This window comes from Paenibacillus sp. FSL H7-0716 (genome assembly GCF_038002705.1).
In the GTDB taxonomy this organism is placed as follows: Bacteria; Bacillota; Bacilli; order Paenibacillales; family Paenibacillaceae; genus Paenibacillus_AQ; species Paenibacillus_AQ odorifer.
In genome coordinates this window covers 1-57671 of the sequence record NZ_JBBODA010000012.1, presented here as the reverse complement: position 1 = coordinate 57671, position 57671 = coordinate 1, and the positions used below count along the sequence as shown (strand labels likewise).

Here is a 57671-nt window from a genome sequence, read left to right as displayed (position 1 = left end):
ATTCCTTTTCTGCTGTTTATGGCAGTGATGAATCCTGTTTTTAATCATCAAGGGGTAACGATCTTGTTCTACTTAAACAACGGGAACCCTATTACGAAGGAATCGATTCTTTATGGCGTGGCAGCGGCGTGTATGTTTGTGACGGTAATTATTTGGTTCTCCTGTTATAACGTCGTGATGACCTCGGATAAGTTTATTTATATATTCGGAAAAATACTGCCGGCACTGTCGTTGATTTTTTCGATGGTGCTTCGTTTTGTTCCTAGATATTTAGCGCAAATCAAGGTGATTTCGAATGCTCAAAAATGTATAGGCCGGGATGTCTCACAGGGGAATCTCCTCGCGCGTGCGCGGAATGGGATTACGATCCTTTCCATTATGACCACCTGGGCTTTGGAAAATGCGATTGAGACAGCGGATTCCATGAGATCGAGAGGGTATGGATTGCCGGGCCGTACAAGCTTTTCTATCTTTCGGTTAGATGCCCGAGACAAAGTAGTCCTCTTGATCATGACAGGCTTAATTGCGCTGGTAGCCGTAGGGGCAGTGATGGGTGAGAACACCATGAGATTCTATCCGTCGATTAAAGCGAGCGCAATTACGCCTTTTAGTATTCTTATATATATCGCTTATTTTGCGTTATGTATGATCCCAGTGCTCATCAATATGGTGGAGGCAATGAAATGGAAATCTATCGAATCGAAGAACTAAGCTTTACTTTTCCTGAACAAGAGCAAGCGGCTCTTTCGAATATTAATCTAACGATTGAAAGTGGAGACTTCATTACTATTTGTGGTAAGTCAGGCTGTGGCAAAAGCACTCTGCTTAGACAACTGAAAACAATTCTAACCCCACATGGCAATCGCCAAGGGGCAATTTATTATAAGGGTCAACTTGTTGAGGAGATCGATCAAAGAACGCAGGCCGCGGAAATTGGTTATGTACTCCAAAGTCCGGACAATCAAATTGTGACAGATAAAGTATGGCATGAGCTTGCCTTTGGGCTGGAGAGCTTGGGGTATGATAATTCTACGATTCGTCTGCGTGTGGCGGAAATGGCTAGTTTTTTTGGGATCCAGACCTGGTTTCATAACAGTGTGACCGAGTTATCAGGCGGCCAGAAGCAGCTGCTTAACTTAGCCTCCATAATGGCTATGCATCCCTCGGTTCTAATCCTCGATGAGCCTACCTCCCAGCTAGATCCTATTGCGGCTTCCGATTTTCTGGAGACGGTCAAAAAAATAAATCGTGAGCTGGGAACAACCGTGATCATGACCGAGCATCGTCTAGAGGATGTTCTTCCGCTTACAGATCGGTTGATTGTGCTGAATGAGGGAGTAGTGATTGCCAATGATCCCCCGCAAAAGGTGGGCGAGGCTTTAAGTAAGCTGAACCATCCGATGTTTCTGTCCATGCCCTCGCCGATGCAGATTGTTGCAGGAGTAGATCATGACTTAGCGTGGCCTGTTACTGTGAAGGAAGGGCGCCAATGGTTGGATGCTTTTCTAAAGGGTAAGACTCCTGCAACGATGGCAGAAACTCAGCCTAGCACGAAAGAGGCCGGCCCTGTAGTCATAAAGTTTAAGGACGTATGGTTTAAATATGATAAAAATGGATCGGATATCATTAAAGATTTGTCGTTTGAAGTGAAGCAAGGGCAATTTTATTGTATTGTTGGTGGGAATGGGACGGGTAAGACATCAACGCTGTCGCTGATGAGCGGGATCCTTCAGCCTTACAGAGGGAAAGTTCTAATCGGCGGGAACAACCCTGCGAAGATGAATGCCAAAGCGTTGTTTACTAACAATCTGGGCATCCTCCCGCAAAATCCGCAAACCTTATTTGTGAAAAAAACAGTCGAGCTAGATTTATATGAGATGTTATCCCAGCTCTCTTTGACGAAGGAAGAAAAAACCGCCAGAGTTGAGGCTGTGGTTAAGTTTGCAGAACTGGAACATCTCCTCTCCATGCATCCGTATGATCTCAGCGGGGGAGAACAACAGCGTGCAGCGTTGGCAAAGCTGCTTTTGTTAGAACCAAAGATTCTGCTGTTGGATGAACCGACCAAAGGACTGGATGGGCCCTTCAAAGAGAAGCTAGCCGTATTCCTGCAAAAGCTCAATGCCGAAGGAGTAACTATTGTAATGGTCTCGCATGACGTTGAATTTTGTGCTAAGTATGCTGAGGTCTGCGCCATGTTTTTTGATGGAAGTATCATCACTACGAATGAAGCGCAGAAGTTTTTTGCGGGAAACAGCTTCTATACAACTGCTGCCAACCGTATGGCGCGTCATGTATGGAATGAGGGAGTAACGATAGAGGGTGTGATTGATTTATGTCAAAGAAGCAGATAACGGATCGTCGTTTGAGTCGTCGAACTTTATTAGCGGCACTACTAATCCTCATTGTCATTCCAGCTACGATTTTATTAGGGATCTTTGTGCTAAATGATCGGAAGTATTATTTTATCAGTCTATTAATTGTTATCTATACGATGATTCCTTTTGCGATGGTGTTCGAGAACCGGAAGCCGCAGGCGAGGGAGCTGATCGTTATAGCGGTGTTAGCAGCCATTGCCGTGGCGGGACGCGCAGCCTTTTTTATGTTGCCGCAGTTTAAGCCAGTGGTTGCTATTGTCATCATCGCAGGGGTAAGCTTGGGTGCGGAGGCAGGTTTTCTGGTTGGCGCTGTTGCAGGTTTTGTCTCGAATTTCTTCTTTGGGCAGGGACCTTGGACGCCTTGGCAAATGTTTTGTTTTGGCATCATTGGCTTCCTGGCGGGCATTTTCTTCAAGAAGGGTCTGCTTAAAAAGAATAAGCTGTCGCTGTGTATATTCGGAGGGCTAGCGACGTTTTTCGTATACGGAGGCATTATCAATATAGGCTCGTTGATGATGTTCACTTCAGAGTTCTCATGGCCGGCTTTAATGACCACTTATATTTCAGGTTTTTGGTTTGATATGGTGCATGCGATCTCGACGGTGGTGTTTTTGTTTTTTATTGCTAATCCTATGATTGAGAAGTTGGATCGGATAAAAACGAAATATGGGTTGATTGAGCCTTAGGGTTTGCTGGTGTTGGGTGTTGGATGCCCTATGCTTTGCGCTGGCGGACGCTCCGCTTTTCCACAATCAGTCCGTTCTCTCCGCTGCTATCAGCGCGAATTCCAAAACACACAAACACAAACACAAACTAAAGGCTCAGCGCCTTCCGCTTCGGTTTTTAGTGGAAGGGGGAGGGGAACTAGTGGCTACGAATCAAGCCACTGTGACAAGCCACTGAAAAGAGAATATACCTAGTAGCGATGCTCCTAGGTGAAAACTTATAAAAACAGGCGATGTTCCGGTATCTGGTATCGCCTGTTTTTTTGATTCACTTAACGTTCAGCAACAACTTTGTGCGGGGGAACCCCAGCATCGGGCGGCTTATGAGTGGCTTCAAGTATGGAGAGGTCGCCGTCCAGTGTTTTGAGTCCGGGGAGCAGCAAGGCAGCGATGGCACAGAGCAGTGGAAGCAATCCGGCGATGACAAAAAGCGCAGGCACGCCATAGAGTTCAGCAATCGCGGCGCCGGCAAAAGCACCAAAAGGCTGCAAGCCGCCACCGATTAAAAAACGGATGGAGTTGACTCTTCCTTGCAGATTACCCGGAACCAGACGTCCATGGAGTGAAGAGCTTAAGGAGCCGAAGAAGGGAGCTATCGTTCCGGTGGCGAATACGGCGGCGAGAGCAAAAGAAAAACTAGGAAATAACCCCCATAATGTTGTTACTAAACCGATGGTCCCCAGACTGCCGAGCATGACAAGCCGCCTCTTTTTAATTTCCCCTATCATGGAAATGATGCTTAGCCCGACTAAGGTTCCAAGTGCGAAAACTGTACTAAGTGTGCCCATCGTCGCCGCATCACGGTGGAGCACTTCGCGTACAAAAGGAACCATCATGGTCCAGACGGCAATTGAGCTTAGATTACTAATAGAGGCCATCATCATTATCGTAAGCATGGCGGGGAATTGTTTATAGAAGGTAAAACCCTCAGCAATTTCGCGAACATAGACGGTAATGGAGAAACGGCCTGGAGCTGGAGAGGGCTTGGGTAGCTTCTGCAGGCACAGCAAGGTAATGATGGCCGCAACATAACATAACATGTTGATGCTAAGGGCTGGCAGTGCTCCACTGGCAGCGGTCAACGCCCCAGCCAGGGCGGGGCCTAGCAAGACTGCTGCACTTTTGCTGCCATCGATGATAGCAAAAGCCCGCACCAGCTTCCGGCTATCGGCAACGCCGGGAATAACAGCCATGGCTGTTGGCATGAACAGAGCGGCGCAGGCCCCGCTGAGACCAGCGGCGACAAACAGATGCCACAGCTGCAGTTGGCCAGCCAGACCCATGCCTAGCGGCAGTGCTATAGCTAACAGGCGAATGGCTGCCAAGCAGGCCATAAAGCGTACCCGGTGGAGCCGGTCGGACAGCGGCGAGCCCAGCAAGCGCAGCAGCAGCTCAGGTATGCCGGAGCTGAGCGCGAGTGCTCCCATCGCTAGCTTGGAACCCGTCAATTCATAGACGAGCCATTCCATAGCCAACAAGCCAAAAGCATCCCCAAAAGCACTTAAAGTTATGGTTGAGAGTAAACCATAATAGCTGCGTTTTATCATAGCCTGTTCACTCCTTTCTTATATTTCTCGCATATACGCTTACCGTCCTTATAAGGACGCTTAAGGCGTTTATGCTTGACTCTCTAGATACGACCCAATCTGCTGTGGTAGCCCATTTAAGGCTTCCAATCGCAGGCTGTACGATGTGCTTTTAACGTTGGTATGGACAATGACCAGCCCTGCTGCGCGCAACGCAATCAGATGGTAGTGGATTGTACTTTTAGAAAGTCCGACTTCCCGCACGATTTCCGTGAAATTCAACTGCTTGCCTGTAAGCAAACGAAGGATATACAGCCGCGTCTCATCCGAGAGTGCCCGGGTAAGTCGAAGTAGTGCTGGAGCAGGCCGGCCAGCTTCCGGAGGGAGAACATCACAAGAGTAGCTAGTGAAAACGAATTCATCAAACATAGAGGTGGTGACCAGTGGGCGGGCATGATATTGCGGAATGATAATGACCTGCTTCAGACGTTCGGTTGGATAGAGGCGCATTCCGTCGGTTGCTGCTTCAAAGACTTCCATATCATTGTTCCCATTCAGTGTCGTTCGTCTTGACTCGGCTTCCTGTTCAAGCCCTTTGAGGATATTAGGGTCGATTCCATTGAAGTAACCCGCGTTCCATTCGCGCAGGATGTCAGAGGCAGTGTCCCTTAGCTCAGAAAGATTAGAGGGAACCGATTGGCCGAAACGTCCAGATATTTCATACAGTTCACCCGAAGATAAACCATCGAACCAATTCAAAAAGCCGTCTACAGAACGCTCGCCCGGTGAAGACCAAATGTAGGGAGCCAAACTGAAATCATCAAGTTTTTTAACGACCTCTTGCATTTTACGAAGCAACATCGGGGCAAATCTTGCTTGGACTTCACGTACCCAGAGCTTACCGGAATCCATAGCAGTATGGTTCTGCTTGCTTAGAAAAGCAGTCATACTGTTCACACATTCATACATGGGGGCAAAATCGACTTCTACTTTATATTCCATGAGCTTCTCCATTCTTTGAGTAAGTTGCTGAAACATTTATTTGTTCTATAATTATAGAACTTATTATTAGTTTTATTGTAAACGAACTAAAATCCGTTTTCAATAGCCATTCGACTGAAAAACAAAAGAAATTTTAATTACGATAAAAAGACAGTTCCGGTAGGCACATTTTGTGCATTAGGAACTGTCTTTTGATGTCTACACAATTTATATACTTTTTAGGAGTTCCACCTTCTGTCTCCAGGCTCATAATGAAGAGACTAGGTTAAGAAGTAGCCCACAGCAAAGACCAGCACAACAATAAAGTAATGAAGCCAGTTATTCGTACCGAAGACAAACTTACCGTTGAGCCAGCGGGAGATAAGACAGTTGAGAAAACCGATAATAAACCAAATGAAGTTAAGCGGTTTACATAAGGCATAAAGGGTGATGACGACTAACGTAATATGAGATAGCAAAAACAAATAAATATAACCCACAGCAGATTTAGCGGAGCCCTTAATTAGAATCCCCACTGCCCCAAGCACACTAACCATTCCATATAAGATTATAAGACTTGAGCCTATCATTTAATGCACCACCCTCCAAGGGACCAGATGGTAAACGGATATATACAGAGCAGCATCTGGCAGATTATTTTGCCATTCAAGAGTTGAAAAGTTATGGAGTGAAGCTAAGGGATATCCAGTCTATTTTTAAATTGAAAAGGAGTTATGGGTGTGCCCATGCAGAGTTGATTAAGGAAGTAGGCGAATCTCTGAATCTTCAGCTGGACGGATTGAGACAAGAAGAATTGGAACTCCTTAATCGGATACGGATGCTTGAAGCGCTGGTCCAACAGATTGCTCAAATATAATCAATTGATTATATAAGTGTTTGGTTATATAATAAATCTGAAAATCAGATGAAGAAGGTGTTATTAGATTTGAAGGAATTGCAGGGCATGAATGATTTGACTCAGGGTCCTATTATGCCTACCTTAATGAAATTAACGCTTCCCATTATTGCGACGAATTTCATTTCCACAACCTATGGCCTCGTCGATATGATTTGGGTTGGAAGATTAGGAAGTGGTCCTGTTGCCGCGATTGGCACGGCGAGTTTTTTCATTAATCTAGCGATTGCATTGTCGACTATGATTACGATCGGTACAGGGATTAAGGTTGCGTTTTGTATGGGATCTGGCCAGATAGAGAAGGCTAAATCTTATATGAAAAACGGGTTTATGATGTCTATTTTATTAGGACTTCTCTATATGAGTTTAGTTCTGTTGACCAACAATCAGTTGGTTGGTTTTTTTGATCTTGGAAGTGATGAAGTTGAACGGATGGCACGACAATTTTTAATGATTTCGATCTTCGGGACGGTATTTTCCATCGTAAATACTTTGTTTGCCACACTCTTAAACTCGATGGGAAATAGTAAACAACCGTTTCAGATCTTCTCCGTTGGTCTTATGGTTAATATCGTCCTTGATCCATTTTTAATTTTTGGCTGGGGCAGTTTTGAAGGTTGGGGAGTAGCGGGGGCAGCCACGGCAACATTGACAGCGAACATCTTAGTTACGGCTCTTTTTATCATAAAGACAAGAAAGTCAGAAATCATTTCGAACACATCAGCATGGGACAGTCGTCAAATGAAAGAAGTAATCCGTATGGGACTTCCGATCACAATCCAACGGGTCACCTTTACGCTCATATCGATCGTCATTGCTAAGATCATAGTACGTTTTGGGGCGGATGCGATTGCGGTGCAAAAAGTAGGGATTCAAATTGAATCTATTTCTTATATGACTATTGGAGGACTACAGGGAGCTATTGCTGCCTTTTTTGGACAAAATTATGGAGCACGCCGATTGGACCGTATAGGGCAGGGATATCGTAAGGCTTTGATCTTAACCTCCATCTTTGGCGTGATCATATCGCTTATATTTATTGCGTTCCCGCAGCAGCTATTTTCCTTGTTTTTATCAGATCAGACAAGCCTGGAATTAGGCACTGATTATATGCGCATCATTGGCTACTCACAATTATTTATGTGTATGGAATTGATGACAGTAGGTGCTTTTAACGGCATTGGCCAAACTCATATCCCGCCGATTTTCAGTATTACATTTACTGCACTACGAATTCCACTAGCCTTGATTTTATCCGAACCTTTTGGCCTGAATGGGGTGTGGATGTCGATTGCTCTAAGCAGTGTGTTTAAAGGGGTTATTCTTGTGTTCTGGTTTAGAAGATCTTTATTCAAAATGAACAAACAGCAGATAAACTACTAAGCAAAGGATGATCGTTGAAATGGCTTTATTAAATCGTAAACTCATACAGCTTCTAAGGGATAACCATTTGAATAAGGAGCTTTTTCACGGCGAATTTGGACTGGAAAAAGAAAATGTCAGAGTGGATCCAGAGGGAAGACTGGCGCTGACACCACACCCTAAAGCTTTTGGCAACAAAATGGAGAACCCGTATATTCAAACCGACTTCTCAGAGAGTCAAATTGAAATGGTCACCCCCTCTTTTGATTCTATTGATGAGACTTATAACTTTCTGGAGGCGTTGCAGGATATTGTGTCGCTTGAGCTCAAGGAAGAATATCTGTGGCCAAGTAGTAATCCTCCGAGGTTACCGAATGATCAGGACATCCCCATTGCCAAGATGGGTAATCCAATTGAGGATGAATACAGACATCAGCTAGCAGACAAATACGGTCGCAAAAGGCAATTGCTGAGCGGAATCCATTACAATTTCTCTTTTGATGAACAATTTCTTCGACAGCTTCATGACATCGCAGATCCGCAGGTGAGCTTTAAAGAATTCAAAGACGCTACTTACTTAAAAATAGCCCGCAACCTATTGCGGTACCGTTGGCTTCTCATCTATTTAACAGGCGCCAGCCCTGTTTTTGATAAGACATATATGGAACAATGTGTAGCTCGCGGGGAATCAGATGACGACAAAAGCTTTTATTATCAGAATATGAATTCACTGCGGAATAGCGAATGCGGGTATCGAAACGAAAAACCTCTTTATGTATCTTTTGCTTCGTTAAAGGATTATGTTCATGATTTACAAGCTTTGATCGAATCGGAAGAATTATTAAGTGTAAAAGAGTTTTATAGTCCGGTTAGAGTGAAGACAGCAAGAGGCAAACATCCTTTAGAGGAACTGATGCAAGATGGGATAGCTTATTTGGAGCTTCGGTTTATTGATTTGAATCCACTCTACAAAATAGGAATCGGCAAAGAAACGATGATTTTCATTCATCTTTTTATCCTGTATATGCTGCTGAAGGAGGACGAACCGTTCGGAGTAGAGGATCAGAAGCTGGCGAATCTTAATCATGATCAACTAATCATGGAAGGAATAAAGGGATGTTTGCATGATTACGGGGATTCATGTACAACGATGGAGCAGCAGGCATTAACTTGTATTCATGAGATGCAGGATATGATCCAACTGTTGAACCCGGAGAATGAACTGTTTTTGAACGTTTTGCATGGAGCTAAGAATAAAATTGTAGAGCCAGACCGGAGCTTTGCAGCTATTGTGAAGTCGGAAGTTAAGCAATCCTCTTTTGTACAATACCATCTGAATAAAGCTAAACAATATGCTAAGGAAAGTCTTGCGAATGGATACCGTTTTGTGGGATATGAGGATCTGGAGCTATCTACACAGCTTCTTTTGAAGGCAGCGGTTAAACGTGGCATTAAGTTTCAATTGATCGATCGGGAAGAGAACTTTGTAGTTCTTACGCAAGGTGATCATAAAGAATATATTAAGCAAGCTACGAAGACCTCCCTTGATTCTTATAGTACGGTATTAATCATGGAGAATAAGATCGTTACGAAAGAAGTTCTTAAACAGCAAGGCATTCGTGTTCCCGCAGGAGAAGCTTTTCGTAATCTGGAAGAGGCAATGAATGCACATGGCACTTACCGTAACAAAGCTATTGTGATTAAGCCCAAATCAACCAATTTTGGACTCGGCATTACTATTTTTACAGACGATTTCTCTAAAGAAGATTATCAAAAAGCTTTCGAAATCGCCTTCGAGTTTGATCGAACTGTGCTACTAGAGGAGTTCATGACGGGTAAAGAATATCGTTTTCTTGTCATGGATGATGAAGTAGTCGGAGTATTGCACCGGGTTCCTGCAAATGTGATTGGGGATGGGGTACATACGATTGAACAACTGGTGCACGAGAAGAATAAGGATCCTTTAAGAGGCCGCGGGTACAAGACACCACTTGAGAAAATTCAGATTGGTGAAGCAGAAGCAATGTTCTTGAACAACCACGCTCAGGCTTGGAGTGACATTCCTCCATTAAACGAAGTCATCTATCTTCGGGAGAACTCTAATATTAGCACGGGTGGCGACAGTCTGGATTTTACGGATGAGATCCCAGATAGTTATAAGGCTCTGGCGATTCAAGCGGCTAAAGCTGCGGGCGCCACTTTTTGTGGAGTGGATATGATGATTGATGACATCAAGGAAGAAGCCAATGCTACCAACTATAGCGTTATTGAGATTAACTTTAATCCAGCGATTCATATTCATTGTTATCCTTATAAAGGGAAGAACCGAAAGGCGGATGAACGGATTCTGGATCTATTATTTGGGGAATAAACAGAAGCTCAACCAGTACCTTTGGTTGAGCTTCTGTTTATAAAGGGGTAAATTGCTTCCCACCCACTATTTGTTCATGTTAGGAGTTACCCGCAGCCGCAACGCCACTAAAGTTTCTGGCTTGGACATTATTAAAGGGATCTGTTGCAGCTGCATTTGTGAAGATCTCTGCTGTGTACTGAATTTGACCTGTTGCGACAGCCGCTGGTGGTGGAATATCTACTGCTGTAAAACCGAAAGCTTCATTTTCTCTGCTGATCGCAACCCCAAATGTCGTGGTGAAAATGATCGTTCCGTTTCTGCGAACATTAACGGTATTGGTATTGAAAAGAGGATTGTTTTCTACTTTTAGAAATCCGGTCAAAAGTACGCGGACATTGCCTTGATTCTCAGCCAACACGCCTGCGGTCTGAATACCAATATCCCCAAAAACAAGTGGAGTCGCTGCTAGTGGAATAACTGCTGGTGTAGCATCCGAAGCTGCTTGGTTGGATAGTCTTAAATCTACAAACTGAATGGTCATATTATATTCACCTCCTAGAAATAGAATATGATAGAAGGAGAGCTAACTCTTGGATTTGCTATATAATTCATCAGCTACCTACTTGCATGGCTTGATGATCAAGTGTTAAATGAAAGAAGGGTTAGAAGTTTAAGGAAAGGCGGGAGCTATTATCAAACATAGGAATAAGTCTAAAAGGATATTATTGATTTCATTGATGCTGTTGGCAGTAGTTATCATTGGTGCGGTGGTGCTTGGGGAACGCGGAGGAATAATGAGTAAATCCGAGAGCTCTTTCAAAAGCCCTGCTGAACCGTCGCCCCTTATCATTACACATGAGAATAGTACAGATGCTATAGAGAACTATGTCATTCTAAAGACGAGCTGGAATGGAGCGGACTATGATCGGGCTTCCTTTTACTATGCGGCTTGGCATAGTGAACCTACGCTTCTAACGGGTCTGCGCCGCTTGAAACCAGGGGAGAAAATGCAGGTCGACTTTGGAGATTACGCACCGAGTGATGTCACAGTAAAGATGGCTTATCTAACTGAGAGCTTTGATGAATCGCAGCTTCCAATTGTAGAAGTTCCTGTAACACTCGTGGAAGGGAAATATGAATTTGTGAACCCTCCAGCATCCACCAGTGATATTCCCACTTCGGGTCGCGTCTTTAGTGTTATAGCTAGATGGGGTGAGAATATCTGCGAATATGTCTTCGCCTCAGATGGCAAGTTTGATAACTATGAATATGATTTGTGAGGTTAGTCGAAGATAAGAGATGTTCTAAAGCCGGTCCGGTTTTGGAATATCTCTTTTTTTGTCTCGATTTTAGACAAATCTAACGATGTGTCTATTTTTTAGACAATGTACCGTTATTGTCTAGTTGGGGAGGACTGTTAACCTGATTAACCATTTAGAGCTAAGTTTAATTAGATCGAGAGACGGATGAGAGAATACCCGTTTTTAATATTATGAAGACAACTTTAAGACGAGGGAGGAGTGAACGTCATAGGTACAGAAACGGAAGAACTGAATTATGATGACATTCAAGGAATCGTCTTACAAGAACGCCCTACCCCTTACGTAGGGACCTATGTATTGCTATCTATCGATCATCAACAGGACGGGAAAGTGATGCTGAAGCGGCTTCTCGACGAAGTGACGTCGGCCGGACAGTGGAGTAATCCTCACGAAGGTGCTTGGGTCAACGTTGGTTTTACTTATCAAGGACTCCAGAAGCTGGGGATTCCTCAGGAGTCGCTCAACAGCTTTGACCTGGAGTTCCGGGAGGGAATGGCTGCCCGGGCCGCTAGGCTAGGGGATGTAAACGAAAGCAGCCCGGAGCACTGGGAAGACCCGCTGGGTACTGAGAAAGTCGATGTGGCGCTTGCTCTGTTCGCGCCCACCAAAGAAGCGCTGCTTCAAGCAGAAGAAGCAGCCCATCGAATCCACTCCGAACTGAATGGTGTATCCGTAGTTTACCAGTTGGATGTCGGAATGAATCCTGACGGACGTACTCATCTGGGCTTCATGGATGGAATCAGCAATCCGAGAATCGAAGGAAACCATATACCCAATGCGGTGGGGCAGGAAGCGGAGATTAAAGCCGGTGAATTCCTGTTCGGGCATTTAAATGAATCCGGCACTATAACACAGGGACCACAGCCGGCAGAACTTGGCCACAATGGAAGTTACCTCAGTTTCCGTAAATTGCATATGAGGGTCGCGGCTTTCCGTCGTTATTTGCGGGAGCATGCGGACAATCGGGAAGAGGAAGAACTTTTGGCCGCTAAAATGGTAGGAAGATGGCCGAGCGGAGCCCCTTTAAGTCTGGCTCCTGAAGCAGATGATCCGGCACTGGGCGAAGATGTCAGCCGACGGAACGCATTTACGTATGGGGATGATCATAAAGGGTTGAAATGTCCGGTAAGCTCGCATATCCGTCGTGCATATCCCCGTGACAGCTTGCAGGATTCGGTTGTTAATGTGAACATCCACCGGTTGCTCCGGCGGTCAACGATGTACGGCCCTATACTGCCAAAAGGTGTAATGGAGGATGATGGTCAGGATAGAGGCCTTATTTTTGCAGGTATATGCAGCTCATTGTCCCGCCAATTCGAGTTTATCAAGACCGATTGGTTAAATGGAGGCAATTTCGCGGGCATGTCAACCGAGAAAGACCCTATTACCGGTAAGAATGAGGGGGAAGGGATGTTTACCATTCCGGACAAACCTATTCGCCACCGGATGAAAGAAATTCCAAGTTTTTCAATCACCAAAGGCGGGGAGTATTTCTTTGTTCCCAGCATGACTGCATTACGGTGGATGGCAGAGTTGGATCAACATATATCTAAGGAGGAATTAACATGTTAGAAGGACAAGATCAGACTAATCCGATTACAAGCGCTGGACGTGCCGGCCTGCGGGAAGGTGAAATATCTGAGCTTACCATCATTGCGCCGCTTAAAGAAGGTGGGGCGGATCGTCTCCGTGAGAAGCTGAAAAAAAGCGCATCAAGACAAGCCGAAACGATGGCGAAGATCGCGACCGTTCACGACATGCGCTTCGTAATCTTTGATAACGACACCCGGCTGTTGTTCGCGACGGCTTATGATGGCGACTGGGATAGTTATATCGATGATTTTGGAACTGAAATTCCAGAGTTGTTGAATAACATGTTTAATGAAGTGAAGGATTTTCCGGGAATTGAATCTTCGGAAGCGAAAGATTTCATCGCCAACCATCAGATCACTGCATCCGGCTGGTACAGTGCTTATCCCGATGCCACGGTCAGAGATATTTGGCGCGGACAACGAATTACGAAGGCCTGGAACGACCTGCTTGACGCATCACAAAGCTAAATAACTAGAAAAAGGGGGCCTTGTCCCCTTTTCCTTCCTGATAAATTACAAAGAGGTGAACGAAAGTGAACAATAATAAATCAGTGTCGTCTGAACTCGCAGAAGAAGCGGTAAACTCCATTGAGGAGGTAGCAGGCAAATATCCGGGTTATCGACGCGCGCACGCCAAAGGTGTTGTCTACCAGGCGGTGTTCACCCCTAACGGCCAAGCGGGCCCTTTGACAACAGCGGCATATTTGCAAAATCATGAGGTGCAAGCTCTCGTACGCTTCTCCAATAGCTCGACTAATCCATCCATCCCTGATGTTTTTTCGCCTGCAAAAGGAATGGCGGTTCAGTTTGAATTGCCTGATGGGGGCGTGACAAGTTTGGTGACAATTACATTGCCGATCTTTTTTGCCAAAACACCGCAATCCTTTATTAATATCTTGCGTACAATTAAAGAAAATTCGTTTGAGGGAGCGACCATTGCAGACAAATTTAAAGCGGTCATGGAGAAGTATTCGGAAAGCCGGGCTGGGCTTCAAGCCGTGAAAATGCTGCAACCGCCACTCAGTTTTGCAACCAACCGTTATCATTCCATTCATTCCTATTACTTCACCAATGCTGCTGGCGAGCGGCGGGCTATTAAATATGAGTGGGAACCGGAAGCGGGTCTGCACTTTCTGACCAAGGAAGAGGTGGAGAATCGATCTCCCGATTATTTGGAGGATGAACTAATCGAGAGACTGTCCAAAGGTCCTGTGGCGTTTGAATTGACAGTAATCCTCGGACAGGAGGGAGATCCTACGGATGACCCGACGTCTGCTTGGCCCGAAGACCGGGAACGGATTGTCGTCGGCCATTTGTCGATCACCGGCGTGGCAGACGAGAAGGCTCAAGAGTACGTCTTTGATCCGACGGTTGTACCTGCCGGCATTGAATGCTCAGAAGATCCTATTCTGAACTTCCGTCATGATGCCTATGCGGAGTCACATTCCCGTCGAAGTAATAATCAGTAAGCATTTATTTTATATTCTATGAATATGATCGGGCTGTCCTAGAATGTCTGCCGACATCCTTAGGGCAGTCTTTTTAGGTATGCCTTGTGACACTCTTGTAACAGAGATTGGCTACGATAGGTTACGAGGTGAGAGAATGAAGAAGTTTAAAGGATTTATCGTATTGATTTTGTTGGCAGTCGTAGGGTGCAGTGCAGCAACACCACAAGCAAATCTTGAACCGGAGAAGGAGGTAAAGAAAGAGGTCAATGAGAAGATCGCTTTCTGGGATCAACAGCGAAAAGGAACAAATTTCATGAATTCCAAATCTATACCCGAAAATTATGATGCGGCGAAAGAAAATAATATAGAGTTCATTCGACTTGCGCCAGATAAATGGGCAAAAGATAGTGATTTCCTGTTTAACGATCAACCGGATGCTAATCCAGATAAAGACTTTTTAATAGGGAATGCAGATAAATACGAGGGGCTTGTTGAGGACGATTTTACAGCGTTAAAAGCAGACTTGGATGCAGCCGAGGCACGGGGTTCAAAAGTAGTGCTGACAGTCCTTAGTCTGCCCGGCGATCGGTGGCGGCAGTTTAATAATTATACAAATGATGATCGAATCTGGAAGGATTTCAGCTATCATGAACAAGCGGCAACGTTTTGGAAGGATCTTGCGGAAAGATTAAAAGATCATCCTGCGGTGGTCGGCTATAATCTGATTAATGAGCCACATCCTGAACAAGCAACTGGATTTAACGATTTCTGGACAGAGGATTACAACGAGTGGTATAGCTCAGTGGAGAATACTCCGGCGGATTTGAATCTTTTATATGAGACTATTGTGACAGCGATTCGAACCGTAGATACGGAAACCCCTATTATCGTCAATTCTGGTCTGTATGCTACACCATGGGCCTTTAAATATTTGAAACCCATCGATGATGCAAATGTATTATATGCTTTTCATATGTATGAACCCTACGAACTTACCAGCCAAAATAAGAAGAAAGGCTTAACCTATGAATATCCTGGAACGGTTAAAGTAGGTGAGGAGAAGACAAAAAAAGCATTTAATAAGAAAGCTTTAAAGGATTTTCTAGAACCTATCGCACAGTGGGCAGAAAAGAATAACATCCCTGCTAATCGTATTGTCGCTGAAGAATTTGGCACGAACCGGCTTGTAAAAGGTGCAGATCAATACTTGGCTGATTTAATCTCGATTTTTGCTGATTACGGCTGGCACTGGGCGTTTTATGCGTTCCGGGAGGATACTTGGGATGGCATGGATTATGAACTTGGCACTGAGTCTCCAACCTGGGAGTATTGGGAAGCGATAGAGAAGGGTGAACAGCCTGATCGAAAGACAGTCGATAACCCGATATGGAACGTACTGACGAAGGGGCTAGAGAAGTTGCAATAACGTAGCATGAAAATATATGAAAAGGTGAAACCTGTAAAGGATTTCGCCTTTTTCTTCTGATAACTATAGGAAGGAGAATCTACTTTGAATATTTTAATTGCGGATGATGAGAAACACATGACCACTATATTGAAGACTTATTTTGAAAAAGAAGGCTATAACGTTTGGACAGCAGCGGATGGTGAGGAAGCGCTAGAGCTCTTTTTTTCCAATAGGATTGATCTTGTGGTGCTGGATTGGATGATGCCTAAGCGAAGCGGGCTTGAGGTTTGTAATGAAATCAAGAAGGTTAGTTTGGCTAAAGTTGTAATGCTGACCGCAAGGTCTTCCCATGATGATGAATTCAGTGCCTTGGATATAGGGGCAGATGAATATATAAGAAAACCATTCGACCCAAGGATTTTGATGCTTAGAATTAAAAAAATGCTAGGCACTGAAAAAGTGGCTGCGATTAGGGATTTAGAAATCGATTTTGAGCGGAAGAAAGTGTACAAGAATGGGGCCGAACTGGCGTTATATAAAAAAGAATTTGAATTGCTAACCTTCCTGTACGAGCATAAAGGACGCATTTTATCCAGAGATGCCTTATTGTCTGCGGTTTGGGGAATGGATTATCTGGGCGAAGAAAGAACGGTAGATACGCATATTAAGAGGCTGCGCGATAAGATTGGGGCCGACCACGTGATCACGCATAGGGGAATGGGGTACAGCTTCCATGATAAAAATTCATAAAATAAGTACGAAGTTATTGATCATGGTGAGCATTATTTTGCTGATTGTTTTTGGTACGTCTTATTTCCTGCATAACTATTTCTCAGCAGATTATTACCTATACAAAATGAAAACCAAGATCAACAGCATTTATGACGAAGTAAAGGATCTCCGTTTGGATCAACTCATGGAGAATGAAAGCAGGATCGAGAACAATAATAACGTAACGATTGTTAGGGTTGAAAACAGTGGAAGTACAGCAGAAATTAACGAAAATATTCAATTTGCGTTGTTTAAAGATAAGGTGGCACTTAATAAATTTTGGATCACAGATGAGGTATTACAAAAAGTAAAACAAGGCAACGCGGTTAATCTTTTATTTAATCAGGGCAAATTGAAATCGAGTCTGTTAACGAAAATATACGAGCAGGATAGCAGCCTAATCCTCATAGGAACTGTGGTTGTGCACAATACAGATGCCTTGACCCTCGTAAATCAATTCAGCTTTTACTCCATTCTACTGGGGATTATTATCAGTTTGCTGTTAGTGGCTTATTTTTCAAAAAAGATCATTACACCGTTAGAACAATTGCAGGATGTCGCAAAGGATATATCCAATCTCGATTTTAAACAAGTGACGATTCAAACGGGGGATGAAATCGAAGAGCTCTCGAAAAGCATCAATCAGATGAGTCAGCGTCTAAAGAGCACTCATGCCAAATTGGAGGAGAAAAATCAAAGTTTAAATACCCTTATCTCAAGCATTTCACATGAAGTGAAAACACCATTATCCTTAATCCAAGCATATACGATTGGCATTCAGGACGGTCTGGATGATGGCATGTATACGGATATCATTTTGGAGCAAGTGAAGTATACGTCGGATATGGTGGATTATTTAATTAAATTGTCCAAGATCCAGAAGTCAGAAGTGCATAAAGAGCCTTTTGATCTTAAAGAGCTTCTGCTAAAAGTGATCTCACAATATAATATTACGTTAAAAAATAAAAACATAACCTTAATGACCGACTTTCATTCGCTTGAATCCTCTGTCGTTGAAGAAGATATCAGCCAAATCGAGATAGTATTCAACAACTTAATTAGTAATGCCATTAAATATGGTGAAGAGAATTTTTTTGAAATAAAACTACGGAGTGACACTACGCGTACATTAAAATTCACGATCTCCAATAAAACCACTCGCCTGAAAACGGAGCATTTAGCGTATATCTGGGACCCATTCTATGTAATTGAAGAGTCTCGAAATAAAGAAATCTCCGGTACTGGACTTGGCCTGTCCATCGTCGCGGAGATTCTTGGCAAAAATGATCTGAAATACGAGTCCAGATTAGAGGACTCGTATATTAGTTTTAGTATTTGGTTTGAAGTTAAGGAGGGAACTTTGGAACTGTAGGAGCGTTAGCGTTCGCCTGAAAGCTTTCCGAAGGAAAGCTCGCATCGGAAGCATAAGCTGTCTCCGGATGTTATCCGCTGATAGCGGTAAAATCAAAAACATCTGGAGACAACAGCGACCGAAAGTCCAACATTCCCGCACAACACCTTTTCCCTGAGTGGCTTTAATTTAACTTCAATAGCGCCGCATTATCAATAAAAGTAGCCGTATTAAAAAGCAGCAAGACATCCTTGATGTCATTTTGAGCCATATAATCACTGATGTTTCCATTATAATAACGGATGTCGATCACATAGATTTCAGGCACATGCTGAGTCAGGAAAGGAATAACGCTATGTGCATAGGAGTCCTTGATGACGAGCAGCTTTTTCTGTTTGACCGTTGTTGGATCAAGCTGGCTGGTGATTTTCATGAGCGCATGTACGCCCCCTAAGAAATAAGAGTACTTATCTTTTTTCGCCAGATAACTTGAGTCATACATACTTGTTAAAGTCTCACCGGTATCTTCAATGTACATTTGGGTGGATACCTCATGATTAGGTTTGTACAATTGAATGGAATCAGGTGAGACCCCGATAAATTGCCCCCGGGTATGATAGCTTCCGAGAAATGAATTACTCACAGTCTGAATCTGGTATTCGCTCCGGGACAGAGGCTGCCAGCCCATGCTTTGAGCATAGGCTGCATAAGCTAAGTAGGCACCGTAGGTTGTCCAGTGATGGTCGGTGCGATAGTAAATGGGCTCTGCGGCATGTGGGCTAAGCACATCAAATCCATCTATAAAAGTAAGGCTATCCCCTACATCCTTAGCTATTGTTTGATTCACCTCAGCTTGCGAATAGACAGGAGCTAACCAGGGCAGACGTTCCTTGTACAAGCCAACCGATGTAGGTGCGAGTAAGAAAGTGGTGTTTGCATCAGGATTGTTATCGGCAAAGCGTTTCACAGCTGCTGCATATTGCTGAACTTTAGTGTAATCAGGTGCTGCGAATTTTTCGAAAAGATAGCCGTCTTTTCCTTTATAGATTCCGTTATTCTCTTGCTGCAGCCTCATCTGTTCCACCGCCGATTTCACCCATACCCATTTGGCCCGAAATGGAAAATGATCGGTTACAAAGCTTTCGGCCTCTTCCGCATAGGTGTGGGATAATAAATTGTCCCATGTCAGATGGGGGGCCTTTTGCAAATACCGGTTCTCAAGCTCAGAGAAACGCTGAACAGGCAGTAAGAAAAAGAGGATAGCGACCAGAAATAACGTTGCAACAAATCCCCCAACCAGGATTCGATCCGTCTTCTGCTTCATAAACAATCACCCCCTAATGGTTAGAATCGGAAATATAAAAATGGATTAAAGGTTGCATCTACTAAGTAGGCAACAGATAGGAAAAATAACACGCCATACCAAACAAGAGCAGGAACCGATCTAGAATCCATCCGCTTAGAGAGTTTCACAGGTGTAGAGGCAAAGGTTAACACCACGAGTAGAATCGCGTTCGTGTAAGTGAAGTATAAAGTGGTATTATTCCATAACGGCTGTCCATTAAAGCCAAGCATCGCTTGGAAGTAGCCAATGACCAGAGGAAGTTCTTCAAAAGCGAATAAGACCCATCCGATGAGTATAAGTACTACGGCATATAAATGCCTTGTCCAACGGGGGAGACGGCTTAGCAGCTTTAATCCCCACCATTTTTCAAAGATAAGAATGACCCCGAAGTATAATCCCCAGAGCAGAAAATTCCAGCTGGCCCCGTGCCAGATACCCGTGAGCAGCCATACGATGAGGATGTTGCGCACTTGAATGCCTAACCCCCGGCGGTTGCCTCCAAGCGGGATATAGACGTAGTCACGAAACCAACTGCTAAGGGAAATATGCCATCTCCGCCAGAAGTCAGTAATACTCTGAGAGATATAAGGTTTGTTGAAGTTCTCGTTAAAGCGGAAGCCGAACATGAGACCGAGACCAATAGCCATATCCGAATACCCGCTGAAGTCAAAATAGATCTGAAAAGCAAACGCAATAATCCCAAGCCAAGCGGTTAAAGCAGGCAGGGAATCTAAATTGGAGCTGGATATGGTGTGCCAGAGCAGACCGATGTTGTTGGCGAGCAGCACTTTTTTGGCTAATCCGATTATGAATCTCCGTACACCTTCTGCGAACATGGGGATATCGACCGAACGTTCACGTAGTTGCCCGGCAATGGTGTTATATTGAACAATCGGACCTGCTACTAACTGTGGAAACAGCGCTACGAATGTACCAAAATCAATCCAATTGCGTTGTGCTTTCGAAGTTCCTCTATAGACGTCAATAATATAGGACATGGATTGAAAAGTATAAAATGAAATCCCAATAGGTAAAGGTAAATCCGTTAAAGGAATATGTGTACCGAGGAGTCCATTTATATTTCGGATGAGAAAATCTGCGTATTTAAAATACGACAATAAGCCTAGATTAATAATGACGGAACTAACCACAATCCACTTGCGCTGCACCGCAGTCAGCTTTGGTCTGCTGAGCAGTAGACCAAAGCTGTAATCTGTAATGGTGGACAGCAACATGATAACAATGTAGACAGGTTCGCCCCAAGCATAAAAAACCAGGCTGCTTAAAAACAATATGAGGTTTTTGATTCGCCAGGGCGAAACATAATAGAGCGCTAGGACAGCCGGCAGGAATAGGAATAGGAAAAGTAGGCTGCTGAATACCATGGTTATTTATTTTTCTGTGAAGTAAGTATCGAAGTCTGCTACGAGTTTATCTTGATCCGCAGGATCAGCAATAACGAACAGGAAATAGTTACCCTTTTTAATAAGTTTATAGTTCTTGGCATTTTCGTATTGATCAGGCAGATAGGTTTCGAATTGTTTTTGGACATCTGTTGCACGCGCTTTGATGGCATCCTCAACAGTGGTCATATCTTTTACATCTTTAACTTTCAGAACCGCAATTTCGTTAGTCTTCACATTCATCATAGGCATTCTAATGCTATAATCTTCAAGCAATTCTGGGTTGAGATGATATAGCTGTTCAACTGTAGCCGCATCAAGCTCCATTAAAGATGGCTGCTCTACTTTGCTCAGCATTTGATCGACCATTTCTTTTGCAGTCAGATTCGTTTCAATGGCAGCTTCATTGTTACTGTTGTTGCTGGAACAGGCGCCAAGCACCACACTTAGTACAATGGTTAACGCTAGCATGAAGGTATGCTTTTTCAACTTAGGTCACTCTCCTTGATGTATTGTCTGAATTTCTCTAGTTACTAACGTATATAGTCGATAGAATGTTGCGCTGGATACTTACTCCGGATACTTTACCCATATTTTTGCGGAAATATGATATTCACATGAATTCATGCAAAGATCTTCCTCTCTTAGCTTGCGCAATGGTTGGTTATACTGTTACTGTAAGATAGATAGTTTTTAATAGAAGGGGATTGAACGGAATGATCGAAGAACTGAACAATGAACTACCGGAGAATTATGAGGAATTAAAGAAAGCTGCCAACCGCTCTGCGGATTGGAGAGCGCGTCTAGAAGCAGTTGAAGAGCTGGGACAGACCAACCACAAACAAATTATCGATATCCTGACGCGTTTAATGGAGAGCGATCCTGTATATACAGTTCAAGAAGCTGCTTACCTTAAGCTGAAGGCTTTTGGTGAAGACGTTAAGGTGCCATCGAAGAACAAGCCTGAGCTAGTTAAAGGCGTATCCAAGATCCTGCTGAGAATTAAAAAGAGCCTGCCAAGAGATCATTCTTACGAGGACTTCAAAGAGAAGCTGAAGAAGATGAGAGTTGACGTGTACGACGCTTATGAAGGTGAAAAAGGCGCTGACTTCGATACGTGGCTGATGAAGATGTGGACTTCCGCAAATAAGTAAAGGATGACAATATGCACACCAATAAATTGACAGAACAATTCCAAGAATACCTTAAGCTGTCCGCAGAATTACGCCCTGATTATATTGCCAGCTTGGGCAAGGGTGGTAACGAAGCAAAGATTACGGCAGTTTTGCCGGAGACTCCTGAACTGCTGAAAGCTATTTATAGCACTGTCTCAGGGACAAGCAGTGAGGAAGAGGAACCAAGCCTTATCGAATTTATTCCAGGGTACCGCCTGATTCATATGGATGAATATGAAGAGGAGATGAAGGTATTAGCTGGGATATTGGAGGAAAAAGGTCAACATCCTGATGGAGTTATCTTGCCTATCTTAACGAACTATGGCAGTGATTTCATTTGTTATTATAAGTCTGCCGATGGTGTGGAACAGGTATGTGACCTGCTCCATGATTTCGGCGATTTAATCGTGATGTATGATTCGCCCGATAAATTCTTGGAGACCTTATGCGAGTTCTACAAGCAGGAGGTTTATTTCCTGGATGAAGAGGGCTACCTCGATTGCGATTTAGTATTAGAAGGTGAAGTTGGCGCGTCGCTGAACCCGGATGCGAAATATTGGTCCGAGTAACGACCTGATGCCAAATAAACAAGAGCAGCAGTCCATTTATGGACTAGCTGCTCTTTGTTTTTTAATAAGGTAATCTTTATGGCTATGTTTATTCCTGCGCAGCTTGGTTCTCCTGTTCACGAAGCTCTACTCGCCGTATTTTACCGGAGGTCGTCTTCGGAAGATCCTGAATAAACTCGATTTTGCGCGGATATTTATAAGGGGCTGTCCACTCTTTAACATGGGATTGCAGCTCTTTTACAAGCTCTGGTGAACCAACAATCTCATCCTTGAGTACGATAAATGCTTTAACAATGTGCCCACGGATCTCGTCTGGACTGGCTACGACCGCACATTCCTTAACGGAGGCATGCTTCATCAATGCTTCTTCTACCTCGAAAGGACCGATAGTGTAACCTGAGCTAATGATAATGTCATCCCCACGACCCTCGAACCAGAAATAACCATCTTCATCTTTTTTTGCCCGGTCGCCGGTTATGAAGAATTCGCCGTGTGTGGAGCTTTCTTTTCTACCGGGATCTTTGTAATAAGTGTGGAACAGGGCTGGCATACTCAAATGTACGGCAATATCACCAACCACTCCAGCAGGTAGTGGCTTGCCGTCTTCGTCCACAACCTCGACTAAGCCGGGTGCGATTGATTTACCCATAGAACCAATGCGTATTGGAGTATCTTTGAGTGTTCCGATAATTAGGGTGCTCTCCGTCTGGCCGTACCCATCACGGATTGTGATATCGAATTCACGCTGAAAGGTGTTAATGACCTCTTGATTTAATGGCTCTCCGGCAGATACTGCACAACGCAGGGTAGACAAGTCGTAACGACCTAAGTCTTCTGTTTTAGCCATTAGACGATATTCTGTTGGGGTGCAGCATAATACTTGAATTTTGTGATCCTGCAATAGCTGCAAATATTTTTTGGGATGAAAGGATCCACTATATACAAAACCTGTAGCTCCGTTGCCAAGAACGGTTAAGAAGGGACTCCAGATCCACTTTTGCCAGCCGGGAGCTGCTGTTGCCCAGACGGTGTCAGATCCTTGAATATCCAGCCATTGAGGTGAGGTGATCCGCAAGTGAGCATAACCCCAGCCATGACTATGAACGACCGCTTTAGGGTTGCCGGTAGTACCTGAGGTGTAGGCGAGAATAGCCATATCATCCCGGCGGCTTGCGACAGCTGTGAAGGTATCTGGTTGTCCAACCATCAGATCTTCTAGATCCAGCCAGCCTTCACCGAGTTCGTCTGAGCTGCCAGATACGGAAAGACGGTAATCGAGAGCAGGAAGATCCTCTGAGATTTTATTCACTTCCCCGGTTACTTCGGACCAAGCAATAACCGCTTTGGCTTCAGAATGGCGCAGGCGGTAGGATAAATCTTTGGCACGCAGCATTTCTGAGGATGGAATGATGGCAAGTCCTTGTTTCAGACAAGCTAAATAGATGACATAAGCGATGATGCGGCGTGGAACCATAACAAGAACACGATCCCCTTGTTGCAGCCCAAGCTTCGCAAGTCCTCCGGCTAGCCGGTTAGCTTGTTTGCGTAATTCACCGTAAGTAATTTCCTCATAATCTCCTTGCTCATTTAACCACTTAAGCGCAATCTTCTCAGGAGCATGGCTTTCCATTTCCGAAGTGAGATTGTAGAACTCAGGTGCGATCCATTGCTGATTATCCAATATGAACCTCTCCTATATCAAACAAGATGTGTATAACTGTTCTATTTAGTATATCACGTTATCCTAGTACCAGGTACTAGTACCTTGAGTTCTTAATGAATTTCGGGTTAAGATAATATGTGTAAGGTATACTTATAATAGACCACAAATCCAGAAAGTGAGAACTTATGTTATGAATCACACAACTTTTGATGAAATATTCGCTATTATGGAAGCCTCATTTCCTACTTCTGAGATCAGAACCTTTGAGGGACAACAGGAGTTATTGGACGTCCCAGATTATCGTCTCATTACCGAGATGAACTCTGAGGGTAAAATTGTTGCTTTTATGGCCTGCTGGGAGTTTCCCGGCTTTCGTTTTGTAGAACATATAGCAGTCGACCCGGGCATCAGAGGTGGAGGAATCGGCAAAAAACTGATGACTGAATACATCAGTCTATCTAACAAGCCTGTCCTTTTGGAAGTTGAGCGGCCACTGGGTGAAATGGAGCAGCGGAGAATTGGCTTTTATGAGCGGCTGGGCTTTCATTTGAACCCTTACGATTATGTGCAGCCTCCTTTGCGTGAAGGAAATGAAGACTTACCACTCTTAATTATGACTTACCCTAACCCTGTTGATGAAGAAGAATTCCAACTTTATAGAGAAATTTTATATTCGGAAGTGTATAAGGTTACAACTCCGTATCAAGGTTAAAGCTCTCAGCAATCCGTTAAATCCTTATGGGATAAGCGGGTTGCTGTTTTTTTTATACAAACCAGAGCTCCAGATGAATAGTTTCTTTACAAATTGGGTACAAGTTAAATACAACTTAGAGACATATTCTTTTAAAACTTGAGCTAAAGTAAAAACCGAGATTGATCTTCTAAGGAGGCATAACATATGAAAAGTAAAAAGATTATTATAGCAACGATGGTATTTGGGATGGCAATCACAGGTTCGGCTGGTGTGTACGCAGGAACTAAGCTGCAAAAAATCACCGCATACCTCAATCACAGCATTGGATTTAAAGTGAATGGTGCAGCTTATACACCTGTTGATAATAAAGGTAACACATTAGCTCCGATTACTTATAACAATACAACCTACCTTCCTGTACGCGCCTTGGCTGACGTATTGAAGGTGCCAGTGACTTTTGATGCAGTGGCGAATCAGGTCATTCTGGGTACTGGAACTGTGGTGCCGGATAAAGATGCATTAACACCAGTACAGTACAGCAACGCTCAAAAAGAACAAATTTCTAAAGCTTTCGCAAATTTCGATGGGTTTAAGACGGTTTATGCACCAGCACAAATGGTGAGTGGAGATGCTTTTCAAAAAGCAGCTAGCTCTGAAGATGGAGTGTACTTTTTGTTCAACCATATGAGGGTGAACGTTTCTCCACGTGACTACTCCTATGATTACAAAGGCGATACCATAAAGCTTTCCAATGGTACAGAAGCTAAGTGGTACAGCCCTACCAGCGATTCATTGTTTTTGACCTATAAACTGGATGATCGTTTTGTGACGATTAGTTCTCCAGACAAGGCTTTGAGCAAGGCGCAATTAGAGAAGGTAGCCGTGAATGTGGTGAAATGGAGTAAATAACTCCTTTGAAAGCAAGCTCAATATACAAAAAGTAAAGCAGCAAGTCACTCCGATCCGGGAGGGCTTGCTGCTTTTTTTGTTTTCGTGTAGGCGTGTTCTATTTACTGTGCTGTTTATTAGGCAGCTTTTGGCTTGGTGTTCCTTTACCGTGATTCTGTTTGTTCTTTTCTGCTTTCTTCTGGGTGTCGTGTACTTTGTCTACAAAAGCTTGAGTATCGTCCATGTTTGTCCTCCTTGATCATAACCTTGCCGTTACTGTAACCACTTTTGCCTGATTAAATACACAAGCCGTTTTTACAAACTAGTGGATCAATCCGTACATTGTGAAAATATTTAGTAGTTACTATGAATGGATGCAAGCATTTCATAATAACAGTAAGGGAGACTGATTATGAACAGGTTATTAAAACAAGCAGTATCCATGACACTAGCCTTCGTTATGGTACTGGGACTTACATTTACAGGAATGCCAGCTTTTGCAGAAGACAGCAATGAGGATGCTGGATTACTGCAATTACAAACGCTAGAGCCAATTACACTACTGGCGGGCAATTCTACATGGAAATATCTAGATAACGGAACGGATCAAGGTTCGGTATGGCGGTCTGTTTACGATGATTCTACATGGGCATCAGGCCAAGCGCCGCTTGGTTATAAAGATTCTGGGGCCGGAGTCAGCAGCAAGCAATTTGGTGCTCTGAATACAAATATAAGCTACGGCTCGGATAAAAAGAAGAAATATCGTACTTCCTATTTCCGGACAAATGTAACTGTGAATAAGGAAGAGATTACGAAATCGGATAAAGTATTAGGTAATTTTGCATTTGATGACGGAGTTGTGCTGTATCTGAATGGTGCAGAAATCTACCGCGAGGCTATGCCTGCTGGTGAAATCGACTATCAGACACTTAGTACAACTAATGGCAGTGATCCAAATGAGTATACAAAGGTTGACCTAACGGAAATCGTAAAAGCCAATCTGAAGGATGGAAGTAATGAGCTTTCAGCTGAAGTTCACCAGACGGGCGACACTAGCTCTGACCTTTATTGGGATATGAGCCTGATTGCTTATCCTGTAGTGGAGACAGTAGAACCTGGAGTTGGGAAGCCTGATTCTATCGCAATTACTTTTAATGGCAACCCGCAGACTAGTATGGGATTCAACTGGTATGCACCTGAAAGTGTGACTGGCACCAAACTGGAAGTAGTAGAAGCTTCTAAATTGGAGAATGGCCAGTTTCCAGCGGCAGGAGCTCAATTGTATGAAGGAACATCCGTTACAACTAGTGTGTACATGACAAAAGCGGATAAATCTGCTAAAAAACCAGTTGTGCTAACCAGCCATAAGGTAATAGCGGATCATCTGCAGCCGGGAACGGAATATGCTTACCGTGCTGGGGATGGACAAGCTGATAATTGGAGCGACGTAGGAACTTTTAATACAGAAAGCTCCAGTAATCAGGCTTATAAATTCTTATACACAACGGATTCCCAAGGAACAACTGAAGAAGATTTTGATATCTGGAATCATACCCTTCAAGAAGGATTAGCTAAATTCCCGGAAAGTGAGTTTATCCTGAATTCTGGTGATTTAGTGGATAACGGTGATATTGAGGAGCAATGGGGATGGTTTTTCAATAAGCCTAAGGATATTTTAGCGAATATTCCGTTGGTTCCTTTGGTAGGCAACCATGAAAGTAAAAATTACAGCAATTATAGCGCTCATTTTAATTTGCCGAATGTTTCGAATACAGGTGCAAAACCTGATGGTTCTGTATATTCTTTTGACTACGGTTCAGCGCACTTTATGGTAATTAATACAGAATATTATGGTGCAAGCTCGAATCTTGAGAATAACGAAATTTACAATAAACAAGTGGAGTGGCTTCGTAGCGAAGCGGCAAAAAGCAATCAGAAATGGAAGGTTGTGCTTCTGCATAAATCTCCTTATTCCGTTGCCAATCACACCAATGATACAGATGTACTCTTTTACAGAGCGCAATTAACGAAGGTGTTTGATGAGCTTGGTATCGACATGGTAATTGGCGGGCATGACCACACCTTTGCTAGAAGCTATCAGATGTACAACAACAAGCCATTGACGGATATTGTTCCGGACTCAAACGGAGTAGTAACTGATCCTAAGGGTACTTTATACCTGATTACAAATGCAGCGGGCAATAAGAAATACAACGTAGCTTCAGGAACATTCCCTTTTGCAGCTAAATACGGACAGCCTGGCAAGGAAATGTTCACGGGGATGACGGTAACGAATGATGAGCTTTCTTACGAAGCCTACACCACAACAACTGGTGGTTCTACAGACTTGTATGATAACTACAGCATTCATAAATCGGAAGTAGCAGTTAAACCTGTGCAAAATGCAAAGGCTACTGCAGCAGATGGTGGTAAAATAACGTTGACTTGGGATGCGCCTGCTTCCGGTGCACCAGTGTCTGGATATCGTATTTATGAGCAAAATGATCTGGTATCCGCAAATTGGACGGCCAGTGTTCCTAATGAAGAAGGTAAAACTTCTTATACTTACACTGTAGAAAATACTAATCCAAACCAAACCTATCAATTTGTTATCAAAGCTGTAAGTGAAAGAACAAATTCAGAAGCTGCTATCGCTTCAACGGATTCGATTAAAAAGGTTACAGTTACCTTTAATGGCGACCCAGTGAGTGCAAAAGGCTTCACTTGGTACACAGCGTTGAAGTCTACTGGAAACGATCTGCAGGTTGTAGAAAATACGGGCGTTACTCCAGACTTTGCTAAGGCTGCTAAGTTTACAGGACGTTCGGCGGTTTCCAGAAATTCAAAAGATGAATTAGTTCATAAAGCGGAAGCTTCTGGCCTGAAAGCTGATACAAAATACTACTTCCGTGTAGGTGATAAAGGACTAGGCCTGTGGAGTGCAGTGGGAACTTTTGAAACTGCCGCTAAGACAGGAGCATTTACTTTCATCGATTTGGCTGATACACAGGCTAAGACCGAAGATGAAGCGATTCTTTCCGGTGAAACGATGGCAAAAGCACTTACGACGTTCCCGAATGCTGAGTTTGTGGCGATTAACGGAGATATCGTAGATACCGGAACCAATGAATCACAGTGGAATTGGCTGCTTGGTCATTCACAAGATACCCTGCTTAACACGACCATCGTGCCTGTTGCGGGGAATCATGAGGATAAGGCAAATGCCTTCTATGAGCACTACAATATTAAGGAAGCACCGGGCTCTGCAACAGAAACTGGAGCATATTATTCCTATGACTACAGCAATGCTCACTTTGTAGTCCTGAATACAAATGAAAATTCCGATGAATTTGCTAACTTCAGCCAAGCACAGTTGGATTGGATGAAGGCTGACGTAAAAGCAGCGAAAGCTGCTGGAGCGAAATGGATTATCGTAGCTATGCATAAAGGTCCATACACAACCTCTAACCATGCTACCGACAAAGACATTATGGGTACAAATGGAGAAAGAGCGAAGGTTGCTCCAATGATGGCTGAACTGGGCATTGATTTAGTTCTTCAAGGCCACGACCATATTTATGCGCGGACCAAGCCAATTAAAGCTGATGGAACTGCGGCAGACACAGTGAAGATCAAGGAAAGCTTCAATGGTCAAACTGTAGAGTACACAGTAAATCCAGATGGAACAATCTATCTGATCCCAGCTACAGCGGGAGCGAAGGTCTATTACAAGAACATGAAACCAGAATTGGGAGATGCGTATTATAATCTCTTCGAAGTAGCAAATGAGAATACAGCAGCTAAATACGGACCGGACCCAAGTGATGCTACGCGTCCAAAACGCGGTCAAGTTCAGACCTTTGTAGGTATTACTGTAGATGCTGGTAAATTAACAGCTGTATCCTATGAGATCGATCAGAATATTAATGATGCTAAACCATATGTTCTGGAAGAGTTCGGTATTATTAAGGAGTCAAATCCTGAAGTAAACCCAACACCAGAACCTACAACAACGCCGACAACGGAACCGACGACAGCACCAACAACGGAACCGACAACGGCGCCAACGACAGCACCAACAACGGAACCGACAACGGCGCCAACGACAGCACCAACAACGGAACCGACAACAGCGCCAACAGCAGCACCAACAACAGGATCATCAACAGGACCAGTGACAACAACAAAACCGACAGCAACACCAACGCCAACAGTAGCACCAACAGCTACACCAGCACCAACAACGGTGCCTACACCATCTGCAACGCCAGTAGTCAAACCATCATTGACGGATACCGGCAGCCATTGGGCAGCAGCGGCTATTGAGAAGGCAGTAGCAGGAGGCTTCGTTAGCGGTTATCCGGATAATACTTTCCGTCCTAATCAGAAAGTAAATCGGGTTGAATTTATCACTATGCTGGCTCGTGCCCTGCAATTGCCGGACAGTGGTAGCACTTCAAGCTTTAAGGATTCAGCGAAGATTCCGGCATGGGCTAAGTCCTTTGTAGCTCAGGCAGTAGCTTTGCAAATTATCAGCGGCTATGACGATGGTACCTTCCGTCCTACGCAGGAGCTTACTCGTACAGAATTGGCAGTTATGGTTGTTAGGGCTCTGGGCATTACAGTAGATCCAAAAGCGACCTTAACCTTCAATGATGCTAAGGATGTACCCGCATGGGCAGTGCCATATATTGCGGCAGCAGCAGAAGCGGGCATTGTGAATGGCATAGGACAAAACCGTTTCGCACCTAACCAGGTAGCGTCCCGGGCCGAAGCAGTAACAATCATTCTGAACCTGCTGGAGAAGCAAGGAAAGTAACTAAATCGGATCGTTTGAAAAAAGATTGCCTCAAGGTCATCGTTGATGACGGAGAGGCAATCTTTTTTTCGTAGCTGGGTAGTGTGAGGGAGGCGGCGATACGGTGGTGTGGCGGAAATGAGAGGTAAAAGTGCCTCTGATTTGAGCGAATACGGAGGATTGGCGTGAAAGAGAGGCAAAAGTGCCTTTGAAATGAGCGAATGCGGCGGAGTTGCAGTAAAGAGAGGCAAAAGTGCCTTTGATTGGAGTGAATGCGGCGGATTGGCGTAAAAGAGAGGCAAAAGTGCCTCAGAAATGAGCGAATACGGCGGATTGGCGTGAAAGAGAGGCAAAAGTGCCCTTGAATGAGCGAATGCGGCGGTGCGGCGGACATGAGAGGCAAAAAAGTGCCTCTGATTGGAGCGAATGCGGCGGATTGACGTGAAAGAGAGGCAAAAATGCCTTTGAAATGAGCGAATGCGGTGGATTGGCGTGAAAGAGAGGCAAAAATGCCTTTGAAATGAGCGAATGCGGCGATTGGCGGAAATGAGAGGCAAAAGTGCCTTTGATCTGAGTGAATACGGCGGAGTGGTGCGAAAGAGAGGCAAAAGTGCCTTTGAAATGAACGAATGCGGCGGATTGGCGTGAAAGAGAGGCAAAAGTGCCTCAGAAATGAGCGAATGCGGCGGTGCGGCGTAAAAGAGAGGCAAAAATGCCTTTGATTTGAGCGAATACGGCGGAGTTGCAGTAAAGAGAGGCAAAAGTGCCTCAGAAATGAGCGAATACGGCGGATGGGCGTGAAAGAGAGGCAAAAGTGCCTCAGAAATGAACGAATGCGGCGGATTGGCGTGAAAGAGAGGCAAAAGAGATTACACTCCTTCATCCTCTTTATATTTTCAACCAACATATGTTTAACGACCCACTCATTGCCAGGATATCGAGCCCTGATAGCACGATAATCTTTAATTTATCCAGCATATCTTTAATTTTGCGGCTATTTGTAAGGAAAGATCTGGGTTAGATTAGGGTGGACTAATCAAAGTAAGGCAGGAGGGTTGCCGACAAAATTGAATGCGCTTGCACAAACGGGATTGAATATAGAATGTGCTTGCACGAATGTGGTTGGATACAGAATGTGTAGGCAGAAGAGAGTAGAAGCAGAAGAGGGTAGGAGCAGCAGAGGGACGGGACAACAGAAGTAATCTACTTGCTGTTCGGCGACATAGTGAGACACATTACGCTTCATGGATGAGAGTAACCGAAACAACTACAGGACGAGGAGAGTGGAAAATGAACCTTCACACCGGTAAAAAGGCGCGTCGTAAGCTGACATCAGCTGTTCTGGCGGCAGCTTTGCTAGTTTCAGGACTTCCCCTAACGGCTTACGCCGGCGATACGTGGCCTTTTACAGGAGACAGTGCGCCGGGTGCCAATCAGCCTAATGTACATGGATATACGAGCAGCCATATTGCGAACTGGAGTCCGGCAACCGATCCGGATGCAGAGCTGTTGAGATCGCGGGTGCCGCTGCAAAAGCGGAATGCCCCATTTGCTGCAACCCAAGCTAACCCAGCGCTTAGCGCAGATACACAGATGATCAACGTTGCTGGCGACTACGGGAATGCTTTTATTGAGAACGCGCCGTATACGAACAAGTTTGCGCAGTATCATTTTAACTTTTGGCAATATATCGATTACTACTCCTATTGGCACGGTACAGCGACTGCGTACACCCCGCCGGAATATTATGATGAATTGGCCCAGAAGGACTGGCAGCAAAAATGGTTCGAATTCGGCATGCTGAACATCCCCAACCCTACCTACACCGATGCAGCGCATAAGAACGGCGTGTTGTCATTGGCGGGAATCTTTTTTTCCAATAATGACCGTGGACAGCAGACGTACAAACAAATGATAGTTAAAGATGAGAATGGTAATTTTCCGGTGGCGGATAAACTGATCGAGATGGCCGGGTACTTCGGGTTTGACGGTTATTTTGTAAATCAGGAAGAGATGAATCCGAATGTAGCGACCCAGGATATCCCCGATTACACCGCTTTTATGAAGGTGCTGCAAGAGGGCGGCCTGTATGTACAGTGGTACGACTCGCTGAACACCAATACCGGTGCTAATACGTTCGCCCGGACGATTAATGATACCAATATCTCCTTTTTAGTGGATAAAAGCACCAAGGAACCCGTCTCCAATTCGTTTTTCTTCGACTACGGGGCTGGCAATACGCAGATTACCAACGCGGCTAATTACTTAAGCAATCTGAATGCCAGTCTGGGAACAAGCTACAACTTGTTTGAAGTTGGTTTTGCAGGGCTGGAAGCAGGCCGTGACCGGTTCAAGTCCGTTAACGGAACAGCGTTGATGAGCAAGCTGGACAGCAATGGCTTGCCACGGCTCAGCTTGGCTACACTCGGTGCAGACTTTGTTCATGCCGGTCTGGATGAGGACATGAACCTGTCTTACCCGGTCTCGCACAGATCCGAAAATGGCTACCAATGGATGACAAAACTGCGTGAGCAGCTATGGTGGTCAGGCCCGAACGTGGACCCTAAGAATACGGTCAAATCGGCAACCAATACCGTGTCCGATGTTTATGCCGACAACCGTTACTGGCCGGGAATCTCGTCCGTCATTGCGGAGCGTTCGGTAATTAAGGACAAGAACTTTTACACCAACTTTAACACTGGACAGGGCTTGTCCTATTCCGTGAACGGTGAAGTATCGAACCCGGATGAGTGGTCTAATATGAGCCTGCAGGATATCCCAGTGACTTGGCAGTGGTGGCAGGATACTGCTGGCAATAAGCTTACCGTAGATTTTGATTATGGACCGGAGTACAACCTTGCGGGTACAAACCGTTACAACTATGAGCAGATCGGTGCGTATAACGGTGGCAGTTCACTGGTGGTGAACGGCAATCTGAATGCGAAGAACTTCTTACGTCTGTACAAAACAGAGCTGGAGGTCAACGGCAACTCCAAGCTGTCGATCAGCTTCAATAAGCCATCTGCCACGGATGCTTCGGCGATGGCGGTAGGACTCATCCTGGCTGATGATCCGAATACCGTAGTAGAGGTCGCTGTTCCAAACAGTGGTCAGCACTCGGAAGGTTGGGTGACAAAGGAGTTGGACTTGAGTGCATACGCGGGTCATAATATTGCAGCCCTTGGACTGGTCTTCGATCCCGGGCAAGGAACAGCGTCCACCTATCAGATGAACGTCGGACAGCTGCGCGTTTATGACGGGTCTGCCGTAAAGCCCGCAGCTCCTGCGGAATTAGCAGTTGCGGAAGCTTTTACAGATACAGGTGAAATGGTTGTGAAGTGGAAGCTAGATCCCGATTACACTAAGATCAAGCAATATAATGTGTACGTGAATGATGTATTTATGGGCGGCAAATACGATGAGGTGTTCTATCTGAAGCATCTCCCGGTGAAATCTGGAACCCTTAAAGTGGTTGCAGTGGGTGCGGATGGAGTGGAGGGTGAAGCGGCATCGTTGGCTTTTGATCTGGATGCGGCGGTTTCCGGAGTGAAGGTGGATTCAAGCGCGGACGGGGAGTTGACTGTGAACTGGACGAACTCCACCCAAGCTTCCGGTGACATTACCGTTCGAGTGCAGTCTTTGAATTGGATTACGACATCCGAACCGGTGTCACAGCAAGTGGTTGCCCCGGCAGGTGCAAGCACTGCGCTGTTAACGGGGATGCCGGTAAACGGCGATGATTACATTGTCACCGTTACCGCAGGCAACACCGATCCAGTCTCGGTCAGCGGCCGGTTCATCGACACGGTCGCGGAACCTTACGCGGAAGAATGGTCCTGGACGGACGGCAAACTGAATCTGCCGATGCCGAATACCAGAGACTGGCGGTATATGTATGTGTATGAAGATGGGAATCCGAAATCTTTTGCCACAACGTATAGCTCTGGCAATAAGCCGATGATTATCCGTGGACGGACAACTAAGGCGAGCTTAAGCTTTACCTCGACGGCAAAAGTTGTGCATGTGGTGATGGAGGATTATGCAGGCAACCGCTCCAAACCGGTCTATCTGAAAGGCAGCTATCCCGTTCTCTTTGATGCTAATGGGGGTGAACCAGCAAATACTGTGGCCGAGGCTGTGTATGGCACTTTGCTCTTGGAGCCTACGGGTATTGCCAGAGAGGGCTATGACCTGGAAGGCTGGTACGTTGGAGAAGGTGAAGGTGCGCGAAGATGGAATTTTGCCGAAGATCTAATAACCGGTGAACTGAACTTACAGGCGAAGTGGGCCTTGCAAGCTCCAAAGGTGAAGATCGTAGGGGAAGGCTCCTTTCGTGAAAATACGTCCGCGACACTAACGGCAGTTGCCACTGGCGCAGGGCAGCTGACTTATGCCTGGTATGCGGACACAGGCAGCGGTTATGGAGATGCGTTGGGAATGTCCGCCTCCTATACTATCCCTGCTTTGACTACAGTGATGGATGGCGATAAGTACAAGGTCATCGTCACCAATGAATCTGGTGGCAGCAGTGAAGCAGAGTACACACTTAATGTAACTCCGGCTGAAGCACCATGGGAAGTGCCTGATTTCATAACCGATCTTCCGTCTGCACTTGATGTCATTATGGGTGAAGAAGTGAAGCTGTTCGTACAGATCCGCGGGGATGTGGAATCAATTCGCTGGGAGACGAAGGCAGCAACCGCAGAGGAATGGACTGTGGTGGAGAGCGTGACTTCGGCGGTATACGCGTTTACAGCTTCTGAAGCAGACAGCGGTACGCAGTTCCGTGTGGTTCTGATTGGAAAAGAGGGAACGGAGCCTTCAACAAGAACCGGTAATGAACTTACGGTGACAGTACATCCGGCACCCGATGCGCCAGTTATCACCTCTAATAGCGTAGATAAGAATCCGGCAGTTGTAGGTGATAAGGTGTCTTTTGCCGTAGTAGCTTCTGCAGTTTATGGCGAGTTAAGCTACCAATGGTTGAAAGACGGGCAGGCCATTGAAGGTGCTGTGGAGCGTGATTATACGATTGCTTCTGCAAAAGAAACGGACAGCGGCGAGTACACGGCCGTAGTCACCAACACCAAAATACTGAATGGCCACCCTTATACGGCTGTTCAAAAGAGCGGAACTATTGATTTCAAGGTCCACAATACTCCTGTATCTACACCGCAGCCGACATTGGCTCCAGGGACAGGTATGGGAACTGGTGGGACGACTCCGGCAGCGACAGCAACGCCGCTTCCAAGTCCTACTAGCACAACTTTGACAGTTCCAGCAAGTGCACTCAGTACATCTACTGAGAACGGCAAAGTGACGGTAAATGTGCCGGCAGGCGTTACAGCTATTGAGCTGCCTGTGAATGCAGGTGAATTGCTAGGGATCCATCAACTTGAATTGGCTGCCTCGGGAACCACACTTGGTATTGCGCCGGAATTGCTGGTGCAATTGAAGGCTCTGCTTAATGAAGCCCAAGCTTCAGGCGGCAAGATTCAGGCGAAGCTCAGCCCGGAGACTTTGAACATGAGCACACTGAAAGCAGAGCGTGGGGTGGACTTGCGGGGTACGGGTATGACGTTTGATCTGAGCATCATCGCGGGAAATGGCACATCTAGCCGTCTTCCAAGCTTCAGCAAACCAGTAACCTTACAATGGAGTGCAACAAATACGGATTATAATACTAATTTGCTTGGTTTATATGCTATTGCTGAAGGGGGTTCGCTTACCTATCTCGGCGGAGTGTACGCGAATGGCTTCCTGCAAGGGGAGTTTAGCGGAACAGGCAGGCTGGCTGTGCTGGAGTACAATAAATCCTTCGCTGATGTTCCGTCTACTCACTGGGCTGCGGACACTATCCGCCAGCTGGCGGCTAAACATCTGGTACAAGGCACTTCCGAAAATGGATTTGAACCCGCCCGCAGTATTACAAGAGCAGAATTCGTGAAGCTGCTGGCTGGCGTGCTGGGACTGCAAGATCAGGCGGAATTGAAATTTAGTGATGTGCCTTCTGGTGTCTGGTATGAGCAGGACCTGGCGCGCCTGGTCCGGGCAGGTATTGTAGGCGGACGCACTGCTGAGCACTTCGATCCGAGTGCGAACATCAGCCGCCAGGAGATTGTCACTATGCTAATGCGTGCCTATGTGCTGGAGCATGGAACGCTTCAGTCATCAGCTCCGGCAACATTTACCGATTCCAATGAGGTAGCAGCCTGGGCGGCAGACAGCGTGAATGCTGCGTCATCACTGGGTCTGTTGAATGGCCGCACGGACGGGAATTTTGTTCCCGGTGGCTTGGCCACCCGTGCCGAGGCTGCGCAGTTCATCTTGAATTACATCCGGTAGATGATATAGCCCCACCACGGTCTGCCCAAGGAGCCCTTTGCTCCATGGGCAGACTGTCTTTGCTTGGCGGAGGATTGCAAGCTTTTACCAGCCACAGGCAGGAAGCACCTCATGCTATACTTTATCCATAATGACAAGCAGCGAAGCTTAGTCTTCCCCCTGCTGTAGGAGGTTGCTGATGTTTCCGGGGAAATTGTACAGAAAGTATCTGAAGAATAATCTGTTTATGAAAATCATCCTGCTCTTCTCAGTCATTGCCGTGGTCACCATTATCACCTTCTCCTACCTGATGTTCTTGCTCATGTCTCAGGCTGTAGTGCAGCGGCAGATGGAGATTCAGAAACGTACCGTGGAGAGCATCAATAGCTATATTGAGCAGAAATATGACTCTGTACAGTCTATGATGCGTGACGTGTACCGGGACACGGAGCTGACTGCTAATACGTCGTATTTGCTGGAGCATCCGTATGAAGATTACGTGAGGTACCGGCTGGACCGCTATTTCAACGAAAGTAATGCTACGACGGATACCGTGCAGTTTTTTCGCAATCAAGTTGAAGATGATCCTGATATCCGCAGTTTAATGCTCTACAGTGCAGCTGAGCAGCAGCTGTATGTCTATAACGACCAAGGCAAATTTCAGATTATTTCCACTAATGCAGCCCACTCTTTTGTACCGGATGCGCTGTATCTGGAGGAGGAAGGCAGTGTCACCGCTCCAAACACTTGGGTCAGTCAGGCGATCTCATCTCCGGAGGGGCCGATGTTTACGGTTCGTTCCCCGGTCAATAACAAGATATCACTGCGCAACATTGGTCAGCTTCTAGTCTATTTTGATGCCAGCGAGGTCTGGGGGAGTATGGGCAATTATAAGGATGACTTCAAGGGAAAGATTCTGGTGCTGGCAGCGGATGGGGATGTGTTATTTGATACCTCGGGCACCTATTATGGAAAGCGCTATCCTTATCCCGAGCAGATGAATTCTGCTTATACAGATGGTGAAGAAGTTGGCGGAATGATCATTACTAAGCAGACTCACACCCAAGGCGGATTTACTGTGTTGAGTGCTGTACCTAAGCAGGAATTAGCCGCCACCTATAGGGGATTGCGGAACATGATCTTCATCATCTGCTTGATCTGCCTGTTGTTTGCAATTATTACACCCACTTTATTTATCAATAATTTTGCCAGACGGACTCATAAAATTATCAAGTTCACCCGCAAAGTGAAAAACGGTGACCTGGATGCCCGGATTACCGATGTCAGAGAAGACGAGCTGGGGCAGATCTCCAAGAGCTTCAACGACATGCTGGATGAGCTGAATCTTCATATAGACCGTGTGTTTAAGGCTGAAATCAAGCAAAAACATACCGAAATCGCCGCGCTTGAAGCCAGGGTAAACCCACATTTTCTCTACAATACCTTGGAGGTGATCCGGATGAGGGCAATCTCTCAAGGGGCATCAGACGTCGGGGAGATGATCTACAGCTTGTCGGTGTTGTTCAAAAGCTATGTTCACCAGAAACCCAAGCATACGATGAAGGATGAACTAGAGGCCTGCCGTTTATATCTGGAGCTGTTCCGCATCCGTTATAAGGATAAATTCTCTTATACAATGGAATGCGGGAAAGAGCTTACCGGAAGAGTTGTACTCAAAATGTCGCTGCAGCCCATCATTGAAAACTACATTCTACATGGGATGCGCGTGGACAAGAATGATAATCACATCAGTGTGGCTGTGGCCAAGGATGGCCAATATTTGCGTGCGGTAGTTACAGACAATGGGCGGGGGATTTCCCCGGACAGATTGGTCCAGCTCAAAGAAGGTCTTTTGCAGCCAGATGAACAATCGGAATCATTCGGCCTGCGCAGTATTCATGAACGTTTGAAGCTGCTTTATGGCAGTGAGTATGGCATTGAATTACAAAGCGAAGCGGGTACCGGCACAACCGTGACTGTGTATTTTCCCGATCTGGGAGAGGATGATCCAAACCATGTATAAAATATTCATTGTGGACGACGAGCCTTTTATTATCGAAGGATTATATGACATTGTGGATTGGGCAGCACTGGGGATGGAGATTGTCGGCCACGCCGAGAACGGCCAAGAAGCGCTGGAGTCATTGCGGTTTGTTCCAGCAGATATACTGATTACGGATATTTCCATGCCGCTGATGAACGGGCTGGATTTGATCCGGGCTGTGCGGGAGATCCAGCCGGAGATCAAAGTTGTTATCCTCAGTGGTTATGATGAATTTGGATATCTTAAGGAAGGAATGGCGCTCGGCATTGAAAATTATCTGCTCAAGCCTATTAATTTGCAAGAGTTCCGGGCAACACTAGTGACTGCCGCCGAGAAGCTGGGTGTCTCCCGTCAAGAGAGTCAATTCAATGCGCATAGTATTTCCATTCTACGCGATAATGTGATGTACCGCTGGCTGCGGTGCCAGATTGGGCCGAAGGAATTCAGTGAGCGGACTGATTTTCTGGGACTTAGACTAGATAAGCCGCTGGTGCAGGTGGCCCTGCTTCGCTCTGAACAGGACGCTGCCGAGCTATTTCAGGCGGTGGAAGAGGTTGTAGGCGGTAACCCGTCTTTGATTGCATTCCGGGATATGGATGGAGATACCGTGCTGCTGCATCTGCTTAGTGAGTATCAGCAGGGTAAAGAAGCGGTGGAGAGGCTTCATGCGCAGCTGCTGTTATCCCTAACTGGCGGTCCGCCAATGCGTCTGTCCGTAGGAACGGTGGAGGAGATGGAGGAGGCGGCGGCTCAGAGTTATGCCCATGCAAAGATGACTCAGGAATATTTCATGCTGTTTCCAGAGCGGAATCTGCTGCATTATGAGGAAGTTCAGGACAGGCATGAGGTTGCTGTCCAAGGTATGCCGCTGAATTGGGAAGATGATCTCAAGCTGATTATGGCGAAGGATAAGGAAGCGCTGCTGGTGCGGATCCAGGATCATTTTGAGCAGCTGCGGCAGATGGAGGGAATTACACCTGTGCTGCTGCAAGGCATTGCCATGGAATGGTTGATCCGCTTCAAGATGCAGCTGCAGGAGATCCGTCATGTGGAAGAACCGGAGCTTTTCGCAGACGGTTTTGGCCTCATTCGCTCCACAATTTCCATAAATGAACTGACTCAGATTATTCAGGAAGCCGCTACCATTACGGTAGACGCCTTAGTTCGGGACGTAAAGAGTCCAGTCGTGCAGCAGGTGCTGAATTATATCCATGAGTCCTACAATGAAGATGTGTCACTGAAGACCCTTGGTGCTCAATACCATATTCACCCGGTGTATTTGGGACAGCTGTTCCATAAAGAGGTGAATGAGTCATTCACCGAATATATCAATAAATACCGGATTGAGAAGGCGAAGGAGCTGCTGCGGAATACCTCACTTAAAGTTCATGAAATCGCTCTCAAAGTAGGCTATTGGGAGACCGGCTATTTTTACAAACAATTTAAGAAGCATGTCGGGATATCTCCTACGGAGTACAAAGGGCTTGTCTAGCGGACCCCCGCTGCAAGCTTTTTCTTTATTTTCTACATGATTTATTTAGTTTATCTTCTGTTTGAAAATGCTTTCATAAATTACAGTAAAGATAGTCCTTGAAGGAGAAAGCTGCTGGTTTAATTCCGGATTAGGCCAGCGATCTTGAGGTAAACAAAGGGGAGGTTATACAGGAATGGGCAACAACAAAAGAAAAAGGTTTTCCCTGTTACTGACATCACTTATGGCATTCTCGCTTGCGCTCAGCGCATGTGGCGGCGATTCAAACAACGCGGCAACTAACAGTTCAGGAGCGGGCGGCGACGGTGCATCATCCGAGAAACCGGTCGAACTGATCTGGTACACGATCGGCGGACCGCAGAAGGATCTGGACCGTGTCTTGGAAGAAGTCAATAAGTACACTAAAGAGAAGATAAATGTCACCCTGAAGATGAATATGATTGATTTTGGCGATTATACACAAAAAATGCAGGTCAAAGTAGCCGCTGGTGAACCCATGGATATTCTCTTTACGTGCTCCTGGGCGTTCGATTATGTGCAAAATGCCCGCAAAGGCGCTTTTATGGAATTGGACAGCCTGCTTAATGAATATGGAAAAGGCATCGTAGAAACGATTGATCCGGCGTTCCTGGAAGGCTCCAAGGTAGATGGACATAATTATGCCGTTCCTGCCAACAAAGAGCTTCCGGCGCAAGAAGTTTGGCGCTTCAATAAAGAGCTGCTCGACAAATATAACCTCGACATTTCCGGGGTGAACACAATGGAAAGCATTGAACCACTGCTGAAGACGATCAAGGAGAATGAACCGGGCATCACGCCTTACGCTATGGTGAAGGATTTCATGCCAGTACTGCCGTTCGACTACATCATTGAAAAGATGCCAATGGCTGTTTATATGGACACGAAGGATTACAAGATCGTGAACATTCTGGAATCCCCAGAACTCAAAAGCACACTTGAAACCGTTCGCAAATATTACAAGGCAGGTTATATCTCGCCGGAAGTAGCAACTACAACTTCGGTGGATGATCTATATAAATCTTCGAACTGGTTCATGGATCGCGCGGCTACCCAGCCGATGGCGGACAATCTGTGGTCGGCAAGCTACGGCTATCCTGTAGTTTCCACGCCAGCTGGCAAACCTTACATCTACAACTGGTCTGTTATGGGTTCGATGCAAGCCATCTCGGCTAACTCTGCATATCCGGAGAAAGCGATGGAGTTCCTGAACCTGCTCAACACCGATCCGGTGCTGCGCAACATGATTGACTCCGGAATCGAAGGCGTGCACTACGAGAAGACTGGTGAGAATTCCATGAAGAACCTGGATGAATCCAAGAACTATGACATGCCAACCTTCTCGCTGGGCAATATCATGATCAACTATTTGAACGAGGGTGACCCTGAGAACAAATGGGAAGAGTTCAAAAAGTTTAATGAATCCGGTGTAAATGCACCGCTGCTTGGTTTTAACTTCGACACTTCCAAGGTGACCACTGAAATCGCTGCGGTTCAGAACGTAAAAGAAGAATACTGGTCACCACTAATGACTGGAACCGTTGATCCTGACGAGTATCTACCGAAAGCTATTGAGAAATTCAAGGCAGCTGGTTTGGACAAAATTATCGCTGAAGCGCAATCGCAAATTGATGCCTGGAAAGCGTCCAACAACAAGTAAAACATCAACGTAAGAGAAGATCGGGGCAGGGGCGTGGCCTCTGGACCCGGTCTTTTTTTGAAATATAAGGACATACAGGAGGGATCTAAGTGTGAAGACAATCAGCGGATTTATAAAAAATATTATGAATAACAAGATTATGCTGCTCATGGTTTTACCAGGTGCGCTTTGGTTTCTCTTTTTCTCTTACCTGCCGATGATAGGGACAATTATTGCTTTCAAGGAATACCGCTTTAGCCGCGACGGCTTCTGGGCGAGTATTATCAACAGCAAATGGGTGGGGTTAGACAACTTCAAGTTTTTGTTCACCACCAATGACGCGTACATCATTACCCGCAACACCTTGCTCTACAATGGAGCGTTTATCCTGCTTGGCTTGATCTTGTCGGTTCTGATGGCGATTGTGCTGTCCGAGATTGTGAACAAGAAGCTGGCCAAAGTGTATCAGACCGGCATGTTCCTGCCCTACTTCCTGTCATGGGTCGTTGTCGGCTATTTTGCATTTAGTTTCCTGAGCTCCGAACGCGGGATGCTGAACCAGATCATGGGCTTTTTTGGCGCAGAGTCAATTCAGTGGTATTCGGAAAAAGCCTACTGGCCGTTCATCCTGATCTTAGTCTATCTGTGGAAAGCGGTTGGTTACAACAGCGTAGTTTATCTCGCAGCTATTATGGGGATCGACAAGTCGCTGTATGAAGCGGCGATGATCGACGGAGCTAGTAAGTTCCAACAGATTCGCAATATTACACTGCCGTTGCTGAGTCCGATTATTACGATCATGACCCTGCTGGCCATCGGTAAAATCTTCTACGCCGACTTCGGTCTCTTTTACCAGGTGCCTCGTAATTCCGGTACGCTCTACAGTGTCACGAATGTTATTGATACCTATGTCTATCAAGGCCTCAAAACAACAGGTGAGATTGGTATGAGTACTGCCGCAGGTCTGTATCAATCGGTTGTCGGCTTTACGCTAGTCATGACCTCCAACTATATTGTCCGCAAATACAACAAGGATAGCGCTTTGTTCTAGAACCTCATGAAAGGAGTGGGCCATATGTCTTCCATTACTAAGACTAAAAAAGAACGTGATTTCCACCATCTCTCAACGCCCTGGAATATCACTTTTAATCTGATAGCCGGCATCTTTGCGTTTCTGTGCGTGTTTCCGTTTCTGTTCGTCGTGATCATCTCCTTCACCGATGAGGTGGCGCTGGCGCGGGATGGCTATAAGCTGATTCCGGCAAAATGGAGTCTCGGCGCATACCGTTATGTGTTTGAATCCGGAGATATGCTGCTGCGTTCCTATGGTGTGACGATTTTTGTAACGGTGATCGGGACGATCATCAGCCTTTTGTTTATCGCTTTTTATGCGTATGCCATTTCCCGGAAAAGCTTCCGTTACCGCAATTTTTTCTCGTTCTTCGCGTTTTTTACCATGCTGTTCAACGGTGGACTTGTGCCGACTTATATTATCGTTACGCAGTTTCTAAGCCTGAAGGATACGATCTGGGCGCTGATTTTGCCGCTGGCGGTGAATGCTTTTTACATTATGATTCTGCGCACCTTCTACAGCACGAGTGTGCCTGATGCCATAATCGAATCCGGCAAAATCGACGGGGCGGGCGAGTTCCGTATCTTCCTGAAATTGGTACTGCCTTTATCACTGCCCGGTCTGGCTACGATTGCCTTGTTCAGCACCCTCGGCTATTGGAATGACTGGTTCAATGCGCTGCTGTACATCGACAACCCGAATTTAGTCCCGCTGCAATCGATGCTGATGCGGATCGAGACCAGTATGCAGTTTATTTTACAGAACTCCCAGAACAGTTCGCTAAGTCTGGAAGCTCTTCGCTCCATGCCGCAGGATACATCGCGGATGGCGATGGTCGTGCTGGCGACAGGGCCGATTATTTTTGCTTATCCGTTCTTCCAGCGTTATTTCATTCAAGGTCTTACTGTAGGGGCTGTTAAAGAATGAGTTATACAAACCCGAATTTACCTGCTGAAGAACGGGCGGAGCATCTGCTCGGACTGATGACTTTGGAAGAGAAGGCCGGCCAGCTGATTCAGCCTTTCGGCTGGCAGGCCTATGAACATAGAGACGGTAAGATGACCTTGACAGAAAGCTTCAAGGAGAAGGTTGCGGGGGGCGGCGTGGGCTCGCTTTACGGGATGTTGCGCGCTGACCCGTGGACCGGTGTGACGCTGGCCACTGGCCTGTCTCCGCGTGAAGGTGCGGAAGCGGTGAATACGCTCCAGCGGTATGTGCTGGAGCATTCGCGGCTGGGCATTCCGGTATTGATCGGCGAGGAGTGCTCGCATGGCCACATGGCGATCGGGGCCACCGTATTCCCGGTGCCCCTGTCGCTGGGCAGCTCATGGAATGTGGAGCTGTATCGTGAGGTCTGCCGCGCCGTAGCGCTGGAGACACGCAGTCAGGGCGGCGCGGTTACGTACTCGCCGGTGCTGGATGTGGTGCGCGATCCCCGCTGGGGCCGCACCGAGGAGTGCTTCGGCGAGGACGCTTACCTGATCAGCGAGATGGCGGTTGCGGCCGTTGAAGGTCTGCAGGGGGAATTCTTGCAGAGCGGCGGCAGCGTGGGGGCTACGCTGAAGCATTTTGTGGGATACGGCAGCTCAGAAGGCGGCCGGAATGCCGGACCTGTGCACATGGGCTGGCGTGAACTGCTGGAAGTGGATCTGCTGCCTTTCAAAAAAGCGGTCGAAGCGGGTGCAGTCTCCATTATGCCTGCTTATAACGAAATAGACGGCGTGCCTTGCACGACAAATACAGAGCTACTAGAGGATATACTCCGCGAAGCATGGGGGTTTGAGGGTCTAATCATTACCGACTGCGGAGCTATCGAGATGCTGGCCTCTGGGCATGATGTGGCTGAAGATGGCATGGATGCAGCTGTGCAGTCACTGGAAGCCGGCATCGACATGGAGATGTCCGGGGAAATGTACGGCAAATACCTGGTGGCCGCCGTTCGTGAAGGCAAGCTGGACCTGGCACTGCTAGATCGTGCGGTCCGCCGCGTGCTGACGCTCAAGTTCAGGCTGGGCCTGTTCGAGCAGCCATACGCTGATCCTGATGCGGCTGAACGCGTCATCGGCAGCAAAGCGCATCAAGATCTGGCCCGGCAAGTGGCGGGCGAGAGCATCATCCTGCTGAAAAATGAAGCAGGTGTGCTGCCATTGTCCAAGACCGCCGGCACGATCGCCGTCATTGGCCCTAACGCCGATGCCGGGTATAACCAGCTCGGCGATTATACCTCACCGCAGCCTCCGGCTAAGGTAGCGACCGTGCTCAGCGGCATCCGCAGCAAGCTGGCTGCAGAGCCGGAGCGGGTGCTCTATGCACCGGGCTGCCGGATCAAAGGCGATTCGCGCGAAGGTTTTGAAGCCGCGCTCGCTTGTGCAGAGCAGGCCGATACCGTTGTTATGGTCGTCGGCGGCTCCAGTGCACGCGATTTCGGGGAAGGCAGTATTGATCTCAAGACAGGCGCGTCCAAGGTGACGGAGAATGCCTGGAATGATATGGACTGCGGCGAAGGCATTGACCGGGTGACATTGACCCTGTCGGGAGTGCAGCTGGAACTGATCCAGCGGGTTCATCAGCTCGGCAAACCTGTGATCGTCGTTTATATTAACGGCCGTCCGGTGAGTGAGCCATGGATTGACGAGCATGCACATGCCATTCTGGAAGCCTGGTATCCAGGCCAAGAAGGCGGGCACGCTGTTGCGGATATCCTGTTCGGCGATGTGAACCCGTCCGGGAAGCTGACTGTATCCGTGCCGAAGCATGTGGGCCAGCTCCCGGTCTATTACAACGGCAAACGTTCCCGTGGCAAAAGATATCTGGAGGCCGATTCCCAGCCTCAATATCCGTTCGGCTTCGGGCTTAGCTACACTGAATTTGCGTACTCCGGGTTGAAGGTGGAGCCGGAAGTAATTGCGGCTGGGGAGACGGCTACAGTTTCCGTGGACGTTCAGAATACAGGAGACCGTGAGGGCGCAGAGGTGGTGCAACTGTACATTTCCGATGTCGCCAGTAAGGTCACCCGTCCCGCGAGGGAATTGAAGGCTTTTGACAAAATTAAGTTGGCTCCGGGTGAGAAGCAAACCGTGTTGTTCACGGTAGGACCGGAGCAATTGCAATATATCGGACCGGACTTAAGACCTGTTGTAGAGCCAGGAGCGTTTAAAGTGCTGGTGGGTAAGCATGTAAATGATACACTGAGCACCGATTTGACGGTGAGGGGGTAAAGACATGGAACGCATTAAACGCTTCATCCGCGAGCTCTCCGAGCAGCAATGGCTAGAGGTGCAGGAATTGCGCGATTGGGAGATTCTGTCCTCGGTGTATCAATTGCCGGGACAGTATGACAAGCTGCAGCCTTACAAAGAAGGCGGCAATTATAATCTGTTCCCGAGTGTGCAAGGAACGACCTATTTCTTCCGCCGTACTTTAGAGATTCCGGTTAACTGGCTACCGGGCCACACCGGGCTGATTTTTGCTTCAGGTGGGGAAGGGCTGCTGCGGGTGAACGGTGAATCGCGGCAAGGACTCGACCGTAATCATACCTTCGTGACTCTGGCAGGTGATCCATCTGGCCGTCCGTTGGACCTGGAAATCGAACTCTTCGATCCGGTCCCCGAGCCGGTGGATCCATTAAATCAACAGGCGGTGATCCAGCCGCCGATTCGGCTGATCCACAGCCAGCTGGTGCTGGTGAACAGACCTGTGCAGAGTCTAATGTACACGGCAGTAGTGATTCGCGATTCAGCAATTCTGCTGCCTGAGCAGGACCAGCGCCGTAACCGGATGCTGGAAGCTTTGTATGTGGCGATGGATGAATTCGTTGGCCTTACCACGCAGGAGATCCGCGAGGGTGGTGAGATTACGCGAATCGAGCAGAAGCTGCGGGGCAGAGTCGGGGAGATCGGCGGTCATGCCGAAGGAACAATCCACATGGTGGGCCAGTCCCATATCGATATTGCTTGGCTGTGGCCTGCGCGTGAGACCGTGCGCAAGACGAGCCGGACGTTCTCGACGGTGAATGCCCTGATGGACGAATATCCTGATTATCAATATGCACAGAGCCAGCCGCTGCTGTTCGAATATTTGAAAGACAATGACCCGGTACTCTATGAGAAGGTCAAGGCACGCATCCGTGAAGGACGCTGGGAACTGGTCGGTGGGATGTGGATCGAACCGGATCTGAACATTCCGAGCGGAGAATCACTAATGCGGCAAATGCTGTATGGCCAACGCTTTTATCTCGAAGAGTTCGGGCGGACCTCGCAGATTGAGTGGCTGCCGGATACCTTCGGCTACTGCGCTTCTCTGCCGCAGATTCTGCAGCATGGTGGAATCAAATATTTTATGACCACCAAGCTGGGCTGGAATGACACAAATGTCTTCCCTTACGATCTGTTTCATTGGGTCGGCATTGACGGCACGCCGATGTTGTCTTACCTGAATCATGGGGTCAATGAGAATACGCTGCCCAAAGATGTTCATGAACACTATCAGTCCTTCCGCGAAAAAGATAAACATAATGAGCAGATGCTGCTCTATGGGCATGGTGACGGCGGCGGCGGGGTCACCCGCGAGATGCTGGAATATATCCAGCGTGCCGAGCTAATGGTCGGCCAGCCGGAGAGTAAATACAGTAATGCCGCGGATTTCTTCGCAGGTATTACGCGCAGTCAGCCGCAGCTGCCGCAGTGGCGGGGTGATCTGTATCTGGAGCTGCACCGCGGCACCTACACTACGCACGGCCGCAACAAGCGGAACAACCGCAAGGCGGAAGTGTTGTACCGTGAAGCAGAGCTGTGGCAGACATTAGCTTCGCCGCAGCTGGATACGGAGCAATGTACCGTAGTTGCCGGGCAGCTGCATCAGGGCTGGAAGCTGATTTTGTTGAACCAGTTCCATGATATTATTCCGGGCTCGGCGATTACCGAAGCTTACGAGACCTCGGAGAAGGAATACGCAGAGGTGTTTGAGCTTGGCCGTGTTGCGCTTCAGCCGGGGCTTGCGGCATTGGCCGGGAACATTAACACGTCAGGCGAGGGCACACCCTACATTGTTTTTAATAGTTTGGGTTGGGCGCGGGATGCCGTGGTCGAACTTACCCTCAGCGAAGAAGTAGCCGCCAGCGGAAACTTTGCGGTGTATGGCGAGGATAACGTGCTGCTGGAAGCAGATGTCCTGACGGAGGAGGCAGCAATTTCTGGTGTCTCGGTTCACGTTCCGGAGATTCCGGCCTTTGGCTACAAAACAATCTGGATTCGTGATCTGTCACAGAACACATCCGATGAAAGTAATGCAGAACCTGCCGCTGCTGAACATAATCAAACAGCTGCAGGAGCTGTTCCCTTCGGCGACCGTTGGGAGACGGACTATTATCGTATTACCTTTAATGAGCGGGGAGAAATCACCAGTCTTTTTGATAAAAAAGGAAACCGGGAGATCGTAAAATCCGGTGAGCCGGCGAACCGCTTCCACTTTTTCCATGACCGTCCGACGCTTTGGGATGCCTGGGACATTGACAACCGTTATGAAGCCCAACCCGCCGGGGAGGCTGAACTTATAGAAAAGGCAGTGATCCGCACTGGTGCGGTGCAGGATATTTTGCGCTTCCGCTGGAAGCTGGGCCAATCCGAGATTACTCAGGATATGATTCTACATCACCATAGTTCCCGGATTGATTTCCAGACGCATGTGAGCTGGAACGAAGCCCATAAGCTGCTTAAGGTAGGGTTTCCGATTGATGTTGTCGCGGATAAGGCGACTTACGAGATCCCATTTGGTGCGCTGGAACGTCCGACCCACCGCAACACCAGCTGGGAGCAGGCGCAGTATGAGGTTTGCGGGCACCGTTTTGCCGATGTATCCGAACGTGGGTATGGCGTCAGTCTGCTGAATGATTGCAAATACGGCTATGACATCCAAGGCAGCACCATTCGTTTGTCGCTCCTGCGCGCGCCGAAATGGCCGGATGCTACTGCGGATCTCGGCGAGCACGACTTCACCTATTCGCTATATCCGCACCGTGGGGATTGGCGGGAGGCTCATACTGTTCACCGTGCAGCAGAGCTAAATCATGAGCTGTATACTTTTGCAGCTTCATCAACACAGGGGCAGCTGCCGCCAACAGGCTCATTTATCGGATTCTCCGGTGAGCATGTGGTGCTGGATACGATTAAGCCATCCGAGGACGGGCAGGGGACTGTTCTCCGTTTCTACGAATCCTCGGGAGGCCGCGAGCGGGTTCAGCTCAAATGGCAGCATCCGGTTCAAAGCGTCTACCTGTCCAATGCTCTGGAAGAGCAGCTGGAACTGATCGGACACACGGCTGGCGGTGAATTGGAACTTCACTTTGCCCCTTACGAGATCAAAACAATCTACATCAGAAATTAAATAATCACATCACAGATGCAAAGGAGCATAACTCACTTGGAACAATTCCGATTACCCAAAATAGCAATGCCCCAGCTGCCGCTGCCGCAGGCCGTACAAGAAGTGCTTGCCGAAGCGGAGGAGAAGCTGGCACATCGCCCGAAGCTGTTGCAGCTCTTCAAGAACTGCTTTCCGAATACGCTGGAGACGACTACTAAACTGCTGGATGACGGAACCACCTTTGTGATTACCGGCGATATTCCGGCCTCCTGGCTGCGTGATTCAGTGGAGCAGGTAATTCAATACGTGCCTCTGGCCAAAAACGATCCCGATCTCCAGCGCATCATCGGCGGTCTTATCAAACGCCATATTCAGTATATTCATATCGATCCTTACGCCAATGCATTTAATGAGTCGGCCAATGACTGGCACTGGAACACTACGGATGTGACCGAGATGTCACCATGGGTATGGGAGCGTAAATTTGAGATTGATTCGTTATGTTTTGTTGTGCGCCTCGCTTATACCTACTGGAAAGAGACGGGCCTGACGGATTTCTTCGACGCGGGGTTCAAGTCGGCCATGCGCCAGATCTTCGATTTGTTCAAAAGAGAGCAGCGGCATTTCGAGCAGTCTCCGTACCGGTTCAGCCGCAATAACGGCATTCCGGAAGATTCTCTGCGCAACAGCGGTCTAGGCATGCCGGTGAACTATACCGGAATGATCTGGTCGGGGTTCCGGTCCAGCGATGATGCCTGTGATTTCCACTACAACATTCCTGGCAATATGTTCGCCGTTGTCGCGCTGCGCCAGATGCAGGAATTCGCGGAGTGGGTCTTCCGCGATCTAGACTTCCTGGCTGAACTTAAAGAGCTGGAATTTGAAGTGGATCATGGCATCAAGCTCTACGGCATTTATCGCCATCCGGAGTTTGGTCCGATTTATGCTTATGAGACCGACGGCTTCGGCAATTACTGCCTGATGGACGATGCGGGAACGCCCGGACTGATCTCCATTCCGTATCTGGGTTACGCTTCGGCGGATGATCCCATCTATCAGAACACCCGACGTTTCGCATTGAGCAAAGAAAATCCGTTCTATTATGAAGGCACAGCTGCTAAAGGGATCGGCAGCCCGCACACTCCGGAGAACTATATCTGGCATATGGCGTTGTCTATGCAGGGCATTACGGCTCAGACTACCGAAGAGAAGCTGGAACTGATTGCCATGCTGGAAAGTACGGATGCCGGAACCGGATATATGCATGAAGGTTTCCATGTGGATGATCCTAGTGTATTTACCCGCAGCTGGTTTGCATGGTCGAACAGCTTGTTCTCGCAGCTTGTCTATCGGGCGATGAAGGAAGGTATTCTGTGAGCGGGGGCCGCATCATCCTGTTCGCGGATCCGTCTTTTCCCGGGTATAACGCAGCGGGCGGACTGACAACGGAACAGGCACAGTCTATAGGAATACATCATACTGACCCTCCTGTTTATGCAGAACAGCTGGCCGCAACGCTAGACAGCGCCAAGGCCGGGGACTGCTTCGTTAGCTTCCATGCTCCATACTTTCCGAAGGAGGCTTGGCCTTCCATCGTCGCCTATTTGAGCAGAGGCGGCAGCTTGATCAGCATTGGCGGTGCCCCGTTTAAGTATCCAGTCCGCCTAGTCGCTGAAGAGTGGCGGATCGAAGCTGAGCAGACTGCCTATCACCGCCAGCTGCATATCCATGAAGCGCTGCGTGTGAGCAGCGCAGATCGCATACAGCAGCATGTCGCGCTTAGAGACATTCCGCTCTTTGTAGGCGATGAGCAGCTGCTGGCCCTGTCGGATACCTGGAACCTGGTGCCGCATGTCACTAAAAGCAGTGACCTGCCGGAGCAGATGGGTTCCAGTGGCCCCATGGACACGCGGATCTATCCGCTGCTTAAGGGCATTACCGCCGCCGGGCGTGAAGTTTCTGCTCCAGCTGTGCTGTGGGAGCATATCGGCGGGCCTTTTGCCGGTGGCCGCTGGCTCTTCATCGGCCAACCGCTTACGCCTGATTTCTGGAATCAAGGCGGAACGGAAGCATTAACCCGCTGGGCAACCTTTGCCGCTCGGGGTGTAACAGAGCTGTGGCTGAAGCCCAACTATGCTTCTTATGAAGAAGGCGAGCGGCCGCTGCTGTTTTTGCAGGGCCAGCGGCTAAGCCGTAGCCAATCGTCACCGACATCAGCGCAGTGGACCCTGAACATCACTCTGAGCAAAGACGGGGAGTCTATCCCATGTTTCACTCACGCGTGCAAGCTTGAGGTTAGTCGCGAGCTAAACTTCCTACGTGTACCGCTTGCTGTAGAAATTCAACCTGGCCTGTATCATCTTTCTTGCCATGCTGTATCGGAAGAAGGCGAAGTGCGGATGTTGCGTCAAGGCTTTTGGGGATATGACGTGGGCCTGTTATCGCAGGGGGAACCGATTAAGGCTGGAAGAGATTATTTTATCAAAGACGGTCAGCCTTTACCTGTTGTCGGCATGACTTATATGACCTCTGACGTAGCGCGGAAGTTTCTATTCCTGCCAAATGCTGATGTCTGGGATCGGGATATGGCACAGATGCGGAAGGCAGGCATCAACTGGATTCGTACCGGCATCTGGACAGCCTACCGCAATATTATGCAGGTAGACGGTCATGCCTCGGAAGAAGTGCTGCGGGCGATTGATGCTTTTCTACTGACTGCGAAGCGGCATGAGCTGCAGGTTACCTTTACGTTCTTCTCCTTTACGCCGGAGACTTGGGAAGGGACGAATCCTTATCTCGATCCGCGCAGTGTAGAAGCGCAAAAACGGTTCATCCGCTCCATCGTCGCACGGCATCGCACGACAACCCATGTCGATTGGGATTTGATCAATGAACCGTCAATGTTCGATCCGCCGCGGATTTTCTCGGACGGACCGAGCTCGGCGCGAGATAAATATGAACGCGCTGCTTTCTCTGCTTGGCTGGAAGAACGCCATGGTGATATAACTTCGCTACAAGAGCGCTGGAATATGACGCCGCTGGAATTGCCGGATTTTGCGGCTGCACAACCTCCTGAGCAAGAAGAGATTAACTTTAGTGTGCAGGATATTCATTCCGGGAAGCGCGGCACACGTTGGCTCGACTACTGCCTGTTCTCCATGGACATGCACAACGTATGGGCAAGGGAGCTAAGCGGCACTATCAAGGAACTCTGCCCAGATCATTTAGTGACCGTAGGGCAGGATGAGGCTTTGGGTGCCCAACGGCCATCGCCGTTCTTTTATGAGCGCGATGTCGATTACACCACTGTTCACAGCTGGTGGTTGAATGACAATCTGCTCTGGGATGGGATTTTTGCCAAAACCCATCACAAACCGAACCTCATTCAGGAGACCGGCATCATGTACGTAGAGACGCCAGACGGACGGGCTAAACGCAGTGAGGAAGAATTGCGGGCCGTGCTGGAGCGCAAATATGCCTATGCGTTTGCTTCTGGAGGTGCCGGGGCTGTGCAATGGATCTGGAACACGAACTTTTATATGGATAATGCCAATGAATCACAGATCGGTGCGCTGCGGGCCGATGGGACTGAGAAGCCGGAAGCGGATGTGTCTTATGATTTTGGGCGGTTCATCGGCGAAGCCGGGGGATTATTTGACGGGCGGAAGCTGGAAGAGATTACCGTGGTTTTCCCTTACTCTAATGACTTCTCTAACCGGAAGCTCGCCTATGATGCGACTACCCGCCTGACACGGATCTTATCTTATCAGCTTCATTTGCCTTTCCGCGCCGTATCGGAATACGATCTGGCTCCGCTGGAGGCAGAGCCGGCTAAGTTGATTCTCCTGCCGAGTGTGCACAATCTGGATAATGACGCCCTTCAGCAATTGCTGGACATAGTGGAGCGTACAGGTGCCGTTCTACTCATTACTGGAGCATTGGGGGTTGATGCGTATTGGCAGCCTTCGGATCGTATGGACGCAATAGTAGGAGCCCGTAAACTTGGCAACATGCGCCGTGAGGAGCAGCTTCTATTGAACGGACGCAAGTTTGCAGTGTCCTACGGACAGAAGCGAATCGCGGAGCTAGTCAAAGAAACGCCAGCAAATGCAGATGTTGATTCGTCTAGCTCAGGCGGTGTAGGTGATTACCTCATCGAACGCCAGCTTGGCACAGGTCGCCTGCTCTGGTGCCCGCTACCTTTAGAACTGAATGACCGAGACGAGCCGATCGCCGCGCTCTACCAATATGCTGCACTAGCCGCAGGTATCGTAACCGAGCTGGAGTGGATCAGCGGGGGAGACTTGCCAGGTGTGTACGGGCGGAAGCTTGCTTTTGCAGAAGGTTCATTGTATATCTTCGTATCTGAATACGCCTGGGATGCCGAACTTGAAATAAAAGATCCTGCAACTGGAGCTCACTACTCATTTTTACTGGAGAAAGAACGTTCGGTGTTGTTTGCAGCTGATTCAGCGGGCAAGCTGGTAGCTGTCTATAGACCTGAAGAGGTTAACATTACGCTTAATAAATGCTGAAGAACTGAGGTGTACACACAGATGACCCACGCAACAACCAAAACAGCCCATATCGTGTCCCATACTCACTGGGACCGTGAATGGTATTTGCCCTATGAGAAACACCACGTCCGTCTGGTTCAGCTGGTGGATGCACTGCTTGCGAAGCTGGACGGAGATTCCGCCTTCTGCAGTTTTTACCTCGATGGGCAAACCATTATTCTGGAGGATTATCTTCAGGTTCGGCCAGAGAACAAAGAGAAGCTGGAGAAGTATATCCGGGATGGGCGAATCTTGATTGGACCTTGGTACATTTTGCAGGATGCATTCCTGACGAGCGGCGAGGCAAATGTGCGGAATATGCAGATCGGCCATCAGGATGCCGAGAAATACGGCAAGCCTTCCAAAATCGGTTATTTTCCTGATACCTTTGGATTGGTTGGACAGACTCCGCAGCTGATGTTGCAGTCAGGGATTACGAATGCTTTTTTTGGACGCGGGGTGAAGCCTACGGGATTTAACAACACTGTATCGGATGCGGGTTATGAGTCCTCTTTCTCCGAGCTGATCTGGGAAGGACCGGATGGATCCAAAATTCTCGGTATCCTATTTGCCAACTGGTATTCTAACGGCAATGAAGTTCCTGTTGAGGAAGGTGCGGCTCGGGAATTCTGGGACCGTAAGCTTGCGGATGCAGAGAAGTATGCTTCAACGGGGGAGTTATTGTTCATGAACGGGTGCGACCACCAGCCTCTGCAATTGGATTTGCCGGAAGCTATTCGCACCGCCGAAAAGCTATACCCTGAGGTGAAGTTCGTGCATTCAAATTTCCCGGACTATCTGCAAGCCTTGGATCAGCAATTATCCTCGGGTCAGCGGGAGCTCTCCACCGTTACAGGGGAACTGCGCAGCCAGCGTACAGACGGATGGGGCACCTTAGTGAACACAGCCTCAGCCCGGGTTTATTTGAAGCAGATGAACCAGCTGGGCCAGACTCTTTTGGAAAAAGTAGCCGAGCCGCTGGCCTCCATCGCCTGCCTGTCCGGACAAGACTACCCGCACCATCTATTCACCTATGCCTGGAAGACGCTGATGCAGAACCATCCGCATGACAGTATCTGTGGTTGTAGTGTGGATGAAGTGCATCGTGAGATGGTAACTCGTTTTGATAAAAGCCGGCATGTTGCCGAAAGCATCATAGATGACAGTGCTAAGTTTATCGCAGATCAAGTGGAGACTTCGGGCTTTTCCGCCTACGGGGAAGATGCAGTTCCTTTTGTAGTGATGAATACCACAGGGTGGAAGCGTACGGGAACGGTGACTATAGAGCTGGATGCTGAACGGTTATATCTGCGCGAGGGTTATCCTTTGGATGAGACCGCCCGCAGAATGCTGGCTGTTGATTTGTCCGGCCGGATTCTCGTCGATCACACAGGGGAGGAATTAGCGTCTACAGTGGAAGACCTGGGTTTAAGCTTTGGTTACGATCTGCCTGATGACCAATTCCGCCAGCCGTATATGTGCCGCAAGGTGAGACTTACTTTTGAAGCACGCAATGTGCCTGCACTTGGGCTCTGTACTTACGCTTGGGTACAATCAACTACGGAATCCGCTCAGGGAAGCTCTTTAATAGAAGGAGAGCGCAGCTTGGAGAATGCATCTCTCAAGGTAGTTGTTGCTGAGGATGGTTCATTTACGTTATTGGATAAGCATAGCGGTACCACTTATCATGAGTTGGGGATTTACGAGAATACCGGAGACGTAGGCAATGAATACATGTACAAGCAGCCAGAAGGTGAACAAGCGCTGACGACCAAAGGCCAGCCTGCAGTCATTAAGGTGATTGAAGACTCTCCCTTCCGTGCGGCCATTGAGATCCGAATAGACTGGGAGATTCCGGCTTCGGCGGATGACACCTTGGAGGCGGAACAGCGTGCACTTGTGTATTATCCTGAGCGTAAAGCGCAGCGGAGTGTAAACACGGTGGTTTTGAAGCTTCGTACCGTCGTTTCGCTGGAGCGGGAAGGCAAAGGTGTGCATATTGAATCCACAATTAATAACCAAGCCAAGGATCACCGGGTGCGAATGCTGTTCCCGATCGATCTGTCTACCGATGTGCATCGTGTAGATTCTATGTTCGAAGTGGCTACGCGGGACAATAATCCGGCACCAGAATGGGTAAATCCGAGCAACACTCAACATCAGCAATCCTTTGTGGATGTCAGCAATGGCGATGTAGGACTTACGGTAGCCAACCAGGGATTGAACGAATATGAGGTTCTGCGGGATGGACGCAATACTATTGCCGTCACCTTGCTACGCAGCGTAGGGGAATTGGGGGATTGGGGCTGGTTCCCAACACCGGAAGCTCAGTGCCTGGGCGAATATACAGCACAACTGGAGCTGATTCCTCATTCTGGTGAGGGAAGTGAACAGCGGGCATTTACAGAGGCCTATCAATTCCAGATCCCTTGGACGGTATGTCAGACCGGCCTGCATAGCGGGAAGTTGAACTCTGGATATACCCCATTGGTTTGGGAGGGAGATAACATGGCCTTCTCATCTATGAAAATGAACGGAACTTCCGGCGACTTGTTTTTGCGTTGGTACAATATGTCCGCTCAGCGGACACAATTGCAACTGAAAGTGAACAGTCCTCAAGAGTATTTATTTAAAAGCAATATCTTAGAGCAGTCTAACCCTGCTTTACAAGGAGCAACGTCTTCGGTTCACCATTTAGAGATCGGACCATCTGAGATTGTAACTGTAGGTGCGAAATTAAGCTTCTAAGTAAAAAGATGCCCCGGCGCCTCCCTGCCGGGGCATCTTTTGATTTACTTTCTTCTATAAGACTTATGCCAATCTTGAATGGCCTCTTGGCGGGAGGGGGATCTCATCTGGATCCAATTGTTTGTCTCCCATTCATGAATCGCCTGCTGTTTAGTTTGGTAAAAGCTGTAGTCGCAAATGTTCCAGCTGTTATACAGTTTCTGATACCATTTCCCTTTAGGGATGTCGCCAGGGTAGCGGCGGACGGCTTTATTGGCTTGTTCTTTTGCCCATGAGGAACCGTGTTTCTGTTGATCGCTGCACACGGGTTGCTTTTTCACACTTCTGCTCATTGATTCTCCAACCTCCTTTTTGAGGGAAGCTAGAGATCATGCAAGGTCTTTATATGAATCACCTCTTTGCCAAAAAATAATGGAATTGATTGATGCCTATGTATGAAGGGGCTCTGATGTTAATAGATAGACGCGGAAAAGGGGAATACGGTTGCGATACAATTGCGGAGAAGTATGTGTTTAGTTTTTTTAAAATAAAGCTTGCAATGCATCTCCATACATGATATATTCTAAGTCCGGCCAAGAAGTACACATGCCGAGCTCGAAAAAGAAGTTAAAAAAGAGCTTGACATTAAATAGCCGAACATGATATAGTATAAGAGTTGATGCTGAGACATTGAACGGCGCCAACGAGAACTTGATCTTTGAAAACTGAACAACGAGTGAGTAGGAAATCACGCAAGTGAAATCCAAA

At 47.2% G+C, this 57671-nt stretch carries 39 protein-coding genes (1 of these 39 running past the window's edge); 29 read left to right on the top strand and 10 right to left on the bottom strand.

Annotation, left to right across the window (positions count from 1 at the left end):
• The 3 genes in view from MHH60_RS16730 to MHH60_RS16720 are tightly spaced (each overlapping or abutting the next) and all read left to right on the top strand, a layout consistent with a single transcriptional unit that may run on beyond the window.
• A protein-coding gene (locus tag MHH60_RS16730; protein WP_081389176.1) for an energy-coupling factor transporter transmembrane component T crosses the window boundary here: on the top strand, positions 1 to 711 show its 3' portion. 180 nt of this gene lie to the left of the window's left edge; the window shows 711 of its 891 coding nt (coding positions 181-891); the start codon falls outside the window, past its left edge; its stop codon occupies positions 709 to 711.
• The gene (locus tag MHH60_RS16725; protein WP_076138473.1) at positions 684 to 2354 is read left to right on the top strand and encodes an ABC transporter ATP-binding protein; all 1671 of its coding nucleotides are present in this window, start codon (positions 684 to 686) and stop codon (positions 2352 to 2354) included. The genes MHH60_RS16730 and MHH60_RS16725 overlap by 28 nt, the downstream gene beginning before the upstream one ends.
• Positions 2336 to 3064: an ECF transporter S component gene (locus MHH60_RS16720; RefSeq protein ID WP_036684891.1), complete on the top strand. Its 729-nt coding sequence runs from the start codon at positions 2336 to 2338 to the stop codon at positions 3062 to 3064. The genes MHH60_RS16725 and MHH60_RS16720 overlap by 19 nt, the downstream gene beginning before the upstream one ends.
• A gap of 311 nt (positions 3065 to 3375) precedes the next feature.
• Here the strand turns inward: MHH60_RS16720 and MHH60_RS16715 are convergent, their stop codons facing one another.
• The 3 genes from MHH60_RS16715 to MHH60_RS16705 all read right to left on the bottom strand — a co-directional run bounded on the left by MHH60_RS16715 (position 3376) and on the right by MHH60_RS16705 (position 6200).
• Positions 3376 to 4650 carry an MFS transporter gene (locus MHH60_RS16715; RefSeq protein WP_076138472.1) on the bottom strand — a complete coding sequence of 425 codons (1275 nt, stop codon included), beginning with the start codon at positions 4648 to 4650 and terminating at the stop codon, positions 3376 to 3378.
• Positions 4651 to 4719: 69 nt separating this feature from the next.
• Positions 4720 to 5631, bottom strand: a complete 912-nt coding sequence (locus MHH60_RS16710) for an ArsR/SmtB family transcription factor (protein WP_036684895.1) — start codon at positions 5629 to 5631, stop codon at positions 4720 to 4722.
• A 260-nt stretch (positions 5632 to 5891) separates the two neighbouring features.
• A complete protein-coding gene (locus MHH60_RS16705) occupies positions 5892 to 6200 on the bottom strand; it encodes a hypothetical protein (protein ID WP_076138471.1) in 309 nt (102 codons plus the stop codon).
• On the opposite strand from MHH60_RS16705, the gene MHH60_RS16700 reads away from it, so the two are divergent.
• From MHH60_RS16700 to gshAB, 3 genes are read left to right on the top strand one after another with little or no spacing between them, the layout of a single operon-like run.
• Positions 6188 to 6487, top strand: a complete 300-nt coding sequence (locus tag MHH60_RS16700; protein ID WP_076138470.1) for a MerR family transcriptional regulator — start codon at positions 6188 to 6190, stop codon at positions 6485 to 6487. The two genes, MHH60_RS16705 and MHH60_RS16700, sit on opposite strands and share 13 nt — an antisense overlap.
• A 48-nt stretch (positions 6488 to 6535) precedes the next feature.
• Positions 6536 to 7909 (top strand): MATE family efflux transporter, encoded by a 1374-nt coding sequence (locus tag MHH60_RS16695; protein ID WP_239498765.1) that lies wholly within the window; start codon positions 6536 to 6538, stop codon positions 7907 to 7909.
• Positions 7910 to 7928: 19 nt separating this feature from the next.
• Positions 7929 to 10259 (top strand): bifunctional glutamate--cysteine ligase GshA/glutathione synthetase GshB, encoded by a 2331-nt coding sequence (gene gshAB, locus MHH60_RS16690; RefSeq protein ID WP_076138469.1) that lies wholly within the window; start codon positions 7929 to 7931, stop codon positions 10257 to 10259.
• A gap of 79 nt (positions 10260 to 10338) precedes the next feature.
• On the opposite strand, the gene MHH60_RS16685 is transcribed toward gshAB, so the two are convergent.
• The gene (locus tag MHH60_RS16685; RefSeq protein WP_076138468.1) at positions 10339 to 10782 is read right to left on the bottom strand and encodes a hypothetical protein; all 444 of its coding nucleotides are present in this window, start codon (positions 10780 to 10782) and stop codon (positions 10339 to 10341) included.
• 184 nt (positions 10783 to 10966) lie between these two features.
• Between MHH60_RS16685 and MHH60_RS16680 the strand changes: the two genes are divergently transcribed.
• The 7 genes from MHH60_RS16680 to MHH60_RS16650 all read left to right on the top strand — a co-directional run bounded on the left by MHH60_RS16680 (position 10967) and on the right by MHH60_RS16650 (position 18157).
• Positions 10967 to 11521 (top strand): hypothetical protein, encoded by a 555-nt coding sequence (locus MHH60_RS16680; RefSeq protein WP_076138467.1) that lies wholly within the window; start codon positions 10967 to 10969, stop codon positions 11519 to 11521.
• Positions 11522 to 11761: 240 nt separating this feature from the next.
• Positions 11762 to 13135, top strand: a complete 1374-nt coding sequence (locus MHH60_RS16675; RefSeq protein ID WP_081389175.1) for a Dyp-type peroxidase — start codon at positions 11762 to 11764, stop codon at positions 13133 to 13135.
• Positions 13129 to 13623 carry a hypothetical protein gene (locus MHH60_RS16670; RefSeq protein ID WP_111502622.1) on the top strand — a complete coding sequence of 165 codons (495 nt, stop codon included), beginning with the start codon at positions 13129 to 13131 and terminating at the stop codon, positions 13621 to 13623. Before MHH60_RS16675 ends, MHH60_RS16670 begins: the two co-directional genes overlap by 7 nt.
• 65 nt (positions 13624 to 13688) lie before the next feature.
• Positions 13689 to 14624 (top strand): catalase family peroxidase, encoded by a 936-nt coding sequence (locus MHH60_RS16665; protein WP_076138466.1) that lies wholly within the window; start codon positions 13689 to 13691, stop codon positions 14622 to 14624.
• Between the two features lie 136 nt (positions 14625 to 14760).
• Complete coding sequence (locus MHH60_RS16660; RefSeq protein WP_076138465.1) at positions 14761 to 16032, top strand: glycoside hydrolase family 5 protein; 1272 nt, start codon at positions 14761 to 14763, stop codon at positions 16030 to 16032.
• Positions 16033 to 16116: 84 nt separating this feature from the next.
• Complete coding sequence (locus MHH60_RS16655) at positions 16117 to 16764, top strand: response regulator transcription factor (RefSeq protein ID WP_036684906.1); 648 nt, start codon at positions 16117 to 16119, stop codon at positions 16762 to 16764.
• Positions 16748 to 18157, top strand: a complete 1410-nt coding sequence (locus MHH60_RS16650; RefSeq protein ID WP_081389174.1) for a HAMP domain-containing sensor histidine kinase — start codon at positions 16748 to 16750, stop codon at positions 18155 to 18157. Before MHH60_RS16655 ends, MHH60_RS16650 begins: the two co-directional genes overlap by 17 nt.
• 163 nt (positions 18158 to 18320) lie before the next feature.
• Here MHH60_RS16650 and MHH60_RS16645 read toward each other — a convergent pair whose 3' ends face one another.
• From MHH60_RS16645 to MHH60_RS16635, 3 genes are read right to left on the bottom strand one after another with little or no spacing between them, the layout of a single operon-like run.
• Positions 18321 to 19460, bottom strand: coding sequence for a DHHW family protein (locus tag MHH60_RS16645; RefSeq protein ID WP_076138464.1), 1140 nt, complete (start codon positions 19458 to 19460; stop codon positions 18321 to 18323).
• A gap of 20 nt (positions 19461 to 19480) precedes the next feature.
• Positions 19481 to 20866 (bottom strand): MBOAT family O-acyltransferase, encoded by a 1386-nt coding sequence (locus tag MHH60_RS16640; RefSeq protein WP_076138463.1) that lies wholly within the window; start codon positions 20864 to 20866, stop codon positions 19481 to 19483.
• 6 nt (positions 20867 to 20872) lie between these two features.
• Positions 20873 to 21373, bottom strand: coding sequence for a DUF4358 domain-containing protein (locus tag MHH60_RS16635; protein WP_076138462.1), 501 nt, complete (start codon positions 21371 to 21373; stop codon positions 20873 to 20875).
• Positions 21374 to 21600: 227 nt separating this feature from the next.
• Here MHH60_RS16635 and MHH60_RS16630 point away from each other — a divergent pair, with 227 nt between their 5' ends.
• A complete protein-coding gene (locus MHH60_RS16630; protein ID WP_036684913.1) occupies positions 21601 to 22038 on the top strand; it encodes a HEAT repeat domain-containing protein in 438 nt (145 codons plus the stop codon).
• Positions 22039 to 22049: 11 nt separating this feature from the next.
• On the top strand, positions 22050 to 22628 hold the full coding sequence (locus MHH60_RS16625; RefSeq protein WP_076138461.1) for an SMI1/KNR4 family protein: 579 nt from the start codon (positions 22050 to 22052) through the stop codon (positions 22626 to 22628).
• Positions 22629 to 22716: 88 nt separating this feature from the next.
• Here MHH60_RS16625 and mbcS read toward each other — a convergent pair whose 3' ends face one another.
• The gene (gene mbcS / locus MHH60_RS16620) at positions 22717 to 24312 is read right to left on the bottom strand and encodes an acyl-CoA synthetase MbcS (protein ID WP_076138460.1); all 1596 of its coding nucleotides are present in this window, start codon (positions 24310 to 24312) and stop codon (positions 22717 to 22719) included.
• Between the two features lie 169 nt (positions 24313 to 24481).
• On the opposite strand from mbcS, the gene MHH60_RS16615 reads away from it, so the two are divergent.
• Positions 24482 to 25003: a GNAT family N-acetyltransferase gene (locus tag MHH60_RS16615; protein WP_076138459.1), complete on the top strand. Its 522-nt coding sequence runs from the start codon at positions 24482 to 24484 to the stop codon at positions 25001 to 25003.
• Between the two features lie 186 nt (positions 25004 to 25189).
• Entirely contained in the window at positions 25190 to 25894 is a 705-nt protein-coding gene (locus MHH60_RS16610) for a hypothetical protein (protein ID WP_076138458.1), read from the top strand.
• A 97-nt stretch (positions 25895 to 25991) separates the two neighbouring features.
• Here MHH60_RS16610 and MHH60_RS16605 read toward each other — a convergent pair whose 3' ends face one another.
• Positions 25992 to 26117 (bottom strand): DUF4023 domain-containing protein, encoded by a 126-nt coding sequence (locus MHH60_RS16605; protein ID WP_051491363.1) that lies wholly within the window; start codon positions 26115 to 26117, stop codon positions 25992 to 25994.
• 168 nt (positions 26118 to 26285) lie between these two features.
• Here MHH60_RS16605 and MHH60_RS16600 point away from each other — a divergent pair, with 168 nt between their 5' ends.
• The 12 genes from MHH60_RS16600 to MHH60_RS16545 all read left to right on the top strand — a co-directional run bounded on the left by MHH60_RS16600 (position 26286) and on the right by MHH60_RS16545 (position 56924).
• Complete coding sequence (locus tag MHH60_RS16600) at positions 26286 to 30692, top strand: S-layer homology domain-containing protein (RefSeq protein ID WP_076138457.1); 4407 nt, start codon at positions 26286 to 26288, stop codon at positions 30690 to 30692.
• A 1269-nt stretch (positions 30693 to 31961) separates the two neighbouring features.
• Entirely contained in the window at positions 31962 to 37016 is a 5055-nt protein-coding gene (locus MHH60_RS16595; protein ID WP_081389173.1) for an endo-beta-N-acetylglucosaminidase, read from the top strand.
• A 178-nt stretch (positions 37017 to 37194) separates the two neighbouring features.
• Positions 37195 to 39018 carry a cache domain-containing sensor histidine kinase gene (locus tag MHH60_RS16590; RefSeq protein ID WP_076138456.1) on the top strand — a complete coding sequence of 608 codons (1824 nt, stop codon included), beginning with the start codon at positions 37195 to 37197 and terminating at the stop codon, positions 39016 to 39018.
• A complete protein-coding gene (locus MHH60_RS16585; protein ID WP_076138455.1) occupies positions 39011 to 40531 on the top strand; it encodes a response regulator transcription factor in 1521 nt (506 codons plus the stop codon). Before MHH60_RS16590 ends, MHH60_RS16585 begins: the two co-directional genes overlap by 8 nt.
• Before the next feature lie 175 nt (positions 40532 to 40706).
• The gene (locus MHH60_RS16580; protein WP_076138454.1) at positions 40707 to 42209 is read left to right on the top strand and encodes an ABC transporter substrate-binding protein; all 1503 of its coding nucleotides are present in this window, start codon (positions 40707 to 40709) and stop codon (positions 42207 to 42209) included.
• Between the two features lie 124 nt (positions 42210 to 42333).
• Entirely contained in the window at positions 42334 to 43239 is a 906-nt protein-coding gene (locus tag MHH60_RS16575; protein WP_282579979.1) for an ABC transporter permease, read from the top strand.
• A 24-nt stretch (positions 43240 to 43263) separates the two neighbouring features.
• A complete protein-coding gene (locus tag MHH60_RS16570; RefSeq protein ID WP_036684927.1) occupies positions 43264 to 44187 on the top strand; it encodes a carbohydrate ABC transporter permease in 924 nt (307 codons plus the stop codon).
• Positions 44184 to 46478, top strand: a complete 2295-nt coding sequence (locus tag MHH60_RS16565; RefSeq protein WP_038568801.1) for a glycoside hydrolase family 3 N-terminal domain-containing protein — start codon at positions 44184 to 44186, stop codon at positions 46476 to 46478. The genes MHH60_RS16570 and MHH60_RS16565 overlap by 4 nt, the downstream gene beginning before the upstream one ends.
• A gap of 4 nt (positions 46479 to 46482) precedes the next feature.
• Complete coding sequence (locus MHH60_RS16560) at positions 46483 to 49641, top strand: alpha-mannosidase (protein WP_076138453.1); 3159 nt, start codon at positions 46483 to 46485, stop codon at positions 49639 to 49641.
• Between the two features lie 36 nt (positions 49642 to 49677).
• Positions 49678 to 50997, top strand: coding sequence for a glycoside hydrolase family 125 protein (locus tag MHH60_RS16555; protein WP_076138452.1), 1320 nt, complete (start codon positions 49678 to 49680; stop codon positions 50995 to 50997).
• Positions 50994 to 54155, top strand: coding sequence for an alpha-amylase family protein (locus MHH60_RS16550; protein ID WP_370511515.1), 3162 nt, complete (start codon positions 50994 to 50996; stop codon positions 54153 to 54155). The genes MHH60_RS16555 and MHH60_RS16550 overlap by 4 nt, the downstream gene beginning before the upstream one ends.
• Positions 54156 to 54176: 21 nt before the next feature.
• Entirely contained in the window at positions 54177 to 56924 is a 2748-nt protein-coding gene (locus tag MHH60_RS16545) for an alpha-mannosidase (protein WP_076138450.1), read from the top strand.
• Positions 56925 to 56968: 44 nt separating this feature from the next.
• Here the strand turns inward: MHH60_RS16545 and MHH60_RS16540 are convergent, their stop codons facing one another.
• Entirely contained in the window at positions 56969 to 57256 is a 288-nt protein-coding gene (locus MHH60_RS16540; RefSeq protein WP_076138449.1) for a hypothetical protein, read from the bottom strand.
• Positions 57257 to 57671: the final 415 nt, after the last annotated feature.

What these genes read in the sequence shown, in the direction of transcription:
- MHH60_RS16670 (WP_111502622.1), top strand. Translation starts at nt 13,129, where the DNA reads ATGTTAGAAGGACAAGATCAGACTAATCCGATTACAAGCGCTGGACGT.
- MHH60_RS16565 (WP_038568801.1), top strand. Translation starts at nt 44,184, where the DNA reads ATGAGTTATACAAACCCGAATTTACCTGCTGAAGAACGGGCGGAGCAT.
- MHH60_RS16575 (WP_282579979.1), top strand. Translation starts at nt 42,334, where the DNA reads ATGAATAACAAGATTATGCTGCTCATGGTTTTACCAGGTGCGCTTTGG.
- MHH60_RS16710 (WP_036684895.1), bottom strand. Translation starts at nt 5,631, where the DNA reads ATGGAATATAAAGTAGAAGTCGATTTTGCCCCCATGTATGAATGTGTG.
- MHH60_RS16705 (WP_076138471.1), bottom strand. Translation starts at nt 6,200, where the DNA reads ATGATAGGCTCAAGTCTTATAATCTTATATGGAATGGTTAGTGTGCTT.
- MHH60_RS16600 (WP_076138457.1), top strand. Translation starts at nt 26,286, where the DNA reads ATGAACAGGTTATTAAAACAAGCAGTATCCATGACACTAGCCTTCGTT.
- MHH60_RS16720 (WP_036684891.1), top strand. Translation starts at nt 2,336, where the DNA reads ATGTCAAAGAAGCAGATAACGGATCGTCGTTTGAGTCGTCGAACTTTA.
- MHH60_RS16560 (WP_076138453.1), top strand. Translation starts at nt 46,483, where the DNA reads ATGGAACGCATTAAACGCTTCATCCGCGAGCTCTCCGAGCAGCAATGG.
- MHH60_RS16630 (WP_036684913.1), top strand. Translation starts at nt 21,601, where the DNA reads ATGATCGAAGAACTGAACAATGAACTACCGGAGAATTATGAGGAATTA.
- MHH60_RS16715 (WP_076138472.1), bottom strand. Translation starts at nt 4,650, where the DNA reads ATGATAAAACGCAGCTATTATGGTTTACTCTCAACCATAACTTTAAGT.
- MHH60_RS16590 (WP_076138456.1), top strand. Translation starts at nt 37,195, where the DNA reads ATGTTTCCGGGGAAATTGTACAGAAAGTATCTGAAGAATAATCTGTTT.
- MHH60_RS16580 (WP_076138454.1), top strand. Translation starts at nt 40,707, where the DNA reads ATGGGCAACAACAAAAGAAAAAGGTTTTCCCTGTTACTGACATCACTT.
- MHH60_RS16725 (WP_076138473.1), top strand. Translation starts at nt 684, where the DNA reads ATGGAAATCTATCGAATCGAAGAACTAAGCTTTACTTTTCCTGAACAA.
- MHH60_RS16695 (WP_239498765.1), top strand. Translation starts at nt 6,536, where the DNA reads ATGAAGAAGGTGTTATTAGATTTGAAGGAATTGCAGGGCATGAATGAT.
- MHH60_RS16685 (WP_076138468.1), bottom strand. Translation starts at nt 10,782, where the DNA reads ATGACCATTCAGTTTGTAGATTTAAGACTATCCAACCAAGCAGCTTCG.
- MHH60_RS16640 (WP_076138463.1), bottom strand. Translation starts at nt 20,866, where the DNA reads ATGGTATTCAGCAGCCTACTTTTCCTATTCCTATTCCTGCCGGCTGTC.
- MHH60_RS16595 (WP_081389173.1), top strand. Translation starts at nt 31,962, where the DNA reads ATGAACCTTCACACCGGTAAAAAGGCGCGTCGTAAGCTGACATCAGCT.
- gshAB (WP_076138469.1), top strand. Translation starts at nt 7,929, where the DNA reads ATGGCTTTATTAAATCGTAAACTCATACAGCTTCTAAGGGATAACCAT.
- MHH60_RS16615 (WP_076138459.1), top strand. Translation starts at nt 24,482, where the DNA reads ATGAATCACACAACTTTTGATGAAATATTCGCTATTATGGAAGCCTCA.
- MHH60_RS16625 (WP_076138461.1), top strand. Translation starts at nt 22,050, where the DNA reads ATGCACACCAATAAATTGACAGAACAATTCCAAGAATACCTTAAGCTG.
- MHH60_RS16585 (WP_076138455.1), top strand. Translation starts at nt 39,011, where the DNA reads ATGTATAAAATATTCATTGTGGACGACGAGCCTTTTATTATCGAAGGA.
- MHH60_RS16660 (WP_076138465.1), top strand. Translation starts at nt 14,761, where the DNA reads ATGAAGAAGTTTAAAGGATTTATCGTATTGATTTTGTTGGCAGTCGTA.
- MHH60_RS16650 (WP_081389174.1), top strand. Translation starts at nt 16,748, where the DNA reads ATGATAAAAATTCATAAAATAAGTACGAAGTTATTGATCATGGTGAGC.
- MHH60_RS16540 (WP_076138449.1), bottom strand. Translation starts at nt 57,256, where the DNA reads ATGAGCAGAAGTGTGAAAAAGCAACCCGTGTGCAGCGATCAACAGAAA.
- MHH60_RS16545 (WP_076138450.1), top strand. Translation starts at nt 54,177, where the DNA reads ATGACCCACGCAACAACCAAAACAGCCCATATCGTGTCCCATACTCAC.
- MHH60_RS16570 (WP_036684927.1), top strand. Translation starts at nt 43,264, where the DNA reads ATGTCTTCCATTACTAAGACTAAAAAAGAACGTGATTTCCACCATCTC.
- MHH60_RS16605 (WP_051491363.1), bottom strand. Translation starts at nt 26,117, where the DNA reads ATGGACGATACTCAAGCTTTTGTAGACAAAGTACACGACACCCAGAAG.
- MHH60_RS16645 (WP_076138464.1), bottom strand. Translation starts at nt 19,460, where the DNA reads ATGAAGCAGAAGACGGATCGAATCCTGGTTGGGGGATTTGTTGCAACG.
- MHH60_RS16610 (WP_076138458.1), top strand. Translation starts at nt 25,190, where the DNA reads ATGAAAAGTAAAAAGATTATTATAGCAACGATGGTATTTGGGATGGCA.